This is a genomic window from Bradyrhizobium sp. WBOS08 (assembly GCF_024585125.1).
In the GTDB taxonomy this organism is placed as follows: domain Bacteria; phylum Pseudomonadota; class Alphaproteobacteria; order Rhizobiales; family Xanthobacteraceae; genus Bradyrhizobium; species Bradyrhizobium japonicum_B.
On record NZ_CP028988.1, the window covers coordinates 3,252,501 to 3,307,520 of the forward strand.

A 55,020-nucleotide genomic window follows, 5' to 3' on the forward strand; every position below is an offset into this window, starting at 1 on the left:
CTTGCAGAAATATTCGCAGCCGCCATAGAGCGTATCGAGTGACTTTGGCCAGCTCGCGGCCAGCCTCCACTTCACCTCCGGCATCGATTGCGCGATAGCTGGCGCTGCGACTGCGCTTGCGGCAAGGCCCAGTCCGCCTGCCGTCAGGAATTTACGACGTTCCATGCGTTTCCCTCCTGTGATGCCGAGTCCTCGACGAGGGATCGCGGTCTTGACGCCGCTTTCGTCTTCGTCGCTGGCCGACGTTTCCTTTTGTATGTCCGAAGTTCAGTATTCCCGGATCGCAGGCAGCATGACCAAAGGGGAACCGCAAATCAAGCGCGCTTTGGTTGTGCCCCTGGCAAGCCGGTCAATGCTGCGCTGCGAATGCGGTTTCCATCGCCTTGCGCGTCTTCACCGTTTCGTTGCCCGCATCGAATTCGACATCGCTCCAGCGCACCACCGCGCCATGGGCGACGTCATGTGTCAGCTTCACGCGATGTGCGAGTCCGATCGGCAAGGCGCCGGCCCGAAGGCTCGCGGCGGCCGGTACCAGCTTGCCCCACACCGTATAGCCCCCCTCGCCGTCGAGCATCTCGCCCGCGCGCAGATTTCGCTTGGCGACCGCCGCGACGTCGCCGCGGAAGCCGCTGGCCTGGCCGGTCGGCTCACCCCGCAGCACGGCCGACAGCACCGAGATGTTCAGCTCGAGCCCGATCAGATGATAGGGCTTGTACATCGCGGCATAGCGTCCGCTGGCGTCGGTCTTCAGGCCGTATTGCCGGAAGCAGTCGGCGGCATAATCGCTCGGAGCCTCCAGCACGACATAGACACCCCAGCGCAGGTCGCGGAACACCGGCCGGCCGTCGCGCTCGAGCGAGGAGACGACCTCGACCACGCCAGGCCGCTCCAACACGCCGCCGCGCGACCGCGGCCGCATGATATGCGGCAGATCGTCGACGCCGCAGGGCGGAAACAGCAGGCCGTCCGCGGGCACGTCGAGCGCGCAGGCATTGGCGATCGCGGCCATCTCGATCGCCGATTTGGTGCCGTCGAGAAACGAATTGAACATCTGCGGATTCATGCCGGCCGACTGCGCTTCGCCTGCGGTCAGGCCGTAATGCTGCCAGACGCCGTCGGGCGTCACGTCGTGATAGGCCGGCAGGTATTTCGTGCCTTTGCCGGCCGCGACGACGCGGAAGCCGGTGGCGCGGGCCCAGTCGACCATCTCGGCGGTGAGCGCCGGCTGGTCACCGTAAGCGAGCGAATAGACCACACCCGCCTTGCGCGCTTCCTGGGCGAGCAGGGGGCCCGCCAGCACGTCGGCCTCGACATTCACCATCACGATATGCTTGCCCGCGGCGATCGCGGCGCGCGCATGCTTGATGCCGGCCGCGGGATTGCCGGTCGCCTCCACCACTACGTCCATCGCACCGCCGGCAATGGCGCGCGCGCCGTCATCGGTGAACATTGTCGCGGAGATCCGCTCCGCGTCCCAGCCGACGGTGCGGCAGGCCTCGCGCGCGCGCTCGCGGTCGATGTCGACGATGATGGGCACCTCCAGCCCGGGCGTGTGCGGCACCTGCGCCAGAAACATCGAGCCGAATTTGCCAGCACCGATCAATGCGACACGAACGGGCTTGCCGGCGGAGGCGCGGGCCTGGAGGAGGCGGAAGAGGTTCATGGGGGATGTCCGATATGACTATCGTGTCCCGGCCAAGGCGCAGCGAGCAACGCTGCGCCGCAGAGCCGGGACCCAGTGTGAGGGAATTCGGCGTAGCATGGGCCCCGGCTCTGCAGCGCAGCGCTGAAGAAGCGCTGCACTGCGTCCGGGGCACGAGACCTTCTTACTCCGCCGCCTGCCGCGGGGCACGGGCGAGCCGCAGCAGCGCGTCGTCGTCCACCGTCTTGATCGGCGTAAAGTCGCGATGGGCGATGTAGTCCGGCCGCGTCGGGGTGCGGATGTAGTTCGAGACCGCGTTCAGCGTCAGATACACGATCTTGCGCGGATAGGGCGTGATGTTGCCGCTTGATCCGTGCACGAGATTGCCGTGGAACATCAGCATGCCGCCGGGCTTGCCGGTCGGCGCGACGATGCCGCCCTGCTCGACGAGGCGCGTCACCGTTGCCTCGTCCAGCGTCCACAGCGGATAGGAGGTGGTGGCGAGGTCGTGCGAGGCCTCGAGATCGCCGGCGTTCTGGCTGCGCGGCACCAGCATCAGGGGGCCGTTGATCGGCATCACCTCGTCGAGGAAGATCGCGATGTTCATCGCCCGCGGCTCCGGCATGCCGTCGTCGCGCTTCCAGGTGCCGTAATCCTGGTGCCACTGCCAGACGTCCCCGGTGAAGGCTGATTTCGCGTTGATCTTGAACTGGTGCATGTAGACCGGCTCGCCGAACAATTGTTCGACCGGCTCGATCATGCGCGGATGCGCCCCGAGGATGCCGAACGCCTCGTTGTAGAGATGCGCGGCAAAGGCCGTGCGCGGCGCGCCGCTCTTTTCGCGCCAGACCTCCGGCCGGTTGGCGTCGTAGATGCCGACTGCCTCGCGCGCCAGCAGATCGACCTCCTCTTGGGCAAACAGTTCGGGCAGGAACAGCCAGCCCTCGCGGTGGAAGAACTCCAATTGCTCCTGAGACAGTCTCATGGGTCGTCCTCCTGTTTTGTTATTTGTTGTCTCTCTCTCTCGTCATGGCCGGGCTTGACCCGGCCATCCACGTCTTGGCGTCACGTTCAAAAGAACGTGGATGCCCGGCACAAGGCCGGGCATGATGGAGCGCGGTGTCATCACGCCGCCGCCTCCGTCGCCCTCAACCTCTCCTCGGTCATCCGCCCCGCCGTTTGCGCATGCGCCAGCGCGGCGCGTTCGGCCGCGCCCGCATCGCCTGCGAGAATATGCCCGGCGATGCCGGCGTGCTCGGCCCAGGCGCTGCCGCGATAGTCGAGCTCTGACAGCACCGTTGCCATCGAGCGGCGCATATGCGGCCATTGCGGCGCGATCGTCGCCTCGATCACGGGATTGCCGGCGAGCTGATAGATCGCGCGGTGAAAATCGACATCGAGCACGATGAGTTCGGCCAGGGGCGTCGCGCTGTCGATGCGGCCTCCGGCGGCCAGCGCCGCTTCCAGCCGCCCGCGGCCGGCCGCGTCGGATCCCGCGCGTCGTGCCGCGAGCCGGGCCGCCAGCGCATCGATGGCGCCGCGCACCTCGTAGAGCTGGCGGATGCGGGAAGGATCGAGCTGGGTAACCTCGAAGCCGCGCTTGCCGCTCTCGGCGACGAGACCTTGGCGGTGCAGCAGATGCAGCGCGTGCGACACCGGCTGGCGTGACACGCCGAGCTTGTCGGCGAGCTCGTTCTGGCGGATGCGCCGGCCGGGCTCGAGCGTCCGGTCGGAAATCGCCTCCAAGATGCGCGCATAGACCTGATCGATCAGGTTCGGGAGCGGGTCAAGAGGGATCACGCCGGCAGCTCCGAAAGTCAACAGGGAATACGGAATTCCGTATTCGAAGCTACGCTCGGACAGTAGGTCCGTCAAGCGGTATCGGAGGGTGACGCAACGCCCTGTCGAGGCACCGGCTAAGCCTTTGATATCGCTAGGCCCATCTACTGTGCATGGGGTTGTTTTCGCGATATTGCGCTCGGGCTCAGCCCTCCAGCACCTCGACCTCCAGCGTAGCGAGCCGCTCCGCATCAGCCAGGGCCTCGATCCCCGAAATGCGGTCGTTCTTAAACGTCACGCGCACCGCGATGCGCAGCTGCCCGCCGAGGATGACGGCCACGCCGATCTCGCCGTCGACCAGCGCCGTCCGCGCCGCCCGGGCACGGCCCTTGTAGAGCTGCGCGACCGCATCCGCGCCGCGGATCTCCGCCAGCGTGCCGAGCCGCATCGCGGCCTCGTCGGCGCGGAAGACGACGTCGGGATCGAGCACGGCCAGCAGCCCTTCGAAATTGCCCTCGCGCGACGCCTTGAGGAAGGCATCGACGATTCCGCGCTGACGCGACAGGTCGGTCTCGGGCACCGGCGCGCCCTGCACGCGCCGCCGCGCCCGGCTCGCGAGCTGCCGCGACGCCTCGACCGAACGGCCCACGATCGGCGCGATCTCCTCGAACGGCACGGCGAACATGTCGTGCAGCACGAAGGCGAGCCGCTCCGCAGGCTGCAGCGTTTCCAGCACCACCAGCAGCGCCGCACCGACGGAGTCGGCCATCTCGGCCTCGCGCAATGGCGTCTCGTCGGCCGGCTCCGGTACATCCGGGCCCATCGGCTCTTCCTTGCGCGACTTCCGTGCCCGCAGCATGTCGAGGCAGATGCGCGCCACCACGGTGGTCAGCCAGCCGCGCAGATTCGCGATATCGGACATGTCGTAGCGGCTGACCCGCAGCCAGGCCTCCTGCACGGCATCGTCGACCTCGGCGCCGGAGCCCAGCATCCGGTAGGCGACCGCGCGCAAATGGTCCCTGCTGGCCTCGAACTGTTCAGTGAGAAAATTTTGCTCGGTCATCGGTCACATTCCCTCGTCGCGATCCGTCATGCCCATGACGAAGCCGATCCGGCCGATGTGACCGGAACCTTCGAAATTCGAGCGATGGAGACGAACATGATGCACGCCCGCATGAATCACCCGGTCATGGTCCTGCCCGAGGCCATGAACCTCCTGCAGTCCCTCGGCAATCTGACCAAGCAGGGCCTGCCGGAAAAGCTTCTGGAGCTGGTGCACCTGCGCGCCAGCCAGATCAACGGTTGCAGCGTCTGTGTCGACATGCATCCCAAGATCGCCCGCAAGCTGGGTGAGACCGACGAGCGCCTGTTCGCCGTGTCCGCCTGGCGCGAGGCGCCCTATTTCACCGACGCCGAGCGCGCCGCGCTGGCGCTGACCGAGGCCGTCACCCGTCTCGCCGATCGCGAGGATCCGGTGCCGGATGCGGTCTGGAGCGAGGCCGACAAGCATTACGACGAACGCGAGCTCGCCACGCTGATCCTGTCGATCGCGACCATCAACGTCTGGAACCGGCTGAACGCAACGGTCAAGATGCCGGTCGGTGGATGGAAAGTGTGAATTGCCCGGCCCTCTTCCCCGGTGGGGAGAGGGCGCCTACTCCGCCAAGAACCGGTTCACCACGTCGCCGAACTCCAGCGGCGCCTGCTCGAACATCCAATGGCCGGCGTTTGGAATCACCGCCGTCTCAGCTCCCGCGATGTGCGCGGCCAGCACGCGCCACAGCACCGACAGGCTGCCGGTCGTCGCGCCGCCGCCGATCAGCAGCGTCGGCGTCCGGATCGCCTGCGCGTCTGCGAGCGTGTAGGGCCGACGCTCCTCGTTGATCTGGCCGAGAAAGGTCAGCGCGTTGTCGCGCAGCTGCTGCTTGGCCGCCGCCGGCACGCGCCGCCAGGCGCCGTCGCCTTCGATGCCCTCGTAGAAATTCTGCAGCGCGCCCTCCATATCGCCGGCGCGGATCATCTCGACCGAGCGTGCGGTGCGCGCCGCCAGCGGCGGATGCGCGGCCGTGCCTTCAGGCACCGGCAGGCTGGCGTCGAGATCGCCGCCGGGCTCGGCCAGCACCAGTCTTCGCACGAGATCGGGCCGCGCCTGCGCCACGCGAAAGGCGATGTGGCCGCCGCGCGAATGGCCCATCAAATCGACCGGCGCGGGCTTCACCTGCTCGATGAAGGCAATCATGTCGGCGACGTGCTGCGCCATCTTGTAGTCGTCGCCGACGGCGTCCCAATGCTCGGGGAAGAAATGCCGCAGGCTGACCGCGATCACGCGATGGGTCTTCGACAGCGGGCCGAGCACCGCATACCAGGTGCGGAAATCCCCGAGCGTGCCGTGCACGCAGACCAGCGGCGGGCCGCTCCCGACTTCGAGATAGGCCATGTCGTATTCGTTGACGCGGAATGTTTGCATGATCAGCTCGCCAGAAAATCCAGCACCACTTCGGAATACCTCTGCGGCGCCTGCTCGAACATCGGATGCGTCGCATTCGGGATGACCGCCGTCTTGGAATAGGGCACATGCGCGGCCAGCGCATGCAGCACTTTCGGCAGCAGGCCCTTGGTCCGCGCGCCCAGGATGAACAGCGTCGGCATCTTGATGGACTCCGCATCCGCCTTCGAGAACGGTGGACGATTGTCGCGGACCTGCCCGATCAATGTATAGGCGTTGTCGCGAAGGTTCTGCTTCACCATCGCCGGCAGCCGCGGCCAGGTGCCGGCGCCTTCCAGCGTGTCGACGAAGACGGCGAGCCCGCCGTCGACATCGCCCGCCGCGATCTTCTCGGCCGAGGCCGTGAAGCGCGCCAAGAGCGGCGAGGGGCCGCCGACGTAGTCGGGATCGAGGCTGGCATCGAGCTCGCCGCCGGGCTCCGCCAGGACGAGCCGTCGCAGCAGATCGGGGCGTTGCTGCGCGACGCGAAAGCAGATGTGCCCGCCGCGGGAATGGCCCATCAGGTCGACGGGTCCAAGGTCGAGCTTCTCGATGAAGGCGATGACGTCCTGGACATGCTGGGCGATCGAATAGGTGTCACTGAGGCCGTCCCAGCGGTCGGGAAAGAAGTGCCGCAGGCTGACCACGATGGCCCGGCGCTGCTGCGTCAGCGGTCCGAGCACGCAGCCCCAGACGCGGAAGTCGTTGAGCGAGCCGTGCACGCAGACCAGCGGCGGCCGGCCATTGTCATCCCCCACGTCGAGATAGGGCATATCGTAACCGTTGACGTGGAGGCTTTGCATTCTGGTCTCGCGAGGTGGGCAGGACTCCTGTGCAAGATTCCCGGAAACCGGGTGGATCGCAACTATTTCCAAGCCTAGATTTGGGCCGACATCACGATGGGGGCGTGCGACGAGGACGCAAGCTCAGGAATCAAGCCATGACCGACCAGCATTTCGCCCTGTTCGACACCCGGATCGGCCTTTGCGCCATCGCCTGGGGCCCGCGCGGCATCAACGGCACGCAATTGCCGATGGGTGGCGAAGAGAAGATCCGCACCCGCATCAGCCAGCGCCACGCCGAGGCCACCCAGACCGAGCCGACCGCGGAGGTGCAGCAGGCGATCGACCGCATCACAAAACTGCTTGCGGGCGAGCCGGATGACCTCACCGACATTGCCCTCGATCTCGACGGAGTGCCCGAGTTCAACCGCGGCGTCTATGAGATCGCCCGCGCGATTCCGCCTGGCAAGACCATCACCTATGGCGATATCGCCAAGCAGCTCGGCGGCGTTCAGCTGTCGCGCGATGTCGGCCAGGCGCTCGGCCGCAATCCGTGCCCGATCGTGGTGCCCTGCCACCGCGTGCTCGCCGCCGGCAACAAGCCCGGAGGCTTCTCGGCCAATGGCGGCGTGGTGACCAAGCTGAGGATGCTCGAGATCGAAGGCGCGCTGGTGAACCACACGCCGAGTTTGTTTGATTGAGACGCCTTGCACTGACTTCGTAGGGTGGGCAAAGCGGAGCGTGCCCACGGTCTCGTCGTAGCCTGAAAAGTTCGTGGGCACGGCGCTTTGCGCCTTTGCCCACCCTACGAGACCTGTCTCAAATTTTCGCCGCCGCCTTCGGCCAATATTTGTCGCGCAGATGCCGCTTCACCAGCTTGCCGGTCGGCGTGCGTGGCAGCTCGGGCTCGAAATCGATCGAGCGCGGGCACTTGATGGCGGAGAGGCGGCCCTTGCAATAGGCGATCAAATCGGCCTCGAGCGCCTTGCCGGCGCGGCCCATGTCGTGCGGCTGCACCACCGCCTTGACCTCTTCGCCCATCTCCTCGTTGGGGACGCCGAACACCGCGACGTCGGCGACGTCAGGGTGGGTGATCAGCACGTCCTCGGTCTCCTGCGGGTAGATGTTCACGCCGCCCGAGATGATCATGTAGGACTTGCGGTCGGTGAGATAGAGAAAGCCATCCTTGTCGAGGTAGCCGACATCGCCGAGCGTCGACCAGCCCTTGGCATTATAGGCCTTCTTCGTCTTCTCGGGGTCGTTGTGATAGGTGAAGGCGGGCGCGTCGGCGAAATAGACCGTGCCGATCTCGCCGACCGGTTGCTCCTCGTCGTTCTCGTCGAGGATCTTGACCTTGCCGACCACGGCGCGGCCGACGCTGCCGCGATGCTCCAGCCATTGCTGCGAGCTGCATACGGTGACGCCGTTGCCTTCCGAGCCGGCGTAATACTCGATCAGGATCGGCCCCCACCATTCGATCATCTTCGCCTTGACGTCGACCGGGCAGGGCGCGGCGGCGTGGATCGCCCCCTTCAATGTGGAAACGTCATACTTGGTGCGGACCTCGTCCGGCAGCTTCAGCATGCGCACGAACATGGTCGGCACCAGCTGCGATTGGGTGACCTTGTACTTCTCGACCAGCTTCAGGAACTCCTCGGCGTCGAAGTGCTCCATGATGATGGAGGTGCCGCCGAGCACGATCGCCATCATGTTGAAGCGCAAGGGGGCGGCGTGATAGAGCGGCGCCGGTGACAGATAGATGCTGTCGGTGTTCATGCCGCACATGTCGGCGCAGAGCACGCGCAGAAGCGGGTTCGGCTCGTCGATCGCTTTGCCCTCGAAGGCCTTCTTGACGCCCTTGGGCCGGCCGGTGGTGCCGGACGAATACAGCATGTCGTAGCCGGCGACCTCGTCGGGGATCGGCGTGGTCGGCTGCGCGGCGGCCTCCTTGTCGTAGGAACGGAAGCCGGGCAGCGGCTCGTCCATCATGTAGAAGATAGGCTCGCTGGCCGTGCCCTTGATCAGGCCCCTGATCTGGTCGGCGCATTTCGGGGTGGTGATCACGACCTTGGCGCCGCAATCCTTCACGATGTAGTCGATCTCGTCCTGCTTCAAATAACGGCTGATCGCGGTGTAGTAGAGCCCGCTGCGCTGCGCGGCCCAGCACAGCTCCATGAAGGCGAGACGGTTCTCCATCAATAGTGCGATGTGGTCGCCGGCCTTCAGCCCGAGCGAGCGGAACAGATGCGCGCCCTGGTTCGAGAGCTCGTCGAGCTCGCGATAGGTGATCGCCTTGCCGGTGCCGGCCATCTGGTAGGCGATCTTGTCGGGCGTGGTGCGGGCGTGGACGGAGGGGTGGGTCATTTGGTGCAGGTCCCGAGGCAAACGAGATGTCGTCCCCGCGAACGCGGGGACCCATAGTCACTGCAGTGAGTCGCTGAAACAGAATGTCGCCCCAGCTCGCCATAACCACAGCCTCCTGTGGTTATGGGTCCCGGCGTTCGCCGGGACGACACCGTTTGTGTGGCGACGTCTCAGCCTACAGCCGCTCCACGATCGTCACGTTGGCCATGCCGCCGCCTTCGCACATGGTCTGCAGGCCATAGCGCTTGCCGCGCTGATGCAGGGCGTGGACCAGCGTCGTCATCAGCTTGGTGCCGGAGCCGCCGAGCGGATGGCCGAGCGCAATGGCGCCGCCGTTGACGTTGAGACGCTCCGGATCGGCGCCGGTGGTCTTTAGCCAGCCGGTCGGCACCGAGGCGAAGGCCTCGTTGACCTCGAACAGGTCGATGTCGTCGATCTTCATGCCGGCCTTCTCCAGCGCGCGCTTGGTCGCGTGCAGCGGCGCGTCCAGCATGATGACGGGATCGCCTCCCATCATCGTCATGTGATGGACGCGCGCGATCGGCTTGACGCCGAGCTGCTTCAGGCCGCGCTCGTTCACCACCATCACGCCGGAGGCGCCATCGCAGATCTGGCTGGCGCTGGCGGCGGTGAGCTTGCCGTTCTCGGCGATCAGCTTGACGCCCTTGATGCCGTCGAGCGTGACGTCGAAGCGAATGCCCTCGTCGATGTGGTGGGTGTCCTTGCTGCCGTCGGCGCGGGTGATCTCGAGCGGCACGATTTCCTTCTTGAAGTGACCGGCCTGCGTTGCCGCGATCGCGCGCTGATGGCTGTTGTAGGAGTACTCGTCGAGATCATCCTTCGACAGGCCGTACTTCTCGGCCATCATCTCCGCGCCGGTGAACTGGCTGAACACGATGTTCGGATACTTCTTCTCGATGCCCGGGCTCTTGTAATTGCCAAAGCCGTTCTTGGCCGGAAGCTGCGAGGACAGGCCCATCGGCACGCGCGTCATCGATTCCACGCCGGCGGCGATCACGACGTCCATGGCGCCCGACATCACGGCCTGCGCCGCGAAGTGCAGCGCCTGCTGCGAGGAGCCGCACTGGCGGTCGATCGAGGTGCCCGGCACGCTCTCCGGCAGCTTCGAGGCCATGATCGCGTTGCGCGCGACGTTGTTGGATTGCTCGCCGACCTGCATGACGCAGCCCATGATCACGTCCTCGACCAAGGCAGGGTCGACCTTGGTGCGATCGACCAGCTCGTCCAGCACCTTCGCGGCGAGATCGGCCGGATGCCAGCCGGCGAGACGGCCCCCCTTGCGCCCGCCGGCGGTACGCGCAGCGGCGACGATGTAAGCCTCGGCCATGTCGGTTTCTCCCTGAATTCTTGATTGGAGTTGGGTGTCGGGGGCGGATTTAAGGGACGGGAGATCGTTTAGTCAATCGATCAATTAACTCTTGTGATGAGGCGCTGCTTGGGCTTATCTGCGCCCCGCTTCGAGCGGCGAACAGGGATCTTCCGTGGCTACCAGCGTACCGAACCGGCTCCCGAGCGGGAAGAATTCCACGGCGGAGAAATTGCTCGTGGCCGCGAGCGAGCTGATGATCGAACGCTCCTCAATCGAGATCTCGCTGTCCGACATCGCGCAGAAGTCGGGCGCCAACGCCGCGCTGGTCAAATATCATTTCGGCAACAAGGACGGCCTGCTGCTGGCGCTGCTGGCGCGGGATGCCGCGACCGAGATGTCCAACCTCGAATATCTGCTGGCGCAACCGATCAATTCGACGGCGAAGCTGAAGCTGCATATCGCCGGCATCATCCGCGCCTATCACCGGTTCCCCTATATGAACCGGCTGATCCATTATCTGCTGCACGAAACCAGTGCCGATTCCGCCGACGAGGTTTCGAAGTTCTTCGTCGCGCCGCTGCTGGATTTCCACCGCCGCCTGCTCGCCGAAGGCGTCAGCCGCGGCGAATTCCGCGCCACCGATCCGGTGCTGTTCTACACTAGCCTGATCGGCGCCTGCGATCACCTGTTCTTCGGCCGGCACGCGATGTCGCGCGCGACCGGCGTCGGTCCGGTCACCGACGACGTCTGTCGGCAGTACATCAAGCACATGGAAACGTTGATCTGTGGCGGCATCCTCACGCAAGCCGGAGAAGCCGTTGCAGCCGGATGATCCGGCTGAACCTCTCAAAGTCTAGAGAAGAAACGTCCAAGGAAAGGTACAAGCAATGCAGTTGAAAGACGTAGCCGTTCTCATCACCGGCGGCGGTTCGGGCCTGGGCGAAGCCACCGCTCGCGCCATGGCGGCCAAGGGCGCCAAGATCGGCGTGATCGACCAGAACAAGGACAACGCCGAGAAGGTCGCTGCCGAAGTGAAGGGCATTGCGCTGCATGCCGACGTCACCAGCGAAGAGCAGATCAAGGCTGCGATCGCCAAGGCCGAAGCTGCGCATGGCGTTGCCCGCGTACTGATGAACTGCGCCGGCATCGGCGGCTCGCAGCGCATCGTCGGCCGCGACGGCGTCTATCCGCTGGAAAAGTTCGCACGCATCATCAACGTCAATCTAATCGGCACCTTCAACTGCCTGCGCCTGTTCGCCGAACGTCTCGTCACGATCGAGCCGGTCGGCGAAGAGCGCGGCGTCATCATCAACACGGCGTCGGTCGCGGCTTACGAAGGCCAGATCGGCCAGATCGCCTATTCGGCGTCGAAGGGCGGCGTGGTCGGCCTGACCTTGCCGGCCGCGCGCGATCTCGCCAGCCAGAAGATCCGCGTCAACACCATCGCGCCCGGCCTGTTCTTCACGCCGCTGTTGATGGGCTTGAACGAAGAGGCCCGCAAGAGCCTGGGTGCCCAAGTGCCGCATCCCTCGCGTCTCGGCGATGCCGCCGAATACGGCTCGCTCGCGGTGCACATCGTCGAGAACCCGATGCTGAACGGCGAGACCATCCGTCTCGATGGCGCCATCCGCATGGCGCCGCGGTAGGTACTTTCTTCCTTCTCCCCTTGAGGGAGAAGGTGGCGCGAAGCGCCGGATGAGGGGTTGTCTCCACAATCTCATCTGTGGAGGCAGACCCCTCACCCAAGCGAGTGTGCGGCTAGCGATTTACATGCCCTCTCCCACAAGGGGAGAGGGCGCAGCAATCGGCGCCGCGACCCGCGGCAAGCACGAGGCCCCATGTCCCAACCGCTGCTGATCGAGCATGACGACGGCGTCGACCGGGTGACCCTGAACCGGCCTGAGCATCTCAATGCGCTCGATCCTGCGCTGATCGATGCGCTCAACGACTATTTCCAGGGCCTCCAACGCAATCGCGACACCCGCGTGGTAGTATTGACGGGAGCCGGCAAGAATTTCTGCGCGGGCCTCGATCTCAAGGCAGCGATGACGCGCCGTGCCGGGCAGCAGGAGCCGCCGGGCGTCACGGAGTCTCTGGATTCGCAACGCCGCATCGCCGATATCGTGATGCTGATGAGGCGTTGTCCGCAGCCGATCCTGTCGCTGGTGCAGGGCGCGGCCGCGGGCGGCGGCTTTGCCCTGGCACTCGCCTCCGACATCCGCATCGCGACGAAATCGGCGCGGATGAATTGCGCCTTCATCAAGCTCGGCCTCGGCGGCTGCGACATCGGCACCAGCTATTTCCTGCCGCGCCTCGTCGGCGTCTCCGTCGCATCGGAACTGATCCTGACCGGGCGCTTCATCGGCGCCGAGCGGGCGCTTGCGGTCGGCCTGGTCTCGGAGGTCGTGGACGAGGACAAGCTCGACGAAGCGGCCGAGCCCTACGTCGAGGCGATGATGACGGCTTCGCCGGTGGGCCTGCGCCTGTCCAAGGAATGCCTCAACATGAGCGTCGATGCCGGCTCGCTGGAGGCGGCGATCGCGATGGAGGATCGCAACCAGGTTCTGTGCAGCCGCTCTGAAGAATTTTCGGAAGGCATCAGGGCCTTCCTTGAGAAGCGAAAGCCTGTCTATATCAAGCGCTGAACCACGAAGATCCGCAAAGGACAATAATTCCGGGAGACGCAAAATGAGTGGAAGCGCGGCGGCTGTGATGACGAAGCCCGCCTTTCGCAAGGTCGAATGGCTCAAGCGCGACATCGACGTCGAGCGCCGCGCCGACGGCACGGTGGTGCTGAAGTCGCGCATTCCGCTGCAAGCTTACGAGACGCACATTCCGGCGTCGCTGGCGAAGTGGGCCAAGGAAGCGCCCGAGCGCATTTGGCTGGCGCAGCGCGGCGGCCCGAACCGCGAATGGCGCAAGGTGTCCTATGGCGAAGCCAAGCGCACCGTGGATGCGCTGACGCAAGGCTTGCTCAATCTCAAGCTCGACGAACGGCCAGTCGCGATCCTCTCCGGCAATTCGATCGAGCATGCGCTGATGACGCAGGCCGCGATGCAGGCTCGCTCACCCGCGGCGCCGGTGTCGCCGGCCTATTCGCTGATGAGCCACGATCACGTCAAGCTGAAGTACCTGTTCGACCTGATCAAGCCGGCCGTGCTGATGGTGCAGGACGGGCCGACCTTCGAGAAGGCGCTGAAAGCGCTCGATCTCAGCGGCGTCACCGTGGTTCACGTCGCGCGGCCCTGCGACGGCGTCCCAAGCGTCAGCTTTGCCGAGTTGGCGGCCACGCCGGTGACGACGGACGTCGCGGATTCGATCGCAAGAATCACGCCGCAGACCGTCGGCAAGCTGCTGTTCACGTCGGGCTCGACCGGCATGCCCAAGGCCGTCATCAACACGCAGGAGATGATGTGCGCCAATGCCGCGATGATGATGCAGGTGCGGCCGCGCTCGCCTGACGGTCCGATCGCGACCATGCTGGACTGGATGCCGTGGAATCACACGATGGGCGGCAACGCGGCGTTTCATCCGATCCTGGTCGATGGCGGCACGCTCTATATCGACGACGGCCGGCCGATGCCGGGCCAGTTCGAGGAGACGCTGCGCAACCTTCGCGAGATCTCGCCGACCTATTACGCCAACGTGCCCGCCGGCTATGCCGCGCTCGCCGCCGCCATGGAAAAGGACGACGCGCTCTGCCGCTCGTTCTTCAAGAATCTGTCGATCATGGCCTATGGCGGCGCGCGGCTGCCTGACGATCTCTACGAGCGCATGCAGGCGCTGGCGGTGAAGACCACCGGCGAACGCATCGTGTTCTATACCGGCTGGGGCTCGACCGAGACCGCGCCGACCTCGACCGGCACCTATTGGGACACCGAGCGCGTCGGCCTGATCGGCCTGCCGTTCCCGGGGGTCGAGTTGAAGATGGTGCCGTGCGGCTCGAAATACGAGTTGCGCCTGCGCGGCGTCAACGTCACGCCCGGCTATTTCGGCCAGCCGGAGCTGACGAAGAAGATGTTCGACGAGGAAGGGTTTTACTGCATCGGCGATGCCGGCGTGTTCGTCGATGATTCCGATCCGGTAAAGGGCATCATCTTTGCGGGCCGCGTGGTCGAGGACTTCAAGCTCACCACCGGCACATTCGTGCATGTCGGCTCACTCCGCACCGATGCGATCGCAGCCGCAACGCCTGTGGTGCATGACGCGCTGGTCGCGGGGCAGGATCGCGCCTTCATCGGCCTGCTTGCCTGGCCGAACCTGCATGCCTGCCGGCAGCTCGTCGGCAATCCTGATCTCAGCTTTGCCGACGCGGTGAAGCACCCCGAGGTGGTTGCCTGCTTCCGTCGCGGCCTGGAAGCTCACAACAAAGAATGCGAGGGGGCCAGCAGCCGCATCATCGCGCGCGCGATGCTGATGGTCGAGCCGCCCTCGATCGACGGCAATGAGCTCACCGACAAGGGCTACATCAACCAGCGCGCCGGCCTCGAGCGCCGCGCCGCGCTGGTGGAGCGGCTCTATGCGGACACGCCGGATCAGGATGTGATCGTGCTGCGATGAGCGCGCAAGTCTCTCACCTCGTCATTCCGGGATGGCCCGAAGGGCCAGGCCCGGAATCCATAACACCCCGGCTGGTGGCTATGGATTCCGGGCTCGCGCTACGCGCGCCCCCGAATGACGGCACAAATAAATGACAACGAATAAACAAGGATAGCCCGCCATGAACTTCGACTTCTCCGACGATCAGAAACAGCTCCGCGACCAGGCGCGCAAGTTCCTCGCCGAGAAATGCTCGCCCAAGGCGGTGCGCGTGGTGCTCGACGGCAAGTCGCCTTACGACAAGGAGCTGTGGAAGGGCCTCGCAGAGATGGGCTTCCTCGGTGTTGCAATCCCCGAGGAATACGGCGGGGCCGGCGCCGGCCATCTCGAGCTCTGCGTGATCGCGGAGGAGATGGGCCGGGCCAACGCGCCAGTGCCGTTCTCCTCGACCGTCTACCTCGCCGCCGAAGCGCTGCTGATCGCGGGCAGCGACGCGCAAAAGAAGAAGTGGCTGCCCGCCATCGCCTCGGGCGAGGCGATCGGCACGCTGGCGCTGTTCGAGGGCAAGGGCAATCCGGCGCCGAAGAACGTCAAGCTGACGGCTGCGAACGGCGTGCTCAACGGCGTCAAGAAGCCCGTCCCCGATGGCGCCATCGCCGATTTCGCGGTGGTCGCTGCGCGCACCGGGTCGAGCGGGCGCGAGAGTGACATCTCGCTGTTCCTGGTCGACCTCAAATCCAGTGGCGTCGAGGTCAAGAGACTCACCAATCTCGATCCCACTCGCGGGCAGGCCGAGATCATCTTCAAAGACTGTAAGGCCGAACCGCTCGGCGCAGCCGGCGAAGGGTGGAGCATTCTCACCCAGGTGCTCGACCGTGCGGCGGTGCTGTGCGCCTTCGAGCAGGTCGGCGGCGCCGATCGCGCGCTGGAGATGGGCCGCGACTACGCGCTCGACCGCATCGCCTTCGGCCGCCAGATCGGCTCGTTCCAGGCGGTCAAGCACATGCTCGCCGACATGTACGTCTCGGCGACGCTGGCGCGCTCCAACAGCTATTACGGCGCCTGGGCGCTCTCGACCAATGCCGCCGAGCTGCCGGAAGCCGCGGCCGCCGCGCGCATCAGCGCGACACAGGCGTTCCAGCACTGCGCCAAGAACAACATCCAGGTTCACGGCGGCATGGGCTTCACCTGGGAGTTCGACTGCCACGTGTACTACCGCCGCGCCAACGCGATGGCGCTGGGGCTCGGCAGCCTCTCTTATTGGGAAGACCAGTTGATCGACCGCATGCGCAAGAAGAACGCGGCGTGAGGGGATCGTAGGGTGGGTTAGCCGAGCGGATTGCGCGAAGCGCAAGTCGCTTGGCGTAACCCACCTCGTCTGTCGATGAGGAAACCAAAGAGGTGGGTTACGCCTTCGGCTAACCCACCCTACGAAGACAGAGAAGCACCATGAACTTCGACGACACCCCGCAGGAAGCCGAATTTCGCGCCACCGCCCGCGCCTGGATCGCGGCGAACGCGCCCAAGCAGTACGAGGAGGAGCTGCGCAAATCCTCGCTCGGGCGTACCGTGCTCAAGAACGCCAATATCCTGGACGTCGCAAAGGCCTGGCAGAAGAAGAAGGCCGATGCCGGCTGGGCCTGCCTGCACTGGCCGAAGGAATATGGCGGCCGCGGATCCTCGCCGATCGAGCGTGTGATCTGGTCGCAGGAAGAGGGGCCGTTCGGCCAGCTCTCCCGCATGTTCATCATCGGCCACGGCATGTGCGGGCCGACCATGATGGCGTTCGCGCGCGAGGAGCATAAGCGCACCTACCTGCCGCCGCTCGCCTCCGGCGAGAAGGTCTGGTGCCAGCTGTTCTCCGAGCCCGCCGGCGGCTCCGACGTCGCAGGGCTCCGGACGCGTGCGGAGAAGGACGGTGACGACTGGATCGTCAACGGCCAGAAGATCTGGACCTCGGGCGCGCATTATTCCGACTACGGCATCCTCTTGACGCGCACCGATCCGACCGTGCCCAAGCACAAAGGCCTCACCATGTTCTTCCTGGACATGAAGAGTCCCGGTGTCGAGGTGCGGCCGATCAAGCAGGCGAGCGGGGCCTCCGACTTCAACGAGGTCTATTTCACCAATGTCCGTATCCCCGATCATCAGCGCCTCGGCGAGGTCGGCGACGGCTGGAACGTCTCGCTGACCACGCTGATGAACGAGCGCAGCGCGATCGGCGCCGCGGTCTCGACCGGATTCCCTGAATTGTTCGAATACTGCTCCAACCTGATGCTCGACGATGGCCCGGCGATCGATGATCGTGCGGTGCGCTCGAAGCTGGCGAACTGGGCAGTGAAGGCGAGCGGGCTGAAATACACCAGCATGCGCGCGATCTCGGCGCTGTCGAAAGGCGAGCGGCCGGGGCCGGAAAACTCCATCGGCAAGCTGGTGGCGGGCTCGATGATCCAGGACGTCGCGACCTACGCATTGGATCTGCAGGGGGCGAGCGGCGTGATCAGCGGCGAGGATGCCGAACTCGCCGGCCGTTTCCAGGCCATGCTGCTGCGCGCGCCCGGAACGCGCGTCGAGGGCGGCACCGACGAGATCATGCGCAACATCATCGCCGAGCGGGTGCTGGGCCTGCCCGGCGACATCCGTGTCGACAAGGACGTGCCGTTCAACAAGATCCCGACGAAGGGAAGAGGCTAGAATCGTAGGGTGGGCAAAGGCGCGTCAGCGCCGTGCCCACGAATTTTATCGAGGGAAGCGGTGGGCACGCTTCGCTTTGCCCACCCTACGCACCGAGCAAGGATTGAGAGGTCCGCCATGAATTTCGACGACACCCCGCAGGAAGCCGCTTTCCGCGACACCGCGCGCCAATGGATCGAGGCCAATGCGCCCAAGGAGCTGCATGCCGAGCTGTCGAAATCCTCGCTCGGCCGTATCCGCCTCGCCAATCGCGACATCGTCGAGGTCGGCAAGGCCTGGCAGAAGAAGAAGTTCGAGGGCAATTGGGCCTGCCTGCACTGGCCCAGGGAATATGGCGGCCGCGGCGCCACGCCGATCGAGAAGGTGATCTGGCAGCAGGAGGAGGGCGTCTACGGCAAGCTGACGCAGCCGTTCCAGATCGGCGAGGGCATGTGCGGCCCGACCGTGATGGCGTTCGGCAGCGAGGATGCCAAGCGCCGATACTTGCCGAAGCTCGCCTCGGGCGAGGAGATCTGGTGCCAGCTGTTCTCCGAGCCGTCCGCCGGTTCGGACGTTGCGGGGCTTCGCACCCGCGCGGAGAAGAAGGGCGACGACTGGATCGTCAACGGCCAGAAGATCTGGACCTCGGGCGCGCATTATTCCGACTACGGGCTCCTGATCGCGCGGACCGATCCGAACGTGCCCAAGCACAAGGGCCTCACCATGTTCTTCCTGGACATGAAGAGCGCCGGCGTCGAGGTGCGCCCGATCAAGCAGGCCAACGGCATGCAGGAGTTCAACGAGGTCTATTTCACCGACGTGGTGATCCCCGACAGCCAGCGTCTCGGCGCCGTCGGCGATGGCTGGAGCGTGTCGCTGACCACGCTGATGAACGAGCGCATGTCGATCGGCGCGCGCCTTGCGACCGGCGTGCCCGAGATGTTCGAGTTCTGCTCCAACCTCATGCTTGAGGATGGCCCGGCCATCGACGATCCCGCCGTGCGCTCGAAGCTGGCGAGCTGGGCGGCGAAGTCGAACGGACTGAAATTCACGAGCTACCGCACCATCTCGGCGCTCTCGAAGGGCGAGCGGCCGGGCCCGGAGAACTCGATCGGCAAGCTGGTCTCGGGCATGATGCTGCAGGACATCGCGACCTACGCCATGGACCTGCAGGGCGCGGCCGGCGCGCTCACCGGCAGCGACGAGGAGATTGTGCAGGGTCAGTTCCAACAGATGCTGCTGTCTTCGCCCTCGATGCGCATCGCCGGCGGCACCGACGAGATCCTGCGCAACATCATCGCCGAGCGCGTGCTGGGCCTGCCCGGCGACATCCGCGTCGACAAGGACGTGCCGTACAACAAGATCCCGACCAAGGGACGGTGATCCAGTCCATGGCTGTGTCTCGTAGGGTGGGCAAAGCGAAGCGTGCCCACCATATGCAGATGCGCCGGGGAAAGTCTGTCGGTGGGCACGGCGCTACGCGCCTTTGCCCAGCCTACGAAGCAAGAGCTGACCATGGACGCAAAAGTGAGCCAGACCCAAAACCGCATCGACGTGCTCGAAGAGCTCCTCAACGAGCGCTACTCCGTCCGCGCCTTCCTGCCCAAGCAGGTCGACCGCGCCACCATCGAGCATGTGCTGGCCACCGCCCAGCGCACCGCGTCCTGGTGCAACAGCCAGCCCTGGCAGGTCGTCATCGCCAGCGGCGCGGCCAAGGAGCGCTTCCGCGAGGCGATCTACAAGGAGGCCTCGGGCGGCCTCGGCGACGACTATGATTTCACCCCGCCGCGCGAATATGTCGGCGTCTATCTCGAACGCCGCCGCGAGAGCGGCTTTCAGCTCTACAACACGCTCGGTATCGCACGCGGCGACAGAAGCGCCTACGCCAGGCAGGCGCTGGAGAACTACAATTTCTTCGGTGCGCCGCATGTCGCGATCATTCACACCAACGAACCGCTCGGCATTTACGGCGCGATCGATTGCGGCGCCTATGTCTCGAACTTCATGCTGGCCGCCCAGGCGCTCGGGCTAGGGACGATTCCGCAAGCGGCGCTGGCGCGGCACTCCGGCCTGATCCGCCGCCACTTCAACCTGCCTGACGATCGCCGCATCGTCTGCGGCATTTCGTTCGGCTATGCCGACCACGCCCACAAGGTCAACAGCTATCGCACCTCGCGTGCGAGCGTGGCCGAAACCGTCACTTTCGTGGAGGAGTGATCGGCGCGGGCGGCGTCGTTCGCGCACGCATGCAAAGGCGGCCGCAGAAGCGGCCGCCTTGCTGTTGTCTCGAACTCGAGAACGCCGGCCGTCAGCCGCCGCTGCCGCCGATCACGGCCCGCACGGTCTCATCCGGCCCGAAATCCTCGGCGCCGTCGACGTAGAGCAGCGCGGCGAGCTTCGAGCGCGCGCGGTTGACGCGGCTCTTGATCGTGCCGACGGCGCAGCCGCAGATCGAAGCCGCGTCCTCGTAGGAGAAGCCGGAGGCGCCGACCAGGATCAACGCTTCACGCTGGTCCTGGGGAAGCTTGTCCAGCGCCGTGCGGAATTCCTCGAACTCGAGATGCGCGTTCTGCGACGGTTGCGTCTTCAGCGTCTTGGCGTAATTGCCCTCGGCATCCTCGACCTCGCGCCGCCGCTTGCGATAGTCCGAGCGGAACAGGTTGCGCAGGATCGTGAACAGCCACGCCGGCAGGTTGGAGCCGGGCTGGAACGAGTCGATGTTGGCGAGCGCGCGGAGCAGCGTCTCCTGCACCAGGTCGTCGGCGCGGTCGGCATTGCCGCTGAGCGAGATGGCAAAGGCGCGCAGGCTGGGTACGGCCGCCAGGATGTCGTTACGCAGGGAGTCCGTGAGAGGCATTAATCCCTCCCATTGGTGTTGTCGTTAGATCCCCCGTCATTTTCCACTTGGGGTGTGGCTCCCTGGGCATCAAGCTTCTTGATCAGTTCTGCGAACCGATCCGGAACCCCCTGCCGTACCACGTCGTCGTACATGGCACGCAGCTGATGCCCGATCCGGGATTGAATCTCCGGAGTGAGCCCTCCCTTGCCGGGGGTCGTGCTTCTGGTTGCTTGAGACTTGAGATCTTTCATGACCTGTTCCACGTTTCCCCGAGTTAAGTTACTGTAAAATCGAGAAGTTTTCTCAACCGGGAGCCGTTCCCTGGATAGGCACAATTCCAGGTTCGAGAAAAAGTTCCGCCCCCAGCGGAACTTTTCTTGGGCTGAGGCGTAGACAGCCAGCAGGGGAACCCGGGCCCCCCGCGTTGCCAGGTTGGCCCGAAGATGAATGGAGTGGGGATGTCCCGTTCACAGCTCGTTGCCGAACACTTGCCGTTGTTGCGCCGGTACGCGCGCGCCCTGACGGGCAGCCAGGCATCCGGCGACGCCTATGTCGCAGCCATGTTGGAAGCCATGCTCGGAGATCCCAGCGTGCTCGACGAGAGCCATGGCCCCCGCGTCGGGCTGTTCCGGCTATTCACCCAGATCTGGAATTCGGTCTCCGTCAATGACGATTCGGAGGTGGCGACCCTGCCGATGCCGCCGGAGCGACGGCTGTCGAACATCACGCCGCTGCCGCGGCAGGCCTTCCTGCTGCTCTCCCTGGAGGGATTCTCGGAGGAGGAGGTCGCCTTCATCCTCGGCACCGACGTCGCCGAGACGCGGCGGCTGGCGGACACCGCCGGACGCGAGATGGCGGCCGAGATCGCGACCGACGTGCTCATCATCGAGGACGAGACCTTCATCGCCATGGACCTCGAGAGCCTGGTGAAGAATCTCGGCCACAATGTCGTCGGCGTCGCGCGCACCCATGCCGATGCGGTGGCGCTGGCCAAGAACAAGCGGCCCGGGCTCATCCTCGCCGACATCCAGCTTGCCGACGGCTCCTCGGGCCTCGATGCCGTCAACGAATTGCTGCGCACCTTCGAGGTGCCGGTGGTGTTCATCACCGCCTACCCCGAGCGCTTCCTCACCGGTGAGCGTCCGGAGCCGGCGTTCCTGATCTCGAAACCGTTCCAGCCCGCGATGGTGTCGGCGGTGGCGAGCCAGGCCCTGTTCTTCCAGCGCAACTCGCGCAACCGCGCGCCGAAGGCGCCGGCGGCGTAAGGCGACCGACATTCGCGAAACGATCTGAACCGGCGTGCTGCAAGGCACGCCGGTTTTTCGTGCCGGTCGCCTGCCCTTGACGTGCATCGGCGAGGCCGCTCATACCTCATGGGTGATCCTCGTCGGAGATGTGCCTATGGACCAGCAACTGCTCGATCGCCTCGCCATTCGCGACCTCGTCGAGAACTGGGCGGTCTGGCGCGATGCCGGCGACTGGGAGCACTTTGCCACGGTCTGGCACGACGAGGGCTGGATGTCCGCCACCTGGTTTCAGGGGCCGGCGCGGGAGTTCATGCGCGTCAGCCAGGAGGGCTTCGCCAAGGGCGTACGCATCCTGCATTTCCTCGGCGGCACCAGCATCGATCTTTCCGGCGCACGGGCGATCGCCCAGACCAAGATGACGATCTCGCAGCGCGCCCTCGTGCACGACGTGCTCTGTGACGTCGTCTGCACCGGCCGCTTCTACGATTTCCTGGAGAAGCGGCAGGGTAAATGGGGCATCGTCCGCCGCCAGCCGATCTACGAGAAGGACCGCATCGATCCGGTCGATCCCGCCGCGACGCTCCGCCTCGACCAGGCAGCGCTCGCCGTGCTGCCCGAAGGCTATCGCCATCTCGCCTACATGCAGGAGCTGATCGGCTACAAGGTCAAGCGCGACATGCCCGGCCTGACCGGAGCCGAGGTCGAGAAGCTCTACGGCGAGGGGCGGGATTGGCTGGCGGGTAAGGCGAACTAAGCGTTCGACGACTGGCCACGTTCCCTGACGGCAGGATGCGCCCGTGCGGGTCGGGAATTTCCTGACACGGGATGGACGTTACCTGACTGACGACAGGACGTAAGGACGCGCAAAATCCAGCCAGGACCGTCGAGGAGGAGATCATGGGACTCGCGATCGGCTCGTTGATGCTGGTGATTGCCGTGGTGCTGATTTACGTCGGACTGCCCGACCGGCAGGGCGGCAGTCCGCGTTTCCTGCGCTTCGAGGCAGCATCCATCCTGTATCCACCCCTGATCCTCGTGTTCATCGCAGTCGGGACGGCTCAGGTCGTGGTCTTTCTCGACTGATACCCTCGCGCGCCGACGGGGACGAATCGCGACGTGGCAAGCGGGCGACGGAAACCGTCGATCGATCCCGTTCCCGTTGAGCACGACGTTCCGATGTTCTGCTCGGCGTTGTGCGTATCAGGAAGGGTTGCCCGAGATCCGTCGCCCGCATGAAATCACGGACAGGGATGCCTCTGCCCGTCATATCCAAGATACGTGCCCGAACCCGGGTCATAGGATCGGAAGCGCTGCGAGCAATACGCATCGTTCTCCGCAGCCTGGGCGCGACTGTTCGCGATCGCTCCCCCGATGACGGCGCCGGCCGCAAGCCCGCCCAGCGCCGGGCCCCAGCTGTAGCGGTGCGGATACCCATGGCGCCATCCGCGATGGTGATGACGATGATGCCAATCTCCTCGCCATTGAACGGCGACGATGTCAGAGGGCGCGCCGGGCTTGCCCTGCACCGCCAGAGGCGCGGCGATCGCACCGCTCACGCCAAGAGTGACCGCAAGGACCCCGCCTGCAACAGTTAGTTTTCGCAAATGTCGCACTTTCAATCTCCGTTTGTCTTGCTTCGCGTCAGGCAAATTCATTGGCTGGCCCGGAGTTCAGTCAAGGCGGGTACGGACACGTACCGAAGCAAGCTGTCCATCGACGGGCACTGCAGGAGTGCGTACCGAAGCGTACGTTGCGAGCCGGTATGCTCGACATCTGCGATGCGTCCATTGTAAAATGGCATCGCGGCGAAGACAAAAATTCAGGCCGTCAAAATCACTTTCAGGAGGGAAACGGCTCCGGCGCTTGCGCCGGAGCCGTTTCCGTCAGACTGAAGAGTTCGCGCACTCGTCATCCCTTTTGAACCACCCCGAGCCGACGTCTGTCACGCACCAAGCACAGCGTGCGGCCAAACTCGATAACACGGCGCGGAAGCGTACCGTTGCGCATTGAAAAGCGAGGAGCCGGGCATCACAATTACCTTGATGCTGGATCCCCAGTTCCGGTGTCAGCCCCCTCGATTGCTGCAGGGACCCCGGCTCAGCCCCCGAGCCGGGGTCTTTGCTGAGCTCCGCTGCATGCGAGCGCCGGGACGATGCACGCGCGAGGACTGTCACGGCACCGTCGGTCTTTACTACTTGATTACTTGGACAGATGATCGAGCCAGCCCTGCGAGACGCCGTAGCGTACGATGTCGGCACGCTTATGCAGCCCCAATTTTTCGACGGCTCTCGATTTATGGGTTTCGATGGTCTTGATGCTGACGTCCAGCCGCGCAGCGATTTCCTTGTTGCTGAATCCCTGGGCAACTAAGCGGAGTACCTCGGCCTCCCGCGGCGTAAGCTCCTGCTGAGTTGCACTTTCGGAAGGTGCGTGGTCACCCGGTGGAGATGGCAGCGCTTTCTCCGCGATCGCCGGGTCCAAATAGATCCCGCCCTCCGCGATCGCACGGATGGCCCGCACCAGTTCATCCGCCGCGGATCGCTTGAGCAAATATCCGCGTGCGCCGGCCTGCAGCATTGGCTGCACGTAAGCACGATCCTCATGCACCGTGAGCGCCAGCAAGCGAACGTTGGGGTACTCGATCGCAATTCGTTGCGCCAGCTCGATGCCACCAATGATCGGAAGCGAGATATCCAGCACGGCAATATCCGGCCGCTCCCTGCCGATGACGTCGATCGCATTCTTCCCGTCGGTCGCCTCGCCAACGATGGAGATGTCCTGAACGGGCTCGAGCAAGGCCTTCATGCCCGCAAGGACAAGTGGGTGATCGTCAGCCAGTGTGATTCGGATCGGTTTCACGAGGCTGCGTCCCGTCCGGCAAGAGGTACTGTCATGAAGAGCGTTGTCCCGATGTTGGGCGCGGATTCGACGGTAAGTGATCCGCCGAGCAGCGCCAGTCGCTCCTCCATGACGGAAAGGCCGAGCCTGGAAGCGCTGAGGCTCGACAATTTCGACGGATCAAAGCCGGTTCCGTCGTCTTCGACGATGACGCGAAGTTCGTCCTTTCGCCGGTCGAAGACGAGGCTGACGTTGCGTGCATTGCCGTGCTTGGCCACATTGTTAAGAGCTTCCTGAATTGCCCTGTAAAGGGCGATCTCGACCTCGAGCGGAAGCCGATCTGTCGGTCCGATCAACTGGACGTCGGTGCTGATTCCGAAGCGTCGGGTCCACTCCGCACAGAATGCTTCAATGGCTCTGTGCAGTCCAAGATCGTCTAGCGCCGTGGGACGAAGGTCTGCAGCGATCTGGTGAATGTCTCGTCCGATCGCGCTGGCGAGCCCCTGCAGCCAGTGCAACTTATCGACCTGAACCGGATCGGACGACGTCGCCGCGAGCGATTGTTCGAGGTTCTTCAACCCCAGCAACAGTCCGGTCACGGTCTGACCGATCTGATCGTGCAATTCACGAGAAATTCGCCGGCGCTCGTTTTCTTCGGCGTCGCCCAGCCGCCGCAGCAGACGCTGGCGGTCGAATTCAGCCCGCTTCATCTCGTCAATGTCCAGGAGCACGCCGATGACGACCTCCGCGTTGTGTCCGTCGATCCGTGAGCTGCGGCCGCTGGCGCGCAGCCAGCGGCCGTCCGGAGGAGCGGTACGGAACTCCGCGGCGACGGCGTCGCTCTTGCGGGATTGCAGCAATATTTTCTCGAATGAGTCGCGGTCCGCTGGATCGATGCCGGTCAGGAGCGTCTCGAAGGGCAGGCTCACATCTCCGGTGGCGGTGCTCTTGGTGATCCTGAGCATGTCCAGGGCCCGTTGCGAGGCGATGACTTCGCCGGTCGGCACATTCCAGCTGAATACTCCGAGATCCGCCGCATCGACCATCAGCCGTCGTCTTTCCTCGCTCTGTCTCAGGGCCAGCGCGGCCTGAGCCTCTTGCTCGACGCGTCGCTGCGATATGTCACGCGCGGTGAACCAGACGAGCGCGAGCCCGAGGGCCAAGCTCACGGCGCCTCCGCTGGCGAGAAAGATCGCCGAGCGGCGGACCGGGGCGTCGAGTTGGTCCGTTGGGATGCCGAGATGCACGGACCAGCCACCTGTGCCTGGCAGTTCCTTGTAGATGGAATCGACCTTGGCTCCTTCGAGTGTCGTACCGACATAGCTGCCCTGGGACCCCTGGGCGATTGCTTCCCGCACGGATGCGCCAGCTGGACGTCCTAGCTCAAATTGCTCGGCAATGGTCCGCGCGACGATATTGCCCTTGCCGTCGACGACGACGCCGACCCATCCAGGCGGCGCCCCCGCGCTCTTTAAAATCTGGCTGACCGCGTCGGGCACCAGCGCGACGGTCAGGACGAACCTGAGGTCGCCATTCCGTTCGACAGGTGCTCGCAAGGCGACGAGGCGCTTGCCGGAAATCGGACCCAGAGGTCCAATTCCCCCGATCGCCGCCTTGCGCGTCGTCAGGATTCTCTCGAAATTCTCCCGATCCGCAGTCGCCCCGAGATCGGCCCCGATGGGGCGCAGCAGATTGAGCACTTGATTGCCCTTGGGATCAACCAGCTCGATCGTTTCCCAGAGAGGCCTGGTCTCCTTGACACGTAGAGCCTCGACATAAAACGATGCGAGGTCCGAACCATCGAGGCTGGCTGAGGCAGCAAGCGTCTCCGCGATCTGGACCTGAAGCGCCAGATCCGAAGAGATGCGTGTCACGACACGGTCGAGCGTTTCGAGGGCGGCAAGGCGCGAGTCGGTCCGCTCTTGACGGGCATTCAGGAAAACGACCCAGCCCGCGAACAGAACGAGCGGAATGGCCGCTGCCATGACGAGCAGGATCAGCGGACGTTGCGCGGCCCGCGCCGAACCTGGTTGGACAACTGCTTTCACTGTCGATGCCTCGCTCAACATAGCCGCGATTCGAAAAGCGCCGCAACCCAGCACAAGCCCCGCTTGTCAGGCTTTTCCTGACAGAAACCGTCCTTCAGCCCGACTGGGCCAAGCGTGACCCGTTCCCCATGATTGGTCAAACGGCAACCACGAGGTGGCACATGCTGGAACTGGATCTTGCGAAAATGGACGCGCGAAATTCGGAGACGTCATCGTCGATCGTATCGAGGATCGCTCCCCAGACGCGCGACATGTCGCCTCTCGCCTCGGACAATGACCTCATCGCGCATCTCTCGCCGCGGTCGCGTCGATCGCTTCTGGATCGCTGCGATTCGATCCGATTGACGGCAAGACAGGTGCTGCAGGAGCGAGGTCTTCCGCTGCAACATGCGTACTTCATCGAGTCCGGCGCGGCATCGCTCACGACCCGGGCCGGAGATTGCCCGCCTGTTGAAATCCATACCTTGGGGAAAAGGGACTTCGTCGGCGTCCCCCTGGTGCTTGGAATGCGGGTCTCTCCCCACCGGTGCACCGTTCACGTCCCTGGAAGGGCGCTGCGGATCGAAACCGACGCCCTGATCGGGTTGATCAAGACGGATATCGAGGTGGAAAAGCTGTTGCTGCGCTACGTTCAGGCAACGCTGATTCACAGCTCCCAGTTGGTGGCATGCAACTCGCGGCACAATCTGTCCCAGCGGCTAGCCCGATGGCTGCTGGTCGCGCGCGATCGGATCGGAGACAACGAGCTTGCACTGACTCACAAATGCATGGCGCAGGCGCTCGGCGTACGCCGTGCCGGCATCACGACGGCGGTGGGCGACATGGAAGCCAACGGCCTGATTCGGCGGAGCCGCGGACGAACAGTGATCGTCGACGAAACCCGCCTGGAGGAGGCGTCGTGCAACTGCTTCCGCGTCATTCGGTCCGCCCACGAGAATTCTCTGTCAGGACCGGTTGCGTTGCGCGTCGCGCATCCGTGACGTCTCGCTTTCAAGTAGGGCTCAGACACAGGAGTATAGCGATATGAGTTTGGCGGCCACGATCGTTGGGAAGAGAAAGTTGCAATCCGACGCGGAAATTCTTGTAGAGGCACTCGATGAGGCCAAACGCCTGCTTGCGTCGGCCGGAGCTGCCGGGCCCCCGTGCAGGTCCGAGCAGCACGAGGTTCTGAATATGATCGAGTTCATTGTTTATGATCCGGCTGTCGCGCGGGCTGTGGAGCGTCTGAAGCTGCGGGCGCGATTGAAAGCTGTCGCCTGATCGACTTTGCGCAGTCGGTTCACCCGGCATATTGCGAAATGAGGGGCCAAGCACGCTTTGCGCCGTAGATCCTTTTCGGGAGGCCTGTCTTTTCAGCGCGGATCGGGCCAGTTAGGCCACGATGCGGATCGAGCTGGACAAGCTTCGGCAACCGTAGGAAGCGCGGGTGAGCAGAACCCTTGTTTTCGTCTGCCTTCGGCTTGCTGCGTGCCGCTACGAAGCGGCGACACCTAGAAGGAATCCTCGGCCGGATCGCTGATGGCATCGATCAGGTGCGCCACAAGAATGCTCGCGCTGAAGAACATCATGCAGGCGACGACAATTCCGATCATTCTCGTGCCTTAGATGTGCCGGATGACACGTAGCGCGCCAAGACCGATTCCCAAACCCGGTCGAGGACGGTCTGGAAGATCGTCGCCCGACGCCACGATTTCCCGGCAGGCGCTGGGACGTTGCGGGTGGGCCGAGAGCCTCCCGGTCCGGGCAACAGAGCGCGGGGGCCGTCACTTCGGCCGTTAGGTGATCTGCTGCCGATGGTCGACCGCACGAACATTGTCATATCCAGTCTCCCGGGATGGGAGTGGTGCTGGGTAAAGCTGGAGTTCAAATGGCCTTGGGACTAGTCGGGTTGATTCCCCAGGCACCGTCAGGAAATTCCCGACGTCGCGTCGGCGCGGCGAAACGCGCGGCCGGCGCTCGCCTGACGCCGCCCTCCGGACTTCGAACGGGGCTCTCGTGGGGCTCTAGCAGACAAAAGTAAGGCGCGACTGGCATCACCACAGTCGCGCCCTACGTCGCCGGCTTATGGGGCAGGGGGGAATAGCCGGCTGCTGAGACGACTCCTGTCCATGCAAGACGTTCCAAGCCTTGCGAAATATTTTGCGTCCGCTGTTGCGCCAGCCGGACACGGTTAAGTGATCGTCACGGCCAAGAACCCCCGGTCCACGCCCCGCGTTGTTCCCGCGATCGCCATGGGGCGAGGGACCGACAGCCATGTCACAGATTTATAAGGTTTTTTTAGGCGCAATCGCGATGGCCGCGACGCTCGGCGCGGTGCAATTGGCCTCCGGCCACGATCTGGCCGACCGCTGGCAGGCGGTCGCCGATCTGCCCAGCCACAGCCTGAGCCACGCCCCAGGTCACAACGTCAATCGCGCCGGCAAGGCCGACCGTCTTGCCGAGCTCAAGCCGGCCGCGGTTCCCACCCGCACCGTCTCGATGCGGCTGAACGACCTCGCCGCCACGTCGGTGCTGCTGCGGGTCCCGGCGGCGATCGAGACCGGTAACGCCAAGCCGCCGGCACTGCTGCAGAACCAGAAGAAGGTGCGCACCAAACCGACGATCGCCTGCGAGCCGATGGTCAGCTCGCTGACCGAGGTCGCGAAGCTGCTCCAGCCCGGTCGTTGTGTGACCTGATCCGCCGAGTCCGCCGAGCGATCGAACAGATCGCCCTCCCGCCGGGAGGGCGATTTTTCACGTCCACTTGATCCCCCCTCGCCTCGCGTTATATCCCGGGTTTCTTTCCCTTCGTTTTGACCGGGTAAACGCATGACGACGTCAGACACGGCTGTGCATACGCAGCCCTTCCAGGCCGAGGTTTCCGAGCTGCTGCACCTCATGGTGCACTCCGTCTATTCCGAGACCGACATCTTCCTGCGCGAGCTCGTCTCCAACGCCTCCGACGCCTGCGACAAGCTCCGCTACGAGGCGATTGCCAGCCCGGCGTTGCTGGGCGAGGGCGACGCACTCAAGATCCGCATCGCCCCGAACAAGCAGGCCAAAACGCTCGTGATCGCCGACAACGGCATCGGCATGGAGCGGCAGGAGCTGATCGATCATCTCGGCACCATCGCCCGCTCCGGCACCAAGGCGTTCGTGTCCAAGCTGAAGGAGGCCAAGGACGGTCTCGGCCTGATCGGCCAGTTCGGCGTCGGCTTCTATTCCGCCTTCATGGTCGCCGAGAAGATCGTCGTGATCAGCCGCCGCGCCGGCGAGAGCGATGTCTGGACCTGGACCTCCTCCGGCGGCTCTGGCTTCGAGATCTCCCGCGCCAGCGACGAGGAGGCGGCCCGCGTGCCGCGAGGCACCGAGATCGTCCTGCACCTGAAGGACGATGCCAGGAAATATCTCGAGGCCTTCGAGATCGAGCGCATCGTTCATGCCTATTCCGACAACATCCTGTTCCCCATCGAGCTCGTGCCGGAAGAAGGCGAGCCGCGCCAGATCAATTCGGCGAGCGCGCTGTGGCAGCGCTCGAAGTCCGAGCTGACGGGCGAGGACTACAAGAAGGCCTATCAGCAGATCGCATCCGCCTTCGACGATCCCGCGATGACGCTGCATTATCGTGCCGAGGGGCGCTATTCCTACGCCGTGCTGCTGTTCGCGCCCTCGGCCAAGCCGTTCGACCTGTTCGAGCCGAACCGCAAGGGCCGCGTGAAGCTTTACGTTCGCCGGGTCTTCATCACCGATGATGCCGATCTGTTGCCGGGTTATTTGCGCTTCATCCGCGGCGTCGTCGACAGCGAGGATCTCCCGCTCAACATCTCCCGCGAGATGCTGCAGAACAATCCGCAGCTGGCGCAGATCCGCAAGGCGGTGGCGACCCGGGTCGTGTCGGAGCTCGAAAGCCTCGCCGACAAGGATCCGGACAATTTTGCCAAGATCTGGGACGGGTTCGGTGCGGTCCTCAAGGAAGGCATCTACGAGGATTTCGAGCGGCGCGAAAAGCTGCTGGCCCTGTCGCGCTTCACCACGACGTCGGGCGAGAAGCGTTCGCTGAAGCAGGTCATCGCCGATTTCAAGCCCAACCAGACCGAGATCTACTATCTCGTCGGCGACAGCATCGAGCGGCTGAAGTCCAATCCGCGGCTCGAGGCGGCAACCGCGCGCGGCATCGAGGTGCTGCTGCTGTCCGATCCCGTCGATGCCTTCTGGACCTCGATGCCGTCGGAGTTCGAGGGCAAGCCGCTGAAGTCGCTGAGCCAGGGCGATCTCAATCTCGACCTGATCCCGCGCATCGACGAGGCGGACGAGGCGAAGAAGGAGGAGCCGGCCGCCGATGAGGCCGCCACCGTTGCCGTGATCAAGGCCGCGCTCGGCGAGCGCGTCAGCGATGTCAAGGCCTCGACGCGCCTCACCAGCTCGGCCTCCTGCCTCGTTGCCGACAGCCAGGGCCCGAGCCGCGAGCTCGAGCGCATCCTGTCGCAGCAGGACCGGGGCCTGCGCACCAAGCCGATCCTCGAGATCAATCTGCGTCATCCGCTGGTGACGGCGCTCACCAAGGCGCAAGCCGGCTCGAAAACCGTCGACGATCTCAGCCTGCTCCTGCTCGAGCAGGCGCAGATCCTGGACGGCGAACTGCCGGAAGACCCGGCGGCGTTCGCGACAAGGCTGAACCGGCTGGTGTTGCAGGGGCTGGGCGGCTAGCGCTGCCTCGCAGCATCGTTCCGGCTGGGCTTGACCGTCACTCCCTCTCCGCCGCGCATCGCTTTTGGCGTTGTGCGGTCCACTCACCTCGACGTCATCAGGCCTGCGGAACAGTCGCGGACGACGAGATGTTGTGTCATATGAAGCGACGCTACTAATTCGAGGATTTCCCCCATGCGCCTGCCATTCCTCATCCTCACCGCGATCTTCACGTTGCTTGGCGCAGCGGATGCCAGCGCGCAGAGATACGATCCGGCCTATCCCTTCTGCATGCACCGCTACGTCGGCGGCCCCGGTGGCGGAGGCGGTGACTATTTCGACTGCTCGTTTACCTCGATGGAGCAGTGCCGCGCGACGGCGTCGGGCCTTGCCGCGACCTGCGACCCCAATCCCTATTACGCCTACAACGAGCCGCCGCCGCGCCGGCGCCACAAGAGGCCGCAATAGATCGTCAATGTGCCGTGCAGGAGGACCCTGTCGTGCGTCTCTGGTCGTACCCGATTACGGCCATTGCGGCGTTGCTCGTGGCCACCCCCTCGCAGGCGCAGACCTACGATCCGCGCTATCCTGTCTGCATGCATGTCTATGCCGGTCGCGGCGGCCTGAACTGGTATGATTGCTCTTTCACATCGATGCCGCAGTGCCGCGCCACGGCCTCGGGCCGCGCAGCGACCTGCGATCTCAATCCGTATTATCAACCCAAAACACCTTCGCAGCGCCCGCGTCACAAGCGCAGCGGCTAGCGGCCGCTACGCCCGCCATCTTGCGCCGGCCATCGGCCTGCGCTGACCGCATGCCGCCGAAAGCGTCGGCCTGGTAAAGGATGGCTAGCGTTAATCGCCTCCTAACCGGGTTTACCTTGTCTTTTAACGCCTGGGTCAGGGCGCACGGGCTAGACTGCGGGAAACGCAGACCGCCCGAAAGAGTGAACAATATGACCACCGGCGTCATCGAGCAGCCGAAAGTCGCGCGCGCACCGTCGGCCTCCAGGATCTGGCTGAAGGCGATCGAGCTCACCGCGCGGATCGAGACGCTGCCGGGACGCCTGTTCGCCGACGTCATCGACGATTGGGCACAGCGCCAGCCCGACCGCGTTGCGCTGCTGACGGACGACGCAAGTGTCGACTATGCCGGCCTGTCGAAACGCATCAATCGCTACGCGCGCTGGACGCGTTCGGTCGGCGTGGCCAAGGGCGATGTCGTTGCCTTGATCATGCCGAACGGCATCGACTATCTCGCAGCGTGGCTCGGCATCAGCCGGGTCGGTGGCGTGGTCGCGCTTCTCAACACCAAGCTGGTCGGACCGTCGCTCGCGCATTGCATCGACGTCGCCAGGCCCTCCCACATCATCGTGGCGCATGAGCTGACGGAGATGCTGGAGGGAGCCGCGCCGCATCTTAAAAGTCAGGCCAAGGTGTGGACGCATGGCGACGCCCGCGGCGACCGCGCCATCGACGTCGCGCTTGCGGCGCTGGACGACGCGCCGCTGTCGCCGGCGGAGCACGGCGAAATCACCATCGACGACCGCGCGCTGCTGATCTACACCTCGGGCACGACGGGCCTGCCGAAGGCCGCCAGCATCAGCCATCGTCGTATTCTCAATTGGGGCTTCTGGTTCGCCGGCCTCACCGGCGCGAGCCCGCAAGACCGGCTCTATGATTGCCTGCCGTTGTTCCACTCGGTCGGCGGCATCGTCGCGCCGTGCAGCATGCTCGCCGCCGGCGGCTCGGTGGTGATCGCCGAGAAATTTTCGGCGTCGCATTTCTGGTCGGACATCGTCCGCCACGACTGCACGTTGTTTCAATATATCGGCGAGCTCTGCCGTTACCTGCTCAGGGCTCCGCCCTCGGAATACGAGAACCGCCATCGTCTCCGCCTCGTTTGCGGCAACGGCCTGCGCGGCGATATCTGGGAGGACTTTCAGGCGCGTTTCGCCATTCCCCGTATCCTCGAATTCTATGCGGCGACGGAAGGAAATTTCTCGCTGTTCAATGTCGAGGGGCAGCCGGGCGCGATCGGCCGCATCCCGCCGCTGCTGGCGCATCGCTTCCCTGCCAATCTCGTCAGGCTCGATCCGGACAACGGCGCGCCGCTGCGCGATGAAAAGGGCTTCTGCATCGCCTGCGCCCGCGGCGAGGCCGGCGAAGCCATCGGCCGCATCGGCACCGCCGACGAGGGTGGGGGGCGCTTCGAGGGCTACACCGACGCCGGCGAAACCGAGAGGAAGATACTGCGCGATGTGTTTGCCAAGGGCGATGCCTGGTTTCGCACCGGCGATCTGATGCGGATCGACGACAAGGGGTTCTTCTATTTCGTCGATCGGATCGGTGATACGTTCCGCTGGAAGGGCGAGAACGTCGCGACCTCTGAGGTGAACGAGGTGATGCGCGATTTCACCGGCGTGGTCGATGCCACCACCTACGGCGTCAGCATCCCCGGCGCCGATGGCCGCGCCGGTATGAGCGCGATCGTGGTCAACGAGGGCTTTGACATTGCGGCGCTGCCCGCACATCTGTCGCAACGCTTGCCGGCCTATGCGCGTCCGGTCTTCATCCGCATCTCTCGCGAGATCGATGCGACCGAGACGTTCAAGCAGAAGAAGGGCGATCTGTTGCGGGAAGGCTTCGATCCCGCCGCGATCCCCGACCCGTTGTTCATGGCAGACTCGAAATTCGGAGCCTATGTCCCGCTGGATACTGAGGTTTATGCGGCAATCCTGGGCGGCTCGATCAGGCTGTAATCCCCGCCAAAATCGGCAGATAGGTCCAATTTTATCTGAATTGTCCAAGAAGCCATTTACTTCTCTCGGGTAAACAGGCGGCCATGGGGAGGCGGCCAGCACGAGCCGCCGCAACACCAACGATAACAAAGCGAGCCAGCCATGTCGGTAAGGTCGAAGGTCATCGAGGCGATCCGGCAGATCGCCAAGGAGCAGAACGTCACGCTTCCGGAGCTGTCGGACGATCTGTCGCTGCACGAGACGGGCTTCGACTCGCTCGCCTTCGCCATCCTGGTGGCGCGTCTCGAGGACGACACCGGCGTCGACCCCTTCACCATTTCCGAGGACGCAGCATTCCCCGCCACCGTGGGCGATTTCGTGCGGGCCTACGAAAATGTCCCCGCGTGAGATCTTTGCGCTCCGCGACCATCTCGGCGCGGAGTTGAAAGGCCGCACGATCTCCGACGCGCATGATGTCGTGTCGCTGACCGATATCCTGTCGCAGACGGTCTTGGGCGGCCGCCTGCGCGAATTGTCGGGCCGCTCCGTGCTGCTCAAGCTGCCCGACCAGCTCCGGTCGGGCCTGGCCATGATCGAGCTCGACGGCATCGTGAGCCGCATGTTGCTGTGCCCGCCCGATCTCAACCCGGCGCATCTCGACGCACTGATCGCGGATGCCGGGATCGATGCCGTCGTCACCGACGAACCCGGTCGCTGGGTCGATTCCGGCGTGTCGATGGTCGTGACGGCACAATTGCCGCTTCAAGCGGCCGCGCCGGCCAAGACCGAGCGCGCCACGGAATGGCTGATGCTGACCTCGGGCACCTCAGGCGTGCCGAAAATCGTCGGTCACACGCTGGAAGCGCTGACCGGCGCCATCGTCGCCGAAGGTCCCGCGCGCGGACCTGCGCCGGTATGGGCGACGTTCTACGACATCCGCCGCTATGGCGGCCTGCAGATCTTCCTCCGCGCCATCCTGTCCGGCGGCTCGATGGTGCTGTCGGACCCGCATGAAGCGCTCGGCGATCACGTCGCGCGGCTGAAGGCGCGTGGCGTCTCGCACATCTCCGGCACGCCGTCGCACTGGCGCAAGCTCCTGATGAGCGGTTCGGCCACGAAATTCGCCCCGGCTTACGTCCGTCTCTCCGGCGAAATCGCCGACCAGGCGGTGCTCGACGGGTTGAAGGCGGCATTCCCCAATTCCTCGGTCGGTCACGCCTATGCCTCGACCGAGGCCGGCGTCGGCTTCGCCGTGAATGACGGGCTGGAAGGCTTTCCGGCCGACTATCTCGGCAATCGCAACGGCGTCGAGATGAAGGTGGTCGACGGTTCGCTGCGGATCCGTTCGACGCGCACCGCGCATGCCTATGTCGGGCGCAGCACCGCGGCGCTCACCGATGACGACGGCTTCGTCGACAGCGGCGACATCGTCGAGCTGCGCGGCGACCGCTATTATTTCGTCGGCCGTCGCGGCGGCATCATCAATATCGGCGGGTTGAAGGTCCACCCCGAGGAGATCGAGGCGGTGATCAACCGTCATTCCGACGTACGGATGTCGCGGGCGAAATCGCGCAAGAGCCCGATCACCGGCGGCATCGTCGTCGCCGACGTGGTCCTGGCCGACGGCACCGATCAGGCGCGCGCGAAGGAGATCCGCGACCAGATCCTGGCTCAGTGTCGTGCGCAGCTCGCCTCGCACAAGGTGCCGGCGGTGATCCGCTTCGTCGAGGCGCTCGACGTCACGCCGGCCGGCAAATTGGCGCGCACCGATGCATAACGTTCTCGTCACCGGCGGCAGCCGCGGCATTGGTCTGGCGATCGGCAGACGCCTGGTCGGTGCCGGCTACAACGTGATCGCAGTGGCACGGCGCCAGAGCGAGGAGCTCGAGGGCGCAATCTCCCAGTCCGAGGGACGCCTGCATTTCCGCGCCTGCGACCTTGCCGTGATCGACGCGATCCCGGCCTTTGCAAAGCTCGTGCGCGACGAGTTCGGCCCGGTCTACGGCCTCGTCAACAATGCCGGCCTCGGTACCGAAGGCCTGCTCGCCACCATGCACAATTCCGAGATCGAAGCGTTGGTGCAGCTCAACGTGCTGTCGCCGATCATCCTCACCAAATACGTTGCGCGGCAGATGATGGCGGACGGCGCCGGCCGCATCATCAACATCTCCTCGATCATCGCGACGACCGGCTATAACGGCCTGTCCGTCTACGGTGCGACCAAGGCGGCTGCCACCGGCTTCACCCGCTCGCTGGCGCGCGAGGTCGGCAAGGTCGGCATCACCGTGAATGCGATCGCACCGGGCTTCATCGATACCGAGCTCACCCATAATCTCTCCGACGAAGGGCGCAAGCGCATCGCCGGACGCAGCGCGCTGCGCCGGCTGCCGGAGACAGACGATGTCGCGCGCATGGTGGAATATCTGCTGGGGGACGGCGGCCGCAACGTCACCGGCACCGTGTTCACCGTCGATGCGGGCAATACGGCATGAGCGGAACTCGGCCGGCATGATTGCGTTGATCGGGCGCAATGACATTCAGCCCGAATTGGTCGTAATATGCCCCGTAATCGGTTGGGTTACGTCAATCGATCTGCCCTAATCGACGAGGAGCAGTCCATGGCCATGCCAAACACGGCCGCTTCAATCCGGGGCCGGACGCAGCAAGCCCAGCCGGACGTTGTCCATTGCCCGCCGATGGCGCATCAGAATTCCGGCGGCCATGGCTATGAGATGTACCCGCAGCAATTCGTCCGTCTGGTCGGCTGCCATGACGCATCGCTCGACACCTCGCGCAAGCGTCAGGACGAGAAGCTGCACTAGAAAGCCGCTGCGCACGTCCGGATCATGCTCCAGCCGTCACGTCCCGTGCTTCGGCGAGACCTTCGGCAGGTCAATTCGTTCATGTGAAAATTCGGGCGGCCCTTCGGTGAGGCGGCGGATGCGGCGCTCACGCTCGTCCTCCGGCAACGCGGGATCGAGCAGCGTTTCGATCTCGTGGACTGCGATCTCCTCGATCCTGATCGCCTCTGACGTGATCGGGTGCTCCGGTGGGATCACCGGCGGCGCGATCTTCAGGCCCAGCTCGATCAGCTTGCAGATGGCATCCGAGCGGGTCAGGCGGTGGGCTTCAGCCCAGGCATCGACGGCTTCCGTCAATCTCTCGGGCATCTTGACCGCGCTGATCGGGTCGACGCCGGTGCGCCGGCGGACCGGAGAGGTGGAGTCCCTATTGCCGAAGTCGGACACCTCGATCATCCCATGCAAGGTCTTAGAGCTCAAGGCCGTGGAGCTGAACGAGGATAGCCGCACTCCCCGGCGGGTCGTTTGATGCCGATCAATGACCCCCGCGGCATTGCCCAGCGGGCCGGCGTCTTGTTGTTCCGGCCCATTTCAGCCAAATGATCGAAACGGGCCGCCGGCCGGCGAACCCGGATCGATCCTGCCACGTATTTGTTGCGCATTCCAACCATCCGGCATCCCCGATGACCCCAGGCGAATCCTTCTATGGCGGCATTCCGGTCTTCCGCGGTTTCACCAGCCTGATGGACCCTGCGCTCTATGCGCCGCTTCCGGACGATTGGAGCATCGGCGTTGCCGATATCGTCGATTCCACCAAGGCGATCGCGGCGCAGCGCTACAAGGCGGTCAACATGGCCGGCGCGGCGGTGATCGCGGCGGTGACGAACGCCTTGGAAGGACGCGAATTCCCCTTCGTGTTCGGCGGCGACGGCGCGAGCTTTGCAGTTGCGCCCGGCGATCTCGATGCGGCGCGCGAGGCACTCGCCGCGACCGCCACCTGGGTGCGGGAGGACCTCGACCTGAGGATGCGGGTCGCGCTGGTGCCGGTGAGCGCCATCCGCGCGCAGGGCCTCGACGTGCGTGTCGCGCGCTTCGGTCCGTCGGCGAACCTGTCCTATGCGATGTTCTCCGGCGGCGGCCTCGCCTTTGCCGACGCGGCGATGAAGCGCGGCGAGTTCGCGGTCGCCGAGGCGCCGCCGGGCACGCAGCCCGACCTGTCCGGACTGTCCTGCCGCTTCGAGATGATGCCGGCCTCGCGCGGGCTGATCCTCTCGGTGCTGGTGATGCCGGCGCGCGGCGCCGATCCGCATGCCTTCCGCAAGGTGATCGAGGACGTCATTCATCTCGTCGAGCGCAGCCCGGACGGCGCCCGTCCGGTACCGCCGCAGGGACCGCCGCTGAAATGGCCGCCGCAGGGGCTGGACTACGAAGCCCGCACCAGGCGCGGCGGCCCGCTGCTGGCGCGCCGAGCCAGCGTGCTGGCCTATACGCTGTTCGCCTATCTGATCATGCGCTTCGACATCAAGGTCGGCGGGTTCGTGCCCGGCCTCTACAAGCGCCAGGTCGTCGAGAACTCGGACTTCAGGAAATATGACGACGGCCTGCGCATGATTCTCGACTGCACCCCGCAGCTCGAGCGCGCGCTGAGTCATCGTTTGGCTGCCGCCGCGCGCGAGGGCATCGTGCGCTACGGCCTGCATCAGCAGGACGCTGCGATGATGACCTGCTTCGCGCCATCGGCGCTGCGGAGCGACCACGTCCACTTCATCGACGGCGCCCGGGGCGGCTATGCCTCGGCAGCGACGGCGCTGAAGGCGATGACGGCGTAGCCGATTCCCGTGTCCCGGGCCCGCTGCGGCCCGCAGTGACGCTGTGCCGAGCGGCTGCAATCACATTCCTGCGCTTTTGCTGCGCTCATTTGCCCCAGCGCACAAGCGCGACCGAGGCCGCAGTCGACAGGCCGAACACCACCATGGCGCCGCCGACCAGCGCGAACAAGGTCCAGGCCGGCGCCTGCGCAATCATGAGGCCGATGCCGCCGATCGCGACGATCAGAAGTCGCGCGGTGGAAGCGAGCACCGGTCCGCCGACGCGGGCCGCGCCTTGTGACGAGAAGTAGAGCGACACGCCCATGCCGAAGAACACGAAGGCCGGACCGGCCCAGTGGAAATAGCTGTGCGCCGCGGCAGTGACGCCGGGGTCTTGCGTAAAGAGTGCGACCCAGAGCGCGGGATCGAGCGCGACGACGAGCCCGATCAGGCCGACCGTGAGTCCGGAGGCCGCCGCCGCGGTCCAGGCGACATGCCGGGCCCGCTTCAAATGTCCGGCGCCTATCGCCAGCCCGACCATCGGCACCGAGGCGATGCCGAAGGCGAAGGTGATCGGGATCAGCAGGAATTCCAGCCGCGAGCCGATGCCGTAACCGGCCAGCACCTCGGTGCCGAAGGTCGCCAGGATCTTCGTGAAGATCAGGATCGTGAGCACGGTCTGGAGCGGCGACAGGCAGGCCACCGCGCCGACCTTGAGAATGTCCAGGAACATCGCGCGCTCGAAACGGAAGGCGCGGAAGTCGAGCTGCAGCCGGCTGCGCCCGGACCACAGATACCAGAGCAGGAAGACCGCCGCGCAGCTGAACGCGATCAGCTGGCCGCTGGCGACACCCGGCATGCCGAATTGCGTCACGCCGAACAGGCCGAGACCCAGCGTGCCGCCGAGCACGACCTGGAGCACGCTCGCCCCGATCAGCGTCATCGAGGGCAGGCGCATGTCGCCGGTGCCTCGGATCACCGAGGCCAGCGTGTTGACGAGCCAGATCGCGACCGCGCCGGAGAACAGCACCTGCGAATAGCCACAGGCCTCCTCCAGGACGCGGTCCCGGCCGCCGAGCAGGGTGAAGAACCAGCGGCCGAAGCCGAGCATCATCACCGTGAAGAACAGCCCGCCGCAGAGGCCGATGATGGCCGCATGCAGCGCCAGCGTGGCGGCGCGGTCACGATCCCCGGCGCCGAGGGCGCGGCTGATCGCGGACGAGACCCCGCCGCCCATCGCGCCCGCGCTCATCATCTGCGTCAGCATCGCGAACGGAAACACCAGGGCGATCGCGGCGAGCGGGATGGTGCCGAGCCGGCCGATATAGGAGGTCTCGGCGATCGCGACCAGCGTGCTGCCGACCATCGCGATCATGTTGGGCACCGCGAGGCGGAGGAGCGTCGGCAGGATCGGCGCCGTCAGCAGGCTCGTAATGGAGGAGGCGACCGGTCCCCGCGGCGGGACGGCGTCTACGGGGGCGTCGATCGTCATGTTCACCGGGCGGACATTTTAAATGATGATCGACATATTATAGGGCCGGGAGCAGGCGGCCCAGCCCTCGCTCACGCAGAGCTCACCAGGGCAGGCCGCATAGGTCGATGGTGCCGAGCGTCGGGGCGCGGACGATGTTGAAGACGTAGGGCGCCATGTGGGTGAAGCGGATCCGCCCTTCCGGCTGTTCGCAATAGACCTCACCCTTGAAGGGCAGCCAGCTCCGGGTCTCGTAGAACGAGACATTGTGGGGCTCGCAGAACAGCAGCGCGAAGCGAACGGCCTCGTTGGCGCGCATGGTGTGGACCGCCGCGTCGATCGCCACCGTCGCATAGCCGCGGCCGCGCCGGTCCTCGCGGGTGCAGACCCCGCCGATGCCGCCAATATGGACCTTCTGCCCATTCCAGGTGACGGTGCGGAAGTAGATGCCGACATGGCAGACCAGACCGTCCTCGGGGGTCTCGATCAGGACGCGCAGATCGGCATTGGCCCATTTGATCCGAGCCCAGGGCTTATCCGCGATCGCATGTGGTCCCCAGACCGCCTGATGCAATGGCTCCGCAATCGGCCACGAGGCGTCGCCGTTCAGAATGTCGATCTCAATGCTCATGGCTTGGTCCTTCGAAGCCCCGCTTCGTGGCGCATTCGTTCTGTCATAAGAGCTTCAAAGGCAATGATATTTTTGCATCGCCCCATCCCGCCTGTGATATCTGCGCTTGCGTCGATTTTATGCAATCCGGCCAAGCTGCGGCATCACGCGCTTTCGCAAATTGGCGGTGTTTAACGGCTGCGGAACCTTCTATAAGGGGTGACCGTTAGAACCCGTTCTCCACCCAGTTGCGGACAAGAAGCCATGACCTTTACGCTGCCCCCACTCCCTTACGCCTATGACGCCCTCGGCCAGTACATGTCGAAGGAGACGCTGGAATTCCACCACGACAAGCATCATCAGGCCTACGTCACCAACGGCAACAACGCGCTCAAGGGGACCGAATGGGAAGGCAAGTCCCTTGAGGAAATCGTCAAGGGCTCGTTCGGCAAGAACCCCGCGGTGTTCAACAACGCCGGCCAGCACTACAACCACATCCACTTCTGGAGCTGGATGAAACCCAATGGCGGCGGCACCAAGCTGCCGGGCAAGCTCGAGAAGAAGATCAACGAGGACCTCGGCGGCTTCGAGAAGTTCAAGACCGACTTCCAGGCGGCCGGCGTCGGCCAGTTCGGCTCCGGCTGGTGCTGGCTCCAGGTCAAGAACGGCAAGCTCGAGATCTCCAAGACCCCGAACGGCGAGAATCCGCTGGTGCACGGCGCCATCCCGATCCTCGGCTGCGACGTCTGGGAGCATTCCTACTACATCGACTATCGCAACCGCCGCCCCGATTATCTCAAGGCGTTCGTCGAGAACCTCGTGAACTGGGAATACGTGGAGTCCCTGTTCGAGAAGGCGTGACGATGTCATTCCGGGCTCGGCGCTGACGCGCCGCCCCGGAACGACGAGATCGAAGGCGGTCGCTTATGCGGCCGCCTTTTTGCTGTGCGGAATTGCCCTGCGCAGTGCGCGCATGGGTCTGTCATCGTACCGTTTGCATCGCCCGGGCACCGCCCTTAATCAGGACGGGCATCGCCCTCGAGCCAACAAGCCCGTTGTCAGAACCTTCCCCAAAAACCCCAGCGCCGGTCGAGGATGCGGAGTCCGAGCCGCGGCCCGGGCGGGTGCGCAAGCCGATCGGCTGGTCGACCATCATCATCGCCGTTCTGGTCGCGGTCAGCGCAGCGCTGGTCTGGCGGCGTGACGGCACCGACGGCGTTCTCGACATCCTGACCCACGATCTCTCGCTGTTCTCGGGCATCCTGCCGCGCGTGCTCGCCGGCTGCCTGCTCGGGGCCTTCATCTCCGAGATCCTGCCGCACGAAAAAGTCTCGCGCTCGCTAGGGCCGAAATCCGGCCTGATGGGGCTTCTGATCGGCACCGCCTTCGGCGCGATCCTCCCGGGCGGGCCGTTCACCGCCTATCCCGTGGCGAGCGCGTTGCTCGCGGTCGGCGCCGATTTCGGCGCCACCATCGCCATGGTCGTGAGCTGGACCTTGATCGGCTACGGCCGGGCGGTGGCCTGGGAAATCCCGATCATGGGTACCGACTTCACATTGTGGCGGATTGTGATCTCGCTGCCGTTGCCGGTGCTCGCCGGCGCGCTCGGGCGCTTCGTCTATGTCCGGCTCTATCCGAAGCGCGCCAGCGACGAGGACGCGGCATGAGCGCCGCGCTCCTGATCGACATCCTGCTGTGGGGCTCGGTGCTCGGCGTCGGGCTGATCGCCTTTCGCCGCGGCCCCCCGGTGTTCAAAGCCTCGCTGCGCGAAGGCTCGATGGACTTCATCAACATCGTGCCGCGGATCGCGCTAGGGGTGATCGGCTCCGGCTACATCGCTGCCATCATCCCGCAGGAGGTCATCACCGGCTGGCTCGGGCCGGACAGCGGCTGGCTCGGCGTTGCGACCGCCGTCCTCGCCGGCGCGGCGACGCCGGGCGGCCCCGTGGTCGGCTTCTCCATCGGCACCGTGGCGCTGAAGTCGGGCGGCGGGATGCCCCAGGTGGTCGCCTATGTCGTGGCCTGGGCCCTGTTTGCCTTCCAGCGGGTGATCTTGTGGGAAATCCCGTTCATGCCGGCCCGTTTCGTCTGGTTCCGCTGCGCGGTGTCGGTGCCGTTCCCCTTCGTGGCTGCCGCCATCGCGATGGTGATTGGCAAGCCCTGAGCCGCTCCGGAATGCCAGCCCGGCCGTGGACAGGCGTAATGTTATATTATAACATCTGCGCATGGTTCCCGCTGCGTCTCACGCTCATCATCACGACCATGCCCATGGCCACCCTCATGGCCATTCCCATGCGCACGGGCATGGGCACGATCACACCCACGCCCATGTCCACGATGCGGCCTCGCCGCATCCCGCCCAGGAGGCGCCCTGGTCGATCCTGCGCATGACCATGGCCGCACGCCTCGCGGCCGCGCTTGCCGTCTGTGCCGTGCTCTGGGGCGCGGTCCTGCTGGCGATGAGGTGACGATGGCGGCGCTGCATTTCCATAACGTCACGCTGGGCTATGATCGGCATCCGGCCGTGCACCATCTCAACGGGGAGGTCGCGCGAGGTGCGCTGGTCGCCGTGATCGGCCCGAATGGCGCGGGCAAGTCGACCCTGCTGCGTGGCATCGTCGGCATCCTCAAGCCGCTCGACGGCAGCATCCATCTCGGCGGGCTCGACGCCAGGGACATCGCCTATCTGCCACAGAGCGCGGAGATCGACCGCAGCTTCCCGATCTCGGTGTTCGACTTCGTCGGCACCGGATTGTGGCGCGATGCCGGCCTGTTCGGCGGCATCGGCAAGGCCGCGCGCGGAAAGATTCTGCGCGCGATCGCGTCCGTGGGCCTCAACGGCTTCGAGAATCGCCCGATCGGCACGCTCTCCGGCGGCCAGATGCAGCGCGTGCTGTTCGCGCGCGTGCTGCTCCAGGACGCCAGCCTGATCGTGCTGGACGAGCCTTTCAACGCCATCGATGCCAAGACCACGGCCGACCTGCTCGCGCTGGTCAAGCAATGGCACCATGAGGGCCGCACCGTGCTCGCCGCGCTGCACGACATGGAGATGGTGCGCAACCATTTCAGCGAGACGCTGGTGCTGGCGCGTGGCCCGGTGGCGTGGGGACCGACGGCCGAGGTGCTGACGCCGGAAAACCTGCTGGTCGCGATGCGGATGTGCGAGGCCTTCGACGACAGCGCCGCGGCCTGCGCTGCCGGTGATATCGGCTCGCGGGCGGCCTGATATCAGATGCTCTATGACGCGCTGATCGGCCCGTTCACCGAATTCGAGTTCATGCGGCGCGCGCTCGCCGCCGTGATCGCGCTGGCGCTGGCCGGCGCGCCGATCGGCGTATTCCTGATGCTGCGGCGGATGAGCCTCGTCGGCGACGCCATGGCCCATGCGATCCTGCCGGGCGCCGCAATCGGCTTCCTGCTCTCCGGTCTCAATCTGTTCGCGATGACGGCCGGCGGCCTGCTCGCAGGCTTTGCGGTCGCGATCCTCGCCGGCTTGGTCGCGCGCTCGACCGGGCTGAAGGAGGACGCCTCGCTCGCCACCTTCTATCTGGCCTCGCTGGCGCTCGGCGTCACCATCGTCTCGATCAAGGGCACCAATATCGATCTGCTGCACGTGCTGTTCGGCAACATCCTCGCGATGGACGACCAGACGCTGCTGGTGGTTGCCTTCAACGCCACGGTGACGCTGCTCGTGCTCGCCGTGATCTACCGCCCGCTGGTGATCGAGAGCGTCGATCCCTTGTTCCTGCGTACGGTCAGCCGCGCCGGGGGACCTGCGCATCTCGCCTTTTTGGCGCTGGTCGTGATCAACCTCGTCAACGGTTTCCAGGCGCTCGGCACGCTGCTTGCGGTCGGCCTGATGATCCTGCCGGCGGGTATCGCCCGGTTCTGGTCGCGCGATCTCACCGCGATGATCTGCATCGCCGTCGTCGCTGCCGCGCTCTCCGGCTATGCCGGCCTCGTGCTGTCGTTCCAGACCCGGGTGCCCTCGGGCCCCGCGATCATTCTCGTGGCGACGGTGATCTACGTGATCTCGGTTCTGTTCGGCCGCGTCGGCGGCGTGGTCCGGCAATTGTTTCCCGGCCGGCATCTGGAAGCATGACGATGCGGTTCATCCTGTTCTGTGCGCTGTTGTTGATCGCCTCGCCAGTTCAGGCCGCGGAGCGGCTGAACGTCGTCGCGAGCTTCTCGATCCTCGCCGATTTCGTCCGTAACGTCGGCGGTGACAGGGTCAATTTGACCACACTGGTCGGCGCCGACGGCGACGTCCACGTCTACGCGCCGCCGCCCGCCGATGCGAAGCGGGTCGCGGAGGCGAAGCTCGTCATCGTCAACGGGCTTGGGCTGGAGGGCTGGCTGCCGCGTCTCGTGCAGTCGTCCGGCAGCAAGGCGCAGGTCGTCACCGCCAGCGCCGGGATCGCCCCGCTCAAGCTCGGCTCGGCGGCCGATCCGCACGCCTGGCAATCAATCCCCAACGCCAAGGTCTACGTGGCTGATATCGCCAACGCGCTGGCCGCCGCCGCTCCTGAGGAGGCCGACTTCTTTCGCGCCCAGGCCAAGGCCTATCTGGAAAAGCTCGAAACGCTGGACCGCGAGGTCCGCGAGGCCGTGGCCAAAATCCCAACCACGCGGCGCAAGGTGATCTCCACCCATGATGCCTTCGGCTATTTCGCCGCCGAGTACGGTATCCGGTTCGTCGCCCCCTTGGGCGTCTCCACCGAAACCGAGCCCAGCGCCCGGGACATCGCGACCATCATCGGGCAGATCAAGGCGCAGAAAATCCCGGCCGTTTTTCTGGAGAATATCAGCGATGACCGGCTGATCCGGCGGATCGCGGCAGAGACCGGGGCAAAGGTCGGCGGGACCCTGATTTCGGACGGCTTGACCGGCGAAAAGGGGCCTGCACCCACTTACATTGACATGGTCAGGCACAATATAAAGGCCCTGACCAGCGCGCTTGACCATTAGGGCAGGGGCCACCCCGCCTCGCGTCGCGCGAAAAGCCCGAAGCCGGAGTTGTTATGTCTGAAGCGACCTCCCAAAAAATTCCCGTGACCGTCCTGACCGGCTATCTCGGTGCCGGCAAGACCACGCTGCTGAACCGCATCCTGTCGGAAAACCACGGTAAGAAATACGCCGTCATCGTCAACGAATTCGGCGAGATCGGCATCGACAACGACCTCATCATCGGCGCCGATGAGGAAGTGTTCGAGATGAACAACGGCTGCATCTGCTGCACCGTGCGCGGCGACCTCGTTCGCATCATGGACGGCCTGATGAAGCGCAAGGGCAAGTTCGACGCCATCATCGTCGAGACCACCGGCCTTGCCGACCCCGCGCCCGTCGCCCAGACCTTCTTCGTCGACGAGGACGTGCAGAAGAACGCGCGTCTCGATGCGGTGGTGACCGTCGCCGACGCCAAATGGCTGTCCGACCGGCTCAAGGACGCGCCCGAGGCCAAGAACCAGATCGCCTTCGCCGACGTCATCGTCCTCAACAAGACCGACCTCGTCGGCAAGGGCGAGCTTGCCGAGGTCGAGGCCCGCATCCGCGCCATCAACCCCTATGCGAAGCTGCATCGCACCGAGCGCTGCTCGGTGGCGCTGGCCGACGTGCTCGACCGCGGCGCGTTCGATCTCGACCGCATCCTCGACATCGAGCCGGACTTCCTGGAGGCCGACGATCATGACCACGACCATGATCATCACCACCATCATGGCCACGATCATCATCATGATCACGGCCAAGGTCATAGTCACGGCCTGAAGCACTACCACGACGAGGACATGCTGTCGCTGTCGCTCAAGACCGACAAGCCGCTCGATCCAAACGTGTTCATGCCCTGGCTGCAGAACCTGGTGCAGGTCGAGGGCGGCAAGATTCTGCGCTCCAAGGGCATCCTCGCCTTCCACGACGACGACGACCGCTACGTCTTCCAGGGCGTCCACATGATGCTGGAGGGCAACCACCAGCGGAAGTGGAAGGAAGGCGAGCCGCGCGAGAGCCGCCTCGTCTTCATCGGCCGCGAATTGCCGGAAGAGGCCATTCGCAAGGGTTTCGAGAGCTGCATCGTCTCGTGATGAAAGAGTTCACGCCGCCGCCCGATTCCGCCTCGATCGTCTCCGTCACCGACCGCGTCAAGCCCGTTGCGCTCGGCATGGCCGTGACCTCGGCGCATTTCCTCGGGGATCGTGCCGCCTTCGTCGGCGGCGAGGAGAATGTCGCCTTGGTCGACGCCAAGGGCGAGATCGCCAAGGTCGCCGTGCACAGCGGCGGCATTCTCTCCACCGCCTTCGACGGCAAGCGCCTCGTCATGGGCGGCGACGACGGCAAGGTCGTCTCGCTCGACGCCAAGGGCGAGGTGACGCTGCTCGCCACCGACCCGAAGCGGCGCTGGATCGACGCGGTGGCGCTGCACGCCGACGGCGCCTTCGCCTGGTCCGCCGGCAAGACCGCGACCGTCAAGAGCGGCAAGGCCGAGGAGAAATCGCTCGACGTGCCCTCGACCGTCGGCGGCCTCGCCTTCGCGCCGAAGGGGCTGCGGCTCGCGATCGCGCATTACAACGGCGTGACGCTGTGGTTTCCCAACATGGAAGGATCGGCCGAATTCCTGCCCTGGGCCGGCTCGCATCACGCCGTCACCTTCAGCCCCGACAACAAGTTTCTGGTGACTGCGATGCACGAGCCGGCACTGCACGGCTGGCGGCTCGCCGACAACAGGCACATGCGCATGTCCGGTTATCCCGGCCGCGTCCGCTCGATGTCCTGGAGCGCGGGCGGCAAGGGCCTCGCCACCTCGGGCGCCGACACCGTCATCATCTGGCCGTTCGGCAGCAAGGACGGTCCGATGGGCAAGGAGCCCGCGATGCTGGCGCCGCTGCAGGCGCGCGTCTCGGTCGTCGCCTGTCATCCCAGGAACGACATCCTCGCCGCCGGCTATAGCGACGGCACCGTGCTGATGGTGCGCCTCGAGGACGGTGCCGAGATCCTGGTCCGCCGCAACGGCACGCCGCCCGTCGCCGCCATCGGCTGGAACGCCAAGGGCACGCTGCTGGCGTTTGCCGACGAAAATGGGGACGGCGGCCTGCTCGAGCTTTAATCTGTCATCCTCCAGGTCGTAGGGTAGGCAAAGGCGCACTTGCGCCGTGCCCACGATCTCCCCCGATAGGGACGGTGGGCACGCTTCCACCTTCGCTCTTCGAGCTGCGGCGGATGCTTTGCCCACTCTACAGCAGCTCAGATCCATGCGCTTTCTCACCACCTTCCAGATTGCCGATTTCGCCGACACGCTGGTCAGCCTGACCACCGCCTTCGTGCTGGGCACGCTGATCGGCGCCGAGCGGCAATACCGCCAGCGCACCGCGGGCCTGCGCACCAATGTGCTGGTCGCGGTCGGGGCTGCCGCCTTCGTCGATCTCGCCATGCAGCTCGACAATGCAGAGGGCGCGGTGCGGGTGATCGCCTATGTCGTCTCGGGCATCGGCTTCCTGGGCGCCGGCGTCATCATGAAGCAGGGCATGGACGTGCGCGGGCTCAACACCGCGGCGACGCTGTGGGCCTCGGCCGCGGTCGGGTCCTGCGCCGGTGCCGACATGATCGCGCAGGCGGCCGCGCTGACGGTCTTCGTCATTGCCGGCAACACCATGCTGCGTCCGCTGGTCAACGCCATCAACCGCATCCCGCTGAACGAGAAGGCGCTGGAGGCGAGCTATTATTTCAAGCTTGCGGTCGCGGCCGATGCCTTGCCTGATATGCGCGACCGCCTCGTCGAAAAGCTCGAGGGCGCGAAATATCCCGTGGCGAGTCTCGAGGTCGTCGAGATCGGCGAGGACATGCTGGAGATTGTCGCCAAGCTGGTCGCGAGCGCTATCGACCCGAACGAGCTGAACGCCGTGGCGACCGATCTGCAGCATCTGCCGGGCGTGCGCCATGCCACCTGGGAAGCCAGCACGACCGAGTAAGCGCGTCGTTTTGGCGCGCAGACGGGCCGTTCCGGTCTTGCCGGGGATGGAACCCTGGTCGGGCGATTTCGTTGATCCCGTGGATAAAGGCGGTGATCGATATGCCCGGCCAACATGACAAGCGCAGCCTGAAGCTCGACCTGACAATCGCTGTCTCGCTGTTCGCGGCGGGACTCGTGGTGGCGGTGATGTCGCTCGCCCAAATCCACGCCGAGAACCGGATGCAGATGGCGCAGGCGACGCAGCCGCTTCAGGGAACTCCGTCCGACGAGCAGAGCAAGGTGCCAGCGGAAGCCAAGCCCGGCGGCGACCGGCCGACCACGCCGGCGCCCGAGCCCGCGCGGCCGGATGCCCAGACGCAAGGCGCGGCCAAGCCGGCATTGCCGCCGGCACCGCCCGAGAAGATCGCGCCGCCGATCAAGGAGAAGTAGGGCGCAACCGCAGCTCCTCTGCTGCGATCGCAATCCTGCGCCGGCGTGGTGGTGAGCCGTGTTCTGCTTCACTCGCGCCGGTATGATCCGGAGCGGAAACTGACCTGCACCCCACAGGATCACTCCATGCCGACCCTGGCGCCCCTCGATGAGACGATTTCGATCGCGCAGCTTACGCGCGATCCTTATCCGATCTACCGGCGGCTGCGACGCGAGGCGCCCGTGCTGCGAGTGAAATCCGTGGGCCGGACTTTCCTCACCAAGGCTGCCGACACCAAATATGTGAAGGACAACGCGGCGCTGTTCAGCTCCGACGATCCGAACACGCCGATGAAGCGCGCCTTCCTGGCCCATACGCTGATGCGCAAGGACCACGACGAGCACCGCAGCGAGCGGATGGCGATGATGCCGGCTCTGATGCCGAAGACGATCGAGGCCGTCTGGGCACCCCTCTATGCGAAACTGGCCGCTGCGTATCTCGACCGGTTGCCTCGCGGCGAGGTCGTTGACCTCTTCCCCACGCTCGCCGGCCCCATCGCAGCGCGGATTCTGGCTCATGCCATGGGCGTTCCGGACGCGAGCGACGAGGACATGCAACGATGGTCCCAGACCCTGATCGACGGCGCCGGCAATTTTGGCTGGACGCCAGGACCCTTCGAAGCAACCGACCTTGCGAATGCGGAGATGGATCTATGTATCCGTGGTAATTTCGAACGCGTTCGCACCGAACAGGATTCCTCCGCGCTGTCCTTCATGGTGAACGCAGCAAACCCGATTGCCGAGAGTCAGATGATTGCCAACGTCAAGATCGCGATCGGGGGCGGCATCAACGAGCCGCGTGACGCTCTGCTGACGATCATCTACGGCTTGCTGACTAACCCGGACCAGCTTGAAGCCGTCCGAGAAGGAGGCAAATGGCGATCCGCCTTCGAGGAAGGCGTACGATGGGTGGCGCCGATCCAGGCGAGTTCGCGGCTCGTCATGGAAGACACCGAGATTCGCGGCTGCTTCATCCCGAAGGGCGACACGGTGATGACGATACAGGCCTCAGCCAACCGGGACGAGGAGGTCTTCGAGGATGGCGAGCGCTACGACGCGCTGCGCGAACCCAATCCTCATCAAGCCTTCGGCAACGGCCCGCATCACTGCGCCGGCGCGCACCTTTCGCGGCGGACGGTTGGCGCTATCCTTCTGCCGATGCTGTTCGACCGCTTCCCCCGTATGACCCTGCCTGATCCGGCGAGCGTCCGCTGGCATGGCTTCGGTTTCCGCGGCCCGCTCAATCTGCCGGTTCTCCTCCAGTAGGCTGACGGAACGCAGGCCTTCGACGTCGAGCCCGTAAGCGCGGGCGGTGGCGGCCGAGAAAATCGCACCGTCACCCCCGGGTGCGCGGAGCGCGAGCTACGGTGCGCAATTGCGCACCTAAGAATCCATTGAACAGCACGCTCTGTCGCCCGATGGATTCCGGGTTCGCGCCAAGTGGCGCGCCCGGAATGACGGGTGGAGGGAGCTCGCCTCACCGCACCAGGACGTTCTTGAACTGCCAGGGATCGCTGCTGTCGATGTCCTCCGGGAACAGTCCCGGCCGGTCCGTCAGCGGCGTCCAGTCGGTGTAGAAACCCTTCACCGGGCCGAGATAGGGCAGCTGGATCTCCAGGAGACGGTCGAAATCCATCTCGTCGGCCTCGACGATGCCCTCGTTCGGATTCTCCAGCGCCCACACCATGCCGCCGAGCACGGCGGAGGTCACTTGCAGGGCGGTGGCGTTCTGATAGGGCGCGAGCTCGCGGGTCTCCTCGATGGAGAGCTGCGAGCCGTACCAATAGGCATTCTTGTCGTGGCCGAACAGCAGCACGCCGAGCTCGTCGATGCCGTCGACGATCTCATCCTCTTCGAGGATGTGGTGCTTCTCCTGCATCTTGCCGGCGCGGCCGAACAGCTCATGCAGCGACAGCACGGCGTCGTCGGCCGGATGATAGGCGTAGTGGCAGGTCGGCCGGTAGATCGCCGTGCCTGATGCGTCACGCACCGTGAAGTAATCGGCGATCGAGATCGACTCGTTGTGGGTGACGAGGAAGCCGTATTGCGCGCCGCGGGTCGGGCACCAGGTGCGCACGCGCGTATTGGCGCCCGGCTGCATCAGGTAGATGGCGGCGCCGCAGCCGGCTTCGTGCGTGCGCGCATTCTCCGGCATCCATTTCTCATGGGTGCCCCAGCCGAGCTCCGACGGCTGCACGCCCTCCGATAGGAAGCCTTCCACCGACCAGGTGTTGACGAAGACGTCGGGCTCCTTCGGCTTCTTGGAGCGCTGGGTGTCGCGCTCGGCAATGTGGATACCCTTGATGCCGGCTTGCCGCATCAGATCCGCCCATTCGGCCTTGGTCTTCGGCTTGGGGGCATTGAGCTTCAGATCGGCGGCGACATTGAGCAGCGCCTGCTTGACGAAGAACGAGACCATGCCGGGATTGGCGCCGCAGCAGGAGACGGCCGTGGTCGAGCCCTTGGGCCGCGCCTTCTTGGCCGCCAGCGTCACTTCGCGAAGGGCGTAGTTGGAGCGCGCCTCCGGCCCCTTCGACGAATCGAAATAGAAGCCGAGCCAGGGCTCGTTGACGGTATCGATGTAGAGCGCGCCGAGCTCGTTGCAGAGCTCCATGATGTCGGTGGAGCCGGTGTCGACCGAGAGATTGACGCAAAACCCCTGGCCGCCGCCTTCGGTGAGCAGCGGCGACAGCAATTCGCGATAATTGTCCTTGGTCACGGCCTTCTGGATGAAGCGGACATTGTGCTTCTCGCAATGCGCCTTGCGGCCCTCGTCCTTGGGATCGATCACGGTGACGCGCGACTTGTCGTAATCGAGATGCCGCTCGATCAGCGGCAGGGTGCCTTTGCCGATGGAGCCGAAGCCGACCATGACGATGGGACCGGTGATCTTCGCGTAGATCTGCGAGGGAGGGCTCATGGGACGGTTTCTCCGGAACGTGCTGGCAGGCAAGGGTGGGTGGATCAGGCGCTGCGGCGCTTGTCAGATGCTGCGGCGCTTGGCGGTGACTTCGATCTCGACCTTCATCTCGGGCTTGGCGAGGGCGCTGACGACCAGCAAGGTCGCGGCCGGCCTGATCTCGCCGAGAACCGCGCCGCAGACGGCGAAGTGATCGTCGATGTAGCTGGGGTCGGTGACGTAGTAGGTCGCACGGACGATATCGGCCATCTCGAAACCGCCCTCCTTCAGGGCGGCTTCGATGGTCTTGAAGCAGTTGCGTGACTGGCTCGTGACGCCGGCCGGCATCGTCATCGTGCTGTAGTCATAGCCGGTGGTTCCCGCGACGAAGGCGAAATCGCCGTCGATCACGGCGCGGCTGTAGCCGACGGTCTTCTCGAGCGGAGAGCCGGTGGAGATCAGGCGACGGGGCATGGTTGGGGCCTCGACTGAAGGATGTTTCGCGGGGTTAAAGGGCGTTTCCGGCGCCTGCGCAACCCCAAAGCAACGGGCATGGCTCAGGCGCGGCCGGGCGTTGCCGCTCAGCGCGGCTTGGGTCGTCGCGATGGCAGCGATCCCTCAGGCCGCGCGCGCCACAGGTGCGCGAACCGACCTCCGTTTGGGCAGGGCCGCGCCGGTCGGGACGATCATCCCCCCGGCGCCGTCCAGCGCACCGTCGGCGAACTCGATCGCCAGCAGGCGGTCGCGCTCGAACGGGCCGGGCAGCGCAAGCTCGGCCGTCTTGTCCGCCGAGAAGCCGAAGCGGGCGTAATAGGCGGCATCGCCGAGCAGGATCACGGCTGCATGCCCGCGCGCCCGGGCGGCGGCCAGCGCTTGATGCATCAGCGCGGCGCCGATCCCGAGCTCGCGGCAGGCAGGGTCGACCGCGAGCGGTCCGAGGACCAGAGCGGGCCTGCCTCCGGCGCTGACGTGCCACAGCCGCACGGTTCCCACGAGCTTGCCCTCGCGCATAGCCGACAAGGCGAGGCCTGCGGCAGGCGCGCGTCCGTCGCGCAGGCGCTGGCAGGTGCGGCCATGGCGGTCCTCGCCAAAGCAGGCATCGAGCAGCGCTTCGCGCATCGCGACGTCTCCAGCACGCTCCGCGCGGATCATGAACGGAGCGGCTTTCGAGGTGAGGGCGATCTGTGGCTTCCGAAAAGCAGTCATGGCGCGTCAGTCCCCGCTTGAACGGACGTGCGAGCAGCACGCCGGTCCAAGACGTCGTCAGATCGAAATGTCAGGGAGGGAGCCGGCAAGCCGGCTCCCGGGTTCGTCAGGCCTCTCGAACAGAGAGGCGGATCAGATGTGGTACGTCTTCAGCGGCGGGATGCCGTTGAACGCCACCGACGAGTAGGTCGACGTATAGGCCCCGGTGCCCTCGATCAGAACCTTGTCGCCGATCTCGAGCGTGACCGGGAGCGGATAGGGGTTCTTCTCGTACAGCACGTCGGCGCTGTCGCAGGTCGGCCCCGCCAGCACGCACGGCGTCATGTCCGCGCCGTCGTGACGGGTGCGGATGGCGTAACGGATCGACTCGTCCATGGTCTCGGCGAGACCGCCGAACTTGCCGATGTCCAGGTACACCCAGCGCACCTCGTCCTCGTCGCTCTTCTTCGAGATGAGCACGACCTCGGACTCGATGATGCCGGCGTTGCCCACCATGCCGCGGCCCGGCTCGATGATGGTCTCCGGGATCTGGTTGCCGAAGTGCTTGCGCAGCGCGCGGAAGATCGAGCGGCCGTAGGTGACGACCGGCGGCACGTCCTTCAGGTACTTGGTCGGGAACCCGCCGCCCATGTTGACCATGGTCAGGTTGATGCCGCGCTCGGCGCAGTCGCGGAACACCTGCGAGGCCATCGCCAGCGCACGGTCCCACGCCTTCACCTTGCGCTGCTGCGAGCCGACATGGAAGGAGATGCCGCACGGCTCCAGCCGGAGGCGCTTGGCGTGGTCGAGCACCTCGACCGCCATCTCCGGGTCGCAGCCGAACTTGCGTGACAGCGGCCATTCGGCGCCGGCGCAGTCATAAAGGATGCGGCAGAACACCTTCGCGCCGGGGGCGGCACGGGCGACCTTCTCGACCTCGGCGGCGCAATCGACCGCGAACAGCCGGATGCCGAGCGCGTAGGCGCGCGCGATGTCGCGCTCCTTCTTGATCGTGTTGCCGAAGGAGATGCGGTCAGGCGTCGCACCCGCAGCCAGCGCCATCTCGATCTCGGCGACCGTCGCGGTGTCGAAGCAGGAGCCCATCGAGGCGAGCAGGGCCAGCACTTCCGGCGCCGGGTTCGCCTTGACGGCATAGAACACGCGGCTGTCGGGCAGCGCCTTGGCGAAGCTCTGGTAATTGTCGCGCACGACCTCGAGGTCGACGACGAGGCACGGCTCGGTGTCGAGGCCATCCTTGCGGCGGTTGCGCAGGAATTCCTGGATACGTTCGGTCATGGCACTCTCCCAAACGGCCCAGCGACGGGCCCGTTCAAAACATGACGCCGGATAAGAGTGCTCTGGCCGGATCGCGCGATGGAGGCGCGACGAAGCCACAAGACTCAAACCAGACTGTGCTGCCGTGGATTGGTTGGGAGTGTTCCCGCCCGCACACCTGGCAATGAAGGACAAGCCTTTTCAGTAGCCCGCGCCGGCGTTGGAATGCCGGTAGAGACCAAAAAAGCCCGATCCGTCGTTGCTTTAAGTCGCGTCCCCCGTTGAGAGCGGGGTGCGCCGGTTCGCCTCCGGCTGCCAGTCACGGTTGCAAAGAGCGAAGTCACCTTCGACATGGCATCTCTTTGAGAGAGATGCTGGGCGCTCCGGGTTTGCTTCGTCGTCCGACCTTGGAGTCTTGCGACCTCGGCCTTCCGACTTCCACACTTCCGAAGAGCCCCTCGGCTTCTTCACCCCTTGGCGGCTGTCCGGCCTCTTGTCCGGATACCTACCGACTGACACACGACCACAGGCACGTGCGAAATTGGGCAAGTCCGCACATAAGTGTTTTG

At 65.0% G+C, this 55,020-nt stretch carries 58 protein-coding genes (1 of these 58 cut by a window edge); 37 read left to right on the forward strand and 21 right to left on the reverse strand.

The genetic code is table 11. From position 1 onward, the window contains the following. The 5 genes from DCM80_RS15505 to DCM80_RS15525 all read right to left on the reverse strand — a co-directional run. Positions 1-165, reverse strand: the beginning of a protein-coding gene (locus DCM80_RS15505) for a TRAP transporter substrate-binding protein (protein WP_257176303.1). The gene continues 924 nt to the left of window position 1, outside the view; 165 of the gene's 1,089 nt are visible here — the first part of the coding sequence; the start codon lies at positions 163-165; the stop codon falls past the left edge of the window. A 184-nt stretch (positions 166-349) separates the two neighbouring features. Next, positions 350-1,663 (reverse strand): NAD(P)H-dependent oxidoreductase, encoded by a 1,314-nt coding sequence (locus DCM80_RS15510; RefSeq protein ID WP_257197792.1) that lies wholly within the window; start codon positions 1,661-1,663, stop codon positions 350-352. Positions 1,664-1,826: 163 nt separating this feature from the next. After that, positions 1,827-2,627 (reverse strand): phytanoyl-CoA dioxygenase family protein, encoded by an 801-nt coding sequence (locus tag DCM80_RS15515; protein WP_257197793.1) that lies wholly within the window; start codon positions 2,625-2,627, stop codon positions 1,827-1,829. Positions 2,628-2,767: 140 nt separating this feature from the next. Further along, positions 2,768-3,442, reverse strand: coding sequence for a GntR family transcriptional regulator (locus DCM80_RS15520; protein WP_257197794.1), 675 nt, complete (start codon positions 3,440-3,442; stop codon positions 2,768-2,770). 184 nt (positions 3,443-3,626) lie between these two features. Then, positions 3,627-4,484: a sigma-70 family RNA polymerase sigma factor gene (locus DCM80_RS15525; protein ID WP_257197795.1), complete on the reverse strand. Its 858-nt coding sequence runs from the start codon at positions 4,482-4,484 to the stop codon at positions 3,627-3,629. A gap of 99 nt (positions 4,485-4,583) precedes the next feature. On the opposite strand from DCM80_RS15525, the gene DCM80_RS15530 reads away from it, so the two are divergent. Next, complete coding sequence (locus DCM80_RS15530; RefSeq protein ID WP_257197954.1) at positions 4,584-5,039, forward strand: carboxymuconolactone decarboxylase family protein; 456 nt, start codon at positions 4,584-4,586, stop codon at positions 5,037-5,039. 36 nt (positions 5,040-5,075) lie between these two features. On the opposite strand, the gene DCM80_RS15535 is transcribed toward DCM80_RS15530, so the two are convergent. Continuing rightward, a complete protein-coding gene (locus DCM80_RS15535) occupies positions 5,076-5,888 on the reverse strand; it encodes an alpha/beta fold hydrolase (protein WP_257197796.1) in 813 nt (270 codons plus the stop codon). A 2-nt stretch (positions 5,889-5,890) separates the two neighbouring features. Further along, on the reverse strand, positions 5,891-6,709 hold the full coding sequence (locus DCM80_RS15540) for an alpha/beta fold hydrolase (RefSeq protein ID WP_257197797.1): 819 nt from the start codon (positions 6,707-6,709) through the stop codon (positions 5,891-5,893). A gap of 137 nt (positions 6,710-6,846) precedes the next feature. Here DCM80_RS15540 and DCM80_RS15545 point away from each other — a divergent pair, with 137 nt between their 5' ends. Continuing rightward, positions 6,847-7,389 carry a methylated-DNA--[protein]-cysteine S-methyltransferase gene (locus DCM80_RS15545; protein WP_257197798.1) on the forward strand — a complete coding sequence of 181 codons (543 nt, stop codon included), beginning with the start codon at positions 6,847-6,849 and terminating at the stop codon, positions 7,387-7,389. 118 nt (positions 7,390-7,507) lie between these two features. Here DCM80_RS15545 and DCM80_RS15550 read toward each other — a convergent pair whose 3' ends face one another. Further along, positions 7,508-9,052, reverse strand: coding sequence for an acyl-CoA synthetase (locus DCM80_RS15550; protein WP_257197799.1), 1,545 nt, complete (start codon positions 9,050-9,052; stop codon positions 7,508-7,510). Between the two features lie 175 nt (positions 9,053-9,227). Beyond that, positions 9,228-10,400: an acetyl-CoA C-acetyltransferase gene (locus DCM80_RS15555; RefSeq protein WP_257197800.1), complete on the reverse strand. Its 1,173-nt coding sequence runs from the start codon at positions 10,398-10,400 to the stop codon at positions 9,228-9,230. 211 nt (positions 10,401-10,611) lie between these two features. On the opposite strand from DCM80_RS15555, the gene DCM80_RS15560 reads away from it, so the two are divergent. The 8 genes from DCM80_RS15560 (at position 10,612) to DCM80_RS15595 (ending at position 19,811) form a co-directional block, all read left to right on the forward strand. Further along, the gene (locus DCM80_RS15560) at positions 10,612-11,214 is read left to right on the forward strand and encodes a TetR family transcriptional regulator (protein WP_257197955.1); all 603 of its coding nucleotides are present in this window, start codon (positions 10,612-10,614) and stop codon (positions 11,212-11,214) included. Positions 11,215-11,269: 55 nt separating this feature from the next. Then, complete coding sequence (locus DCM80_RS15565; RefSeq protein WP_257197801.1) at positions 11,270-12,028, forward strand: SDR family NAD(P)-dependent oxidoreductase; 759 nt, start codon at positions 11,270-11,272, stop codon at positions 12,026-12,028. Positions 12,029-12,220: 192 nt separating this feature from the next. Next, positions 12,221-13,027, forward strand: a complete 807-nt coding sequence (locus tag DCM80_RS15570) for an enoyl-CoA hydratase/isomerase family protein (RefSeq protein ID WP_257197802.1) — start codon at positions 12,221-12,223, stop codon at positions 13,025-13,027. A 43-nt stretch (positions 13,028-13,070) separates the two neighbouring features. After that, on the forward strand, positions 13,071-14,942 hold the full coding sequence (locus tag DCM80_RS15575; RefSeq protein ID WP_257197803.1) for an AMP-binding protein: 1,872 nt from the start codon (positions 13,071-13,073) through the stop codon (positions 14,940-14,942). A 160-nt stretch (positions 14,943-15,102) separates the two neighbouring features. Further along, positions 15,103-16,230, forward strand: coding sequence for an acyl-CoA dehydrogenase family protein (locus DCM80_RS15580; protein WP_257197804.1), 1,128 nt, complete (start codon positions 15,103-15,105; stop codon positions 16,228-16,230). Positions 16,231-16,370: 140 nt separating this feature from the next. After that, positions 16,371-17,615 (forward strand): acyl-CoA dehydrogenase, encoded by a 1,245-nt coding sequence (locus tag DCM80_RS15585; RefSeq protein ID WP_257197805.1) that lies wholly within the window; start codon positions 16,371-16,373, stop codon positions 17,613-17,615. Positions 17,616-17,732: 117 nt separating this feature from the next. Further along, on the forward strand, positions 17,733-18,977 hold the full coding sequence (locus DCM80_RS15590; RefSeq protein ID WP_257197806.1) for an acyl-CoA dehydrogenase: 1,245 nt from the start codon (positions 17,733-17,735) through the stop codon (positions 18,975-18,977). Positions 18,978-19,109: 132 nt separating this feature from the next. Continuing rightward, positions 19,110-19,811: a nitroreductase gene (locus DCM80_RS15595; protein ID WP_257197807.1), complete on the forward strand. Its 702-nt coding sequence runs from the start codon at positions 19,110-19,112 to the stop codon at positions 19,809-19,811. A gap of 91 nt (positions 19,812-19,902) precedes the next feature. On the opposite strand, the gene DCM80_RS15600 is transcribed toward DCM80_RS15595, so the two are convergent. Together DCM80_RS15600 and DCM80_RS15605 are read right to left on the reverse strand one after the other, a co-directional pair. Then, positions 19,903-20,451, reverse strand: a complete 549-nt coding sequence (locus DCM80_RS15600) for a sigma-70 family RNA polymerase sigma factor (RefSeq protein ID WP_018316216.1) — start codon at positions 20,449-20,451, stop codon at positions 19,903-19,905. Next, positions 20,451-20,684, reverse strand: a complete 234-nt coding sequence (locus DCM80_RS15605) for a NepR family anti-sigma factor (protein ID WP_028134180.1) — start codon at positions 20,682-20,684, stop codon at positions 20,451-20,453. Before DCM80_RS15605 ends, DCM80_RS15600 begins: the two co-directional genes overlap by 1 nt. 207 nt (positions 20,685-20,891) lie before the next feature. Here DCM80_RS15605 and DCM80_RS15610 point away from each other — a divergent pair, with 207 nt between their 5' ends. From DCM80_RS15610 to DCM80_RS15620, 3 genes are all read left to right on the forward strand, one after another. Then, positions 20,892-21,698 (forward strand): response regulator, encoded by an 807-nt coding sequence (locus DCM80_RS15610; protein WP_257197808.1) that lies wholly within the window; start codon positions 20,892-20,894, stop codon positions 21,696-21,698. 136 nt (positions 21,699-21,834) lie between these two features. Then, positions 21,835-22,434: a nuclear transport factor 2 family protein gene (locus DCM80_RS15615; RefSeq protein ID WP_257197809.1), complete on the forward strand. Its 600-nt coding sequence runs from the start codon at positions 21,835-21,837 to the stop codon at positions 22,432-22,434. A gap of 143 nt (positions 22,435-22,577) precedes the next feature. Beyond that, a complete protein-coding gene (locus tag DCM80_RS15620) occupies positions 22,578-22,763 on the forward strand; it encodes a hypothetical protein (protein WP_257197810.1) in 186 nt (61 codons plus the stop codon). 155 nt (positions 22,764-22,918) lie between these two features. Here the strand turns inward: DCM80_RS15620 and DCM80_RS15625 are convergent, their stop codons facing one another. The 3 genes from DCM80_RS15625 to DCM80_RS15635 form a co-directional block, all read right to left on the reverse strand. Further along, positions 22,919-23,335, reverse strand: a complete 417-nt coding sequence (locus tag DCM80_RS15625; protein ID WP_257197811.1) for a BA14K family protein — start codon at positions 23,333-23,335, stop codon at positions 22,919-22,921. A gap of 544 nt (positions 23,336-23,879) precedes the next feature. Beyond that, positions 23,880-24,539: a response regulator transcription factor gene (locus DCM80_RS15630; protein ID WP_257197812.1), complete on the reverse strand. Its 660-nt coding sequence runs from the start codon at positions 24,537-24,539 to the stop codon at positions 23,880-23,882. Further along, entirely contained in the window at positions 24,536-26,566 is a 2,031-nt protein-coding gene (locus tag DCM80_RS15635) for an ATP-binding protein (protein WP_257197813.1), read from the reverse strand. The genes DCM80_RS15630 and DCM80_RS15635 overlap by 4 nt, the downstream gene beginning before the upstream one ends. Before the next feature lie 161 nt (positions 26,567-26,727). Between DCM80_RS15635 and DCM80_RS15640 the strand changes: the two genes are divergently transcribed. The 11 genes from DCM80_RS15640 to DCM80_RS15690 all read left to right on the forward strand — a co-directional run bounded on the left by DCM80_RS15640 (position 26,728) and on the right by DCM80_RS15690 (position 36,793). After that, the gene (locus DCM80_RS15640; protein WP_257197814.1) at positions 26,728-27,546 is read left to right on the forward strand and encodes a Crp/Fnr family transcriptional regulator; all 819 of its coding nucleotides are present in this window, start codon (positions 26,728-26,730) and stop codon (positions 27,544-27,546) included. 43 nt (positions 27,547-27,589) lie between these two features. Then, the gene (locus tag DCM80_RS15645; RefSeq protein ID WP_257197816.1) at positions 27,590-27,826 is read left to right on the forward strand and encodes a hypothetical protein; all 237 of its coding nucleotides are present in this window, start codon (positions 27,590-27,592) and stop codon (positions 27,824-27,826) included. 993 nt (positions 27,827-28,819) lie between these two features. Then, on the forward strand, positions 28,820-29,242 hold the full coding sequence (locus DCM80_RS15650) for a hypothetical protein (protein ID WP_257197817.1): 423 nt from the start codon (positions 28,820-28,822) through the stop codon (positions 29,240-29,242). 132 nt (positions 29,243-29,374) lie between these two features. Then, the gene (gene htpG, locus DCM80_RS15655; protein WP_257197818.1) at positions 29,375-31,252 is read left to right on the forward strand and encodes a molecular chaperone HtpG; all 1,878 of its coding nucleotides are present in this window, start codon (positions 29,375-29,377) and stop codon (positions 31,250-31,252) included. 174 nt (positions 31,253-31,426) lie between these two features. Beyond that, a complete protein-coding gene (locus DCM80_RS15660; protein WP_028134189.1) occupies positions 31,427-31,699 on the forward strand; it encodes a DUF3551 domain-containing protein in 273 nt (90 codons plus the stop codon). A 32-nt stretch (positions 31,700-31,731) separates the two neighbouring features. Beyond that, a complete protein-coding gene (locus tag DCM80_RS15665; RefSeq protein WP_257197819.1) occupies positions 31,732-31,995 on the forward strand; it encodes a DUF3551 domain-containing protein in 264 nt (87 codons plus the stop codon). A 182-nt stretch (positions 31,996-32,177) separates the two neighbouring features. After that, positions 32,178-33,992, forward strand: a complete 1,815-nt coding sequence (locus DCM80_RS15670; protein ID WP_257197820.1) for a long-chain-acyl-CoA synthetase — start codon at positions 32,178-32,180, stop codon at positions 33,990-33,992. Positions 33,993-34,133: 141 nt separating this feature from the next. Then, positions 34,134-34,379 (forward strand): acyl carrier protein, encoded by a 246-nt coding sequence (locus tag DCM80_RS15675; protein ID WP_028134192.1) that lies wholly within the window; start codon positions 34,134-34,136, stop codon positions 34,377-34,379. After that, positions 34,366-35,748: a class I adenylate-forming enzyme family protein gene (locus DCM80_RS15680; RefSeq protein WP_257197821.1), complete on the forward strand. Its 1,383-nt coding sequence runs from the start codon at positions 34,366-34,368 to the stop codon at positions 35,746-35,748. The genes DCM80_RS15675 and DCM80_RS15680 overlap by 14 nt, the downstream gene beginning before the upstream one ends. Continuing rightward, positions 35,741-36,463 (forward strand): SDR family NAD(P)-dependent oxidoreductase, encoded by a 723-nt coding sequence (locus tag DCM80_RS15685; RefSeq protein ID WP_257197822.1) that lies wholly within the window; start codon positions 35,741-35,743, stop codon positions 36,461-36,463. Before DCM80_RS15680 ends, DCM80_RS15685 begins: the two co-directional genes overlap by 8 nt. Before the next feature lie 126 nt (positions 36,464-36,589). After that, positions 36,590-36,793: a hypothetical protein gene (locus DCM80_RS15690; protein WP_257197824.1), complete on the forward strand. Its 204-nt coding sequence runs from the start codon at positions 36,590-36,592 to the stop codon at positions 36,791-36,793. Positions 36,794-36,829: 36 nt separating this feature from the next. Here DCM80_RS15690 and DCM80_RS15695 read toward each other — a convergent pair whose 3' ends face one another. Further along, a complete protein-coding gene (locus DCM80_RS15695; protein WP_257197825.1) occupies positions 36,830-37,228 on the reverse strand; it encodes a hypothetical protein in 399 nt (132 codons plus the stop codon). Between the two features lie 227 nt (positions 37,229-37,455). On the opposite strand from DCM80_RS15695, the gene DCM80_RS15700 reads away from it, so the two are divergent. Next, positions 37,456-38,601 (forward strand): DUF3095 domain-containing protein, encoded by a 1,146-nt coding sequence (locus DCM80_RS15700; RefSeq protein ID WP_257197826.1) that lies wholly within the window; start codon positions 37,456-37,458, stop codon positions 38,599-38,601. Positions 38,602-38,686: 85 nt separating this feature from the next. Here DCM80_RS15700 and DCM80_RS15705 read toward each other — a convergent pair whose 3' ends face one another. Then, a complete protein-coding gene (locus DCM80_RS15705) occupies positions 38,687-40,072 on the reverse strand; it encodes an MATE family efflux transporter (RefSeq protein WP_257197828.1) in 1,386 nt (461 codons plus the stop codon). Positions 40,073-40,154: 82 nt separating this feature from the next. Then, positions 40,155-40,682, reverse strand: coding sequence for a GNAT family N-acetyltransferase (locus DCM80_RS15710; RefSeq protein ID WP_257197830.1), 528 nt, complete (start codon positions 40,680-40,682; stop codon positions 40,155-40,157). Positions 40,683-40,925: 243 nt separating this feature from the next. On the opposite strand from DCM80_RS15710, the gene DCM80_RS15715 reads away from it, so the two are divergent. The 12 genes from DCM80_RS15715 to DCM80_RS15770 all read left to right on the forward strand — a co-directional run bounded on the left by DCM80_RS15715 (position 40,926) and on the right by DCM80_RS15770 (position 50,358). Continuing rightward, positions 40,926-41,522 (forward strand): superoxide dismutase, encoded by a 597-nt coding sequence (locus DCM80_RS15715; RefSeq protein ID WP_257197831.1) that lies wholly within the window; start codon positions 40,926-40,928, stop codon positions 41,520-41,522. A 194-nt stretch (positions 41,523-41,716) separates the two neighbouring features. After that, positions 41,717-42,328 carry a permease gene (locus tag DCM80_RS15720; protein WP_028134202.1) on the forward strand — a complete coding sequence of 204 codons (612 nt, stop codon included), beginning with the start codon at positions 41,717-41,719 and terminating at the stop codon, positions 42,326-42,328. Then, positions 42,325-42,825 (forward strand): hypothetical protein, encoded by a 501-nt coding sequence (locus DCM80_RS15725; RefSeq protein WP_257197832.1) that lies wholly within the window; start codon positions 42,325-42,327, stop codon positions 42,823-42,825. Before DCM80_RS15720 ends, DCM80_RS15725 begins: the two co-directional genes overlap by 4 nt. A 61-nt stretch (positions 42,826-42,886) precedes the next feature. Continuing rightward, a complete protein-coding gene (locus DCM80_RS15730) occupies positions 42,887-43,129 on the forward strand; it encodes a hypothetical protein (protein WP_257197833.1) in 243 nt (80 codons plus the stop codon). A 2-nt stretch (positions 43,130-43,131) separates the two neighbouring features. Further along, on the forward strand, positions 43,132-43,887 hold the full coding sequence (locus DCM80_RS15735; protein ID WP_257197834.1) for a metal ABC transporter ATP-binding protein: 756 nt from the start codon (positions 43,132-43,134) through the stop codon (positions 43,885-43,887). Between the two features lie 6 nt (positions 43,888-43,893). Further along, on the forward strand, positions 43,894-44,763 hold the full coding sequence (locus DCM80_RS15740; RefSeq protein ID WP_257197835.1) for a metal ABC transporter permease: 870 nt from the start codon (positions 43,894-43,896) through the stop codon (positions 44,761-44,763). Between the two features lie 2 nt (positions 44,764-44,765). Continuing rightward, entirely contained in the window at positions 44,766-45,629 is an 864-nt protein-coding gene (locus tag DCM80_RS15745; protein ID WP_257197837.1) for a metal ABC transporter solute-binding protein, Zn/Mn family, read from the forward strand. A 53-nt stretch (positions 45,630-45,682) separates the two neighbouring features. Continuing rightward, on the forward strand, positions 45,683-46,741 hold the full coding sequence (locus tag DCM80_RS15750) for a GTP-binding protein (RefSeq protein ID WP_257197838.1): 1,059 nt from the start codon (positions 45,683-45,685) through the stop codon (positions 46,739-46,741). Next, positions 46,741-47,760, forward strand: a complete 1,020-nt coding sequence (locus DCM80_RS15755; protein ID WP_257197956.1) for a WD40 repeat domain-containing protein — start codon at positions 46,741-46,743, stop codon at positions 47,758-47,760. Before DCM80_RS15750 ends, DCM80_RS15755 begins: the two co-directional genes overlap by 1 nt. A 145-nt stretch (positions 47,761-47,905) precedes the next feature. Further along, complete coding sequence (locus DCM80_RS15760) at positions 47,906-48,622, forward strand: MgtC/SapB family protein (protein WP_257197840.1); 717 nt, start codon at positions 47,906-47,908, stop codon at positions 48,620-48,622. Positions 48,623-48,723: 101 nt separating this feature from the next. Next, complete coding sequence (locus tag DCM80_RS15765; RefSeq protein ID WP_257197841.1) at positions 48,724-49,053, forward strand: hypothetical protein; 330 nt, start codon at positions 48,724-48,726, stop codon at positions 49,051-49,053. 126 nt (positions 49,054-49,179) lie between these two features. Then, positions 49,180-50,358, forward strand: coding sequence for a cytochrome P450 (locus tag DCM80_RS15770; RefSeq protein WP_257197842.1), 1,179 nt, complete (start codon positions 49,180-49,182; stop codon positions 50,356-50,358). A gap of 211 nt (positions 50,359-50,569) precedes the next feature. Here the strand turns inward: DCM80_RS15770 and DCM80_RS15775 are convergent, their stop codons facing one another. The 4 genes from DCM80_RS15775 to DCM80_RS15790 form a co-directional block, all read right to left on the reverse strand. Then, the gene (locus DCM80_RS15775; protein ID WP_257197843.1) at positions 50,570-52,012 is read right to left on the reverse strand and encodes a homospermidine synthase; all 1,443 of its coding nucleotides are present in this window, start codon (positions 52,010-52,012) and stop codon (positions 50,570-50,572) included. A gap of 63 nt (positions 52,013-52,075) precedes the next feature. After that, positions 52,076-52,465 (reverse strand): RidA family protein, encoded by a 390-nt coding sequence (locus DCM80_RS15780; protein ID WP_257197844.1) that lies wholly within the window; start codon positions 52,463-52,465, stop codon positions 52,076-52,078. A gap of 144 nt (positions 52,466-52,609) precedes the next feature. Beyond that, the gene (locus DCM80_RS15785) at positions 52,610-53,197 is read right to left on the reverse strand and encodes a GNAT family N-acetyltransferase (protein ID WP_257197845.1); all 588 of its coding nucleotides are present in this window, start codon (positions 53,195-53,197) and stop codon (positions 52,610-52,612) included. Between the two features lie 132 nt (positions 53,198-53,329). Next, the gene (locus DCM80_RS15790) at positions 53,330-54,472 is read right to left on the reverse strand and encodes a type III PLP-dependent enzyme (protein ID WP_257197846.1); all 1,143 of its coding nucleotides are present in this window, start codon (positions 54,470-54,472) and stop codon (positions 53,330-53,332) included. Between the last annotated feature and the right edge of the window lie 548 nt (positions 54,473-55,020).

Bases quoted from the DNA above. Each gene is read 5' to 3' on its own strand.
- DCM80_RS15510 (WP_257197792.1), bottom strand. From the start codon at position 1,663: ATGAACCTCTTCCGCCTCCTCCAGGCCCGCGCCTCCGCCGGCAAGCCC.
- DCM80_RS15515 (WP_257197793.1), bottom strand. From the start codon at position 2,627: ATGAGACTGTCTCAGGAGCAATTGGAGTTCTTCCACCGCGAGGGCTGG.
- DCM80_RS15525 (WP_257197795.1), bottom strand. From the start codon at position 4,484: ATGACCGAGCAAAATTTTCTCACTGAACAGTTCGAGGCCAGCAGGGAC.
- DCM80_RS15530 (WP_257197954.1), top strand. From the start codon at position 4,584: ATGCACGCCCGCATGAATCACCCGGTCATGGTCCTGCCCGAGGCCATG.
- DCM80_RS15535 (WP_257197796.1), bottom strand. From the start codon at position 5,888: ATGCAAACATTCCGCGTCAACGAATACGACATGGCCTATCTCGAAGTC.
- DCM80_RS15540 (WP_257197797.1), bottom strand. From the start codon at position 6,709: ATGCAAAGCCTCCACGTCAACGGTTACGATATGCCCTATCTCGACGTG.
- DCM80_RS15545 (WP_257197798.1), top strand. From the start codon at position 6,847: ATGACCGACCAGCATTTCGCCCTGTTCGACACCCGGATCGGCCTTTGC.
- DCM80_RS15550 (WP_257197799.1), bottom strand. From the start codon at position 9,052: ATGACCCACCCCTCCGTCCACGCCCGCACCACGCCCGACAAGATCGCC.
- DCM80_RS15555 (WP_257197800.1), bottom strand. From the start codon at position 10,400: ATGGCCGAGGCTTACATCGTCGCCGCTGCGCGTACCGCCGGCGGGCGC.
- DCM80_RS15565 (WP_257197801.1), top strand. From the start codon at position 11,270: ATGCAGTTGAAAGACGTAGCCGTTCTCATCACCGGCGGCGGTTCGGGC.
- DCM80_RS15570 (WP_257197802.1), top strand. From the start codon at position 12,221: ATGTCCCAACCGCTGCTGATCGAGCATGACGACGGCGTCGACCGGGTG.
- DCM80_RS15575 (WP_257197803.1), top strand. From the start codon at position 13,071: ATGAGTGGAAGCGCGGCGGCTGTGATGACGAAGCCCGCCTTTCGCAAG.
- DCM80_RS15580 (WP_257197804.1), top strand. From the start codon at position 15,103: ATGAACTTCGACTTCTCCGACGATCAGAAACAGCTCCGCGACCAGGCG.
- DCM80_RS15585 (WP_257197805.1), top strand. From the start codon at position 16,371: ATGAACTTCGACGACACCCCGCAGGAAGCCGAATTTCGCGCCACCGCC.
- DCM80_RS15590 (WP_257197806.1), top strand. From the start codon at position 17,733: ATGAATTTCGACGACACCCCGCAGGAAGCCGCTTTCCGCGACACCGCG.
- DCM80_RS15595 (WP_257197807.1), top strand. From the start codon at position 19,110: ATGGACGCAAAAGTGAGCCAGACCCAAAACCGCATCGACGTGCTCGAA.
- DCM80_RS15600 (WP_018316216.1), bottom strand. From the start codon at position 20,451: ATGCCTCTCACGGACTCCCTGCGTAACGACATCCTGGCGGCCGTACCC.
- DCM80_RS15605 (WP_028134180.1), bottom strand. From the start codon at position 20,684: ATGAAAGATCTCAAGTCTCAAGCAACCAGAAGCACGACCCCCGGCAAG.
- DCM80_RS15610 (WP_257197808.1), top strand. From the start codon at position 20,892: ATGTCCCGTTCACAGCTCGTTGCCGAACACTTGCCGTTGTTGCGCCGG.
- DCM80_RS15615 (WP_257197809.1), top strand. From the start codon at position 21,835: ATGGACCAGCAACTGCTCGATCGCCTCGCCATTCGCGACCTCGTCGAG.
- DCM80_RS15620 (WP_257197810.1), top strand. From the start codon at position 22,578: ATGGGACTCGCGATCGGCTCGTTGATGCTGGTGATTGCCGTGGTGCTG.
- DCM80_RS15625 (WP_257197811.1), bottom strand. From the start codon at position 23,335: ATGAATTTGCCTGACGCGAAGCAAGACAAACGGAGATTGAAAGTGCGA.
- DCM80_RS15640 (WP_257197814.1), top strand. From the start codon at position 26,728: ATGCTGGAACTGGATCTTGCGAAAATGGACGCGCGAAATTCGGAGACG.
- DCM80_RS15645 (WP_257197816.1), top strand. From the start codon at position 27,590: ATGAGTTTGGCGGCCACGATCGTTGGGAAGAGAAAGTTGCAATCCGAC.
- DCM80_RS15650 (WP_257197817.1), top strand. From the start codon at position 28,820: ATGTCACAGATTTATAAGGTTTTTTTAGGCGCAATCGCGATGGCCGCG.
- htpG (WP_257197818.1), top strand. From the start codon at position 29,375: ATGACGACGTCAGACACGGCTGTGCATACGCAGCCCTTCCAGGCCGAG.
- DCM80_RS15660 (WP_028134189.1), top strand. From the start codon at position 31,427: ATGCGCCTGCCATTCCTCATCCTCACCGCGATCTTCACGTTGCTTGGC.
- DCM80_RS15675 (WP_028134192.1), top strand. From the start codon at position 34,134: ATGTCGGTAAGGTCGAAGGTCATCGAGGCGATCCGGCAGATCGCCAAG.
- DCM80_RS15680 (WP_257197821.1), top strand. From the start codon at position 34,366: ATGTCCCCGCGTGAGATCTTTGCGCTCCGCGACCATCTCGGCGCGGAG.
- DCM80_RS15685 (WP_257197822.1), top strand. From the start codon at position 35,741: ATGCATAACGTTCTCGTCACCGGCGGCAGCCGCGGCATTGGTCTGGCG.
- DCM80_RS15690 (WP_257197824.1), top strand. From the start codon at position 36,590: ATGGCCATGCCAAACACGGCCGCTTCAATCCGGGGCCGGACGCAGCAA.
- DCM80_RS15695 (WP_257197825.1), bottom strand. From the start codon at position 37,228: ATGATCGAGGTGTCCGACTTCGGCAATAGGGACTCCACCTCTCCGGTC.
- DCM80_RS15700 (WP_257197826.1), top strand. From the start codon at position 37,456: ATGACCCCAGGCGAATCCTTCTATGGCGGCATTCCGGTCTTCCGCGGT.
- DCM80_RS15705 (WP_257197828.1), bottom strand. From the start codon at position 40,072: ATGACGATCGACGCCCCCGTAGACGCCGTCCCGCCGCGGGGACCGGTC.
- DCM80_RS15710 (WP_257197830.1), bottom strand. From the start codon at position 40,682: ATGAGCATTGAGATCGACATTCTGAACGGCGACGCCTCGTGGCCGATT.
- DCM80_RS15715 (WP_257197831.1), top strand. From the start codon at position 40,926: ATGACCTTTACGCTGCCCCCACTCCCTTACGCCTATGACGCCCTCGGC.
- DCM80_RS15725 (WP_257197832.1), top strand. From the start codon at position 42,325: ATGAGCGCCGCGCTCCTGATCGACATCCTGCTGTGGGGCTCGGTGCTC.
- DCM80_RS15730 (WP_257197833.1), top strand. From the start codon at position 42,887: ATGGTTCCCGCTGCGTCTCACGCTCATCATCACGACCATGCCCATGGC.
- DCM80_RS15735 (WP_257197834.1), top strand. From the start codon at position 43,132: ATGGCGGCGCTGCATTTCCATAACGTCACGCTGGGCTATGATCGGCAT.
- DCM80_RS15740 (WP_257197835.1), top strand. From the start codon at position 43,894: ATGCTCTATGACGCGCTGATCGGCCCGTTCACCGAATTCGAGTTCATG.
- DCM80_RS15745 (WP_257197837.1), top strand. From the start codon at position 44,766: ATGCGGTTCATCCTGTTCTGTGCGCTGTTGTTGATCGCCTCGCCAGTT.
- DCM80_RS15750 (WP_257197838.1), top strand. From the start codon at position 45,683: ATGTCTGAAGCGACCTCCCAAAAAATTCCCGTGACCGTCCTGACCGGC.
- DCM80_RS15755 (WP_257197956.1), top strand. From the start codon at position 46,741: ATGAAAGAGTTCACGCCGCCGCCCGATTCCGCCTCGATCGTCTCCGTC.
- DCM80_RS15760 (WP_257197840.1), top strand. From the start codon at position 47,906: ATGCGCTTTCTCACCACCTTCCAGATTGCCGATTTCGCCGACACGCTG.
- DCM80_RS15765 (WP_257197841.1), top strand. From the start codon at position 48,724: ATGCCCGGCCAACATGACAAGCGCAGCCTGAAGCTCGACCTGACAATC.
- DCM80_RS15770 (WP_257197842.1), top strand. From the start codon at position 49,180: ATGCCGACCCTGGCGCCCCTCGATGAGACGATTTCGATCGCGCAGCTT.
- DCM80_RS15775 (WP_257197843.1), bottom strand. From the start codon at position 52,012: ATGAGCCCTCCCTCGCAGATCTACGCGAAGATCACCGGTCCCATCGTC.
- DCM80_RS15780 (WP_257197844.1), bottom strand. From the start codon at position 52,465: ATGCCCCGTCGCCTGATCTCCACCGGCTCTCCGCTCGAGAAGACCGTC.
- DCM80_RS15785 (WP_257197845.1), bottom strand. From the start codon at position 53,197: ATGACTGCTTTTCGGAAGCCACAGATCGCCCTCACCTCGAAAGCCGCT.
- DCM80_RS15790 (WP_257197846.1), bottom strand. From the start codon at position 54,472: ATGACCGAACGTATCCAGGAATTCCTGCGCAACCGCCGCAAGGATGGC.